This window comes from Streptomyces sp. Pv4-95 (assembly GCF_045782725.1).
Classification (GTDB): domain Bacteria; phylum Actinomycetota; class Actinomycetes; order Streptomycetales; family Streptomycetaceae; genus Streptomyces.
Genome location: NZ_CP127172.1, coordinates 5216028 through 5271603 on the forward strand (window position 1 = coordinate 5216028; position 55576 = coordinate 5271603).

Genomic DNA, 55576 nt, shown 5'->3' on the forward strand with positions numbered 1-55576 from the left:
GGACTGGCCGTACAGCCGGAAGTCCTCGACGCGCTCAACCGCATCGACGGAGCCGACGGCCGCGGCCTGCTCGCCCGGTTCCTGTACTCCCGGCCCGTGTCCCTGGTCGGCCGCCGCAACCTCACCCCAGACCTCCTGGACGAGCAGATGGCCGCCACGTACGCGAAGAACCTGGGCGGACTCACCCTCGCACTGGCCGACTGGACGGACCCCGCACTCCTGCAGCTCTCCCCAGAGGCCGATGCGGTGCTGCTGGCCTTCCAGAAGGTCACCGAATCGCGGCTGGGGCCGGACGGGTCCCTCGCGCCGGTCGTGAAGTGGGCGTCCAAGCGGGACGGGGCCGTAGCCCGGATCGCCGGGCTGCTGCACCTGGCCGCCCACCCCGAAGACGGCTGGCACAAGCCGATCGAGGCCGCCACCATGGCCGCCGCCACCGAACTGGGCAACTACTTCACCGCCCACGCCCTGGACGTGTTCAGCGTCATGAGCGCCGACCCCGCCCACGACGCGGCCCTGACCGTCCTGTCACAGCTCGTGTCCAACCACCCCCAGCAGTTCACCAAGCGCGAGCTGTTCCGGATGCTGCGCCGTGCCGACTTCCCCGCCATCAGCGACCTCGACCCCGCGCTGACCCTGCTGGAGGAACACGGCTGGATCAGGCAACTCCCCGCACCGCCGCGCACCGGGCGGGGCGGCCGGCCGCCATCCCCGCGCTACGAGACCCACCCCCGCATCACACGGGCAGCCTGACACAACACCCAACCCGCTGACAGAACTGACAGAACCCCCGCGCAAGCCGCTGACCAGCACATACGGCCGTGATCACCGTTTTGACAGAACTGAATTAAAACTCGACAGAACCCCTGAAGCTCTGCCGAGTCTCGCTGACAGAACCTCCGCCCCGGAGGTTCTGTCAGGTTTTAATTCAGTTCTGTCAAAGATCGCGGACACCTTAAAACCCCAGGTCAGCAGGCTGTTGGGGAGGTTCTGTCATTTCTGTCACGGCTTCCGGCATTAATCCATGCTCCGGATCGCCTGAAGGAGACGACGCAGTGCCCAACGCAGACGTCATCGACCAGACGCTGGTGCTCCTCACCGTCGAAGAGGCCGCACGGCGGCTCAGCATTGGCCGCACCACATGCTTCCGCCTGATCCGTATCGGACAGCTCGAATCCGTCCCCGTCGGCAGCTTGCGGAGAGTGCCGGCAGACGCCGTAGCGGACTACGTCGAGCGACTCCGCATGGCCAATCAGTCCATGACTACTGCTGCCTGAGAGGCCGACATATGGATGAGAACAAGAAGCGCACTCGCCAGCCCAACGGCCGGTCATCCATCTACGAGGGCAAGGACGGGAAGTGGCATGGCCGTGTCACCGTCGGTATTCGCCCTGATGGGAAGCCAGACCGTCGGCACGTCGAACGCAAGACGAAGGCCGAAGTGGCCAAAGCAGTACAGAAGCTGGAGCAACAGCGTGACGCCAAGACGCTGCGCAAGCCGGGTCGACCGTGGACCGTCGCAGCGTGGCTGACGCACTGGGTGGAGAACATCGCGCCCCTTGGCGTCAACCAGAACACCATGGTTGGCTACGGCGTCGCCGTCAGGAAGCACCTTGTTCCAGGGCTCGGCGCACACAAGCTCGACGACCTCAAGCCGGAGCACATCGAGCACTTCTACGGCCGCATGGTGGCGGCCGGCAGCAAGCCCGCCACAGCTCACCAGGTGCACCGCACCTTCCGCACCGCGCTGAACGAAGCCGTGCGGCGCGGCCACCTGGGGCAAAATCCGGTCTCGCTCGCCAAAGCTCCGCGTGTCCGGGAGACCGAGGTGGAGCCGTACACCGTGAACGAAGTGCAGCGGCTCTTGAAGGCTGCCGGCAAGCGCCGGAACTCGGCGCGGTGGGCGGTGGCTCTCGCCCTCGGCCTGCGCCAAGGGGAGGTGCTGGGGCTGAAGTGGGAGGACGTTGACCTCGACGGCGGATTCCTCATCGTTCGCCGGAGTCGGCACCGCCCGCAGTACGCGCATGGCTGCGGTGACCCTTGCGGCCGGAAGGCCGGGTACTGCCCGGAGCGGCGACGGACGAACCCGGAGACCGCAGACACAAAGTCGCGGGCGGGTCGACGCGCGGTCGGCCTTCCGCAGCAGCTTGTGGATCTGCTCCGGTCCCACCGAGCGCAGCAGGAGAAGGAGCGCGCGTCTGCGGGCAATAACTGGACCGAAGGGGGATGGGTCTTCCCCAATGAGGGCGGGGCCATCGCTTCCCACCGAAAGGACTGGCAGGAGTGGAAGGACTTGCTCAAGGAGGCGAAGGTGCGCGACGGCCGCCTTCATGACGCCCGCCATACCGCGGCGACGGTGCTGCTGATCCTCGGAGTGCCGGAGCGCGCGGTGATGGGGCTCATGGGATGGTCGACCACGGCCATGGCGGCGCGGTACCAGCACATGGTCGACGCGGTGCGGACCGATGTCGCGAAGCAGGTGGACGGGCTGATCTGGAAGCCCGAGAAGAGCCGGCCAGACGAAGACGATGGCGGTGCCGCTGGAGCGCTCGCGCCGGCCAATTGAGACGGGAACTGAGACGAACGTCGACGGGCCGGTCTCTCCGAGGAGAGACCGGCCCGTCTAAAGCTCCTGGTCGGAGCCTGTGGAGGCCGTGGCGGGATTCGAACCCACGTAACTCGCTTTGCAGGCGAGCCCCTGAACCACTCGGGCACACGGCCGGGATGAGGTGCTGTCCTGACTGTAGGCCGGGGTGTGGGGGTGGGGGCAAGCTTTCCGGCGGGCTGCCATGAGGCTGCAATACGGCGTTCACGCAAGGGCCGTCGTGTGGGGACGGCCCTTGCGTGGGAGGGGGCCGGTCAGGCCGGCGGGGCGGTGTCGTGGACGGCTACGAGGCCGTTGAAGACGCCGACGTACGCCGTGCCGTCCGGGCCGAGCGTGATGGGGGCCCAGTTGTTGTCGTAGGCCGGCCCGGTGCCGGTGAGGCGCTTGAAACGGGTGTGGCCGCTGCGGAAGTCGACGGCGGTGAGGTACCAGGCGTCGATGCCCAGGCGGTGGGGCTCCTTCGTGTAGAAGTACAGCAGGCCGTTGGCGGTGGAGAGCTTGGCGACGGTGGACGGTGAGCGCTCCGCGCTCTCCCAGACCGTGTCGCAGCCGCTGCCGTCGGGCCGGATGTCGATGCGGGCGAGGCCGCCGGGGACCGACTTCCCGCCGAGCAGCGAGGTGACGTTCTCGTAGCCGTAGTTGTTCTCGACGACGAGGCTGTTTCCGTAGCCGATGAGGGAGTTGTCGGTGGTCGAGGCGCCGGCGCCGAACACCGGGACCTTGCAGACCAGCCGGTCGGCGTCCGGCCCGCCGCGGCGGTAGACCAGGACGTTCATCCGGTCGTCGGCGTTGTCGGTGATGGCGACGTAATCCTGTCCGGCGCGGCCGAGCAGGGTGGGGGTGGTGCCGGATCCCTGGTTGACCGAGCCGGGCTTGGAGCCGGTGCCGCGGTCGTAGGTCTGCCGCCACCGCACGCGCGGGGTGCCGTCGGCGTCCGCGCGCAGCCGGTAGAGGGCGTGGTCGGAGACGATGTGGACGCCGTCCTCGGCCGCCGAGAAGCTGTTCTGGATCTCCTCGCCCGGCAGCCGCGCCGTGCGCACCGCGCCGGTGTCCGGCGTGACGGTGCCGAGCCTGCCGTGCCGGGTGACCCACCAGATGCGGCCCTGCCAGTCGGGCTGGACCGCGGTCACCGGGTCGCATTCGCCGCTGGGGAAGGGGTCGGGCCAGCTCACGCAGTCGTGGGGGACGTACGGGGTGAGGTCCCAGTCGTCGTCGAGGGTGAAGCGCCAGGTGCCGTCGGCCGTCCGGGAGTGGCCGAGGCGCAGCACGTGTCCGCGGGAGTCTGCGAGGACGACACGGTCCTTGTCGTCCAGGTAGAAGTACGCGCCTCCCGACGTGTCCTTGAAGATCTTGGAGAAGTCGAGCCGGGTGATCGCCTCGATCGTGGACGGGCGCTGCGGCAGCTTGTACTCGGCGAGGGTGGCCAGGCTGCCGGGGTCCAGCAGCTTGAGCCGGAAGCCCCGGAAGGTGCCGCAGACCGTCAGGATCCGGCCACCCGCGTCGAAGGTGACGGTCGCGCACTCGCCGCCGAGCGCGGCCATCTTCTCGCTGCGGACGGCCGGTTGTGCGCCGAGCGGTCCCGGGAAGGGGTGGGTGTCGCTGCTGGCGCCGTCCCCGTGCATGCCGGCCCGCCCGTTGGGCGCCAGGTGGGGATGGCGCGGTGGGGCCTGGTCGGCGGGGAGCGGGGCGGCGGTGGCCGGCGCGCCCTCGTACTGCGGGACTAGCCGGTGCCCGGGGGCAGGGGGTATCGGTGCCGCCTGGGCGGCCCCGGAGGGCAGGGCGAGGGCGGCGACGGCGGCGATCGCGAGGGTGGCGATCGCGCGGGCGGTGCGCGGGCGGGGCCGTCCGCGAGGGCGCTCGGCATCCTTGTCGCGGGGCCCGAATGACCTGTGGCGCATGGGAGTTCCTTCGTCCGTCGGCAAGAGCGGACGACGGTAAGGCGGCGCGGCCGAGGAGTCCATGGCTTCGCAAGCCTTGGCATGCGCTGTTCACAGAGCCCCCGGCCTGCCCCGGTCCGTGGGCCTCGCCGACGGCTCAGGACGCGTGCAGAAACTCCTCGACCGCCTGGCCGAAAAGCTCGGGCTCGTCCACCCAGGGGTAGTGGCCCACCGCGTGCAGCGGCCGTACCTGTGCGTGGGGGAAGGACTCGGCGACCAGCTCGCCCGCCCGCATCCCGGCCATGCCGTCCCGGTCCCCGGTCACCACCAGCACCGGGCACTCCACCCGGCGCAGCCCCTCCAGCACCGCGCCCATCGCCTGCTCGTCGACGCCCTGCCAGAAGCCGGCCCGCGGCACCGGCCCCAACTGCTCGCCCTGCGTGGCCGCGTGGGCCCGCTGCGGCTCCTCCCAGCGCCCGTAGCCGAGCGGCGCGGCGGCGAGCAGCAGCCGGCGCACCTCGTCCAGATCCGTGACCTCGGCCAGCTGCCGCACCGCGGCGGCGGCCTCCGGCCACCACTCCTCGTCCCGGCGTGCGGCGAAGATCTCCCGGGCGTCGTCGGGGAGTTCACCCTGCAGCCGGGAGCCGGGGCAGACCAGCACGAGCCGGTTCAGCCGCTGCGGATGCGCCGCCGCGTACGCCTGCGCGACGGCGGCGCCCGCGCTGTGCGCGAGCAGCGCGAACCGCTCCAGGCCCAGGTGTGCGCGGAGCGCCTCGATGTCCTCGGCGAGCCGGGGGAAGGCGTAGCGGGAGGGGTCGGCGGCGGTGGGGGAGTCGCCGGTACCGCGGCTGTCGGGAACGATCAGCGGGCGCCGGCCGGACAGCCCGCCGAGATCGCCGAGGTAGGCGGCGTCCCGGCCCGGGCCGCCGGCCAGGCACAGCAGCGGTGCCCGGGGCGAGTCGGCCGGTCCGAGTACCCGGTAGTGGAGCTCGGCGTCGTCGTAGGTACGAAAGGTCGGCATACGGACAGCCTGCCCGAAGCGGGCGGCGTAAGACCGGAGGCGGAGGACCGAAAGGCGGGGCGGATACCGGTCTCCCGACAGGGGTGCGGGCCGGGCACGACCCTTACGCTGGCCCGATGACCGCTGACCACCGGAGCGACACCGACACGACCGTCGACACCGATACCTCCGTCGACGCCGTCGCCGCTGCCGACACCGACGCCGCAGCCGCGCCGTCCCCGGCGGACGGCGGCGGGGGTGTACTGGGCCGGACCTACCGCGCGCTCACCCTCGGCATCATCTCCGTCGTCTCGCTGGTCGCCTTCGAGGCCAGCGCGGTGAACACCGCGATGCCGGTCGCGGCCCGCGCCCTGGACGGCATCGGGCTGTACGCCTTCGCGTTCTCCGCGTTCTTCACCGCGAGTCTGTTCGCGATGGCGCTCTGCGGGGAGTGGAGCGACCGGCGCGGCCCGCTCGCGCCGCTGTTCAGCGGGATAGCCGCCTTCGGAGCCGGGCTGGTGATCGCCGGCGGTGCCCAGAGCATGGGGGTCTTCGTCGCCGGCCGCGGGGTGCAGGGCCTCGGCGGCGGGCTGGTGATCGTCGCGCTGTACGTCGTCGTCGGTCACGCCTATCCCGAGCGGCTGCGGCCGGCGATCATGGCGTCCTTCTCGGCGGCCTGGGTGGTGCCGGTCATCGTCGGGCCGCTGGTCGCCGGGACCGTCGCCGAACAGCTCGGCTGGCGCTGGGTCTTCCTGTCCATCCCGGTGCTGATCCTGCTGCCCCTCGCGGTCATGCTGCCGGCGCTGCGCGCGCTGCCGCGTACGGAGCCGGGCCCCGACAGCGGTGCGCGGCAGGTCCTGGGCAGCCGCCGCTGCCGGCTCGCGCTGGCCGTCGCCGCCGGTGCAGGGCTGTTGCAGTACGCCGGCCGGCACCCGACCTGGGTCGCCCTGCTGCCGGCGGCCGTGGGCGCGGCGCTGCTGGTCCCGGCCATCGTGCGGCTGCTGCCACCGGGGACGTTCCGGGCGGCGCGCGGGCTGCCGTCGGTGGTGCTGATGCGCGGGCTGGCCGCCGGGGCGCTGGTCGCGGCGGAGAGCTTCATCCCGCTGATGCTGGTCACCCAGCGCGGTATGTCGCCGACGCTGGCCGGGCTCTCGCTCACCGGCGGCGGGCTGACCTGGGCGCTCGGCTCGTACGTGCAGAGCCTGCCGCGACTGGAACCGTACCGGGAGCGGCTGATGGGCCTGGGCATGGCGTTCTTGGCGGTGGCCGTCCTGATGGTGCCGCTGGCGCTGGCCGACGGGGTGCCGGTGGGGATCGTCGCGGCGGCCTGGACCCTCGGCGGCTTCGGGATGGGCCTGAACATCTCCAGTGGGGGCGTGCTGTTGCTGCAGCTGTCGCGACCGGGGGAGGCGGGCAGCAACTCCGCTTCCCTGCAGATGTCCGACGCGCTGGGCAATGTCACCTGCGTCGCGGTCAGCGGGGTGCTGTTCGTGGCCTTCGGCGGCGGTTCGATCGCCGTGAGCGGCCCCGCGGCCGCCGCCTCGGGGGCGCCGAGCCACCCCGCGGCCTTCGCCGCCGTCTTCACCGCGATGGCCGTCGTGGCGGTGCTGGGCGCGGTGGTGGCGACCCGGCTGCGGCCGGAACGTGCGTGACCGCAGCGGGGAGCAACAGGGCAAGAAGCGCAGGGCGCAGCCGTCCGCGGCGCCCTCCCATTTCACCCGAACCACCCGCCTCCCGTCGTTCCGGATGTGAGCTGGGTCCCACCCCGGGGCGAGCCGGTGACGCGGCCCGAAGCGGCGGCGCGGGCACGGGTAGGCTGACGCGGTTGCCGATCGCCGAGCCAGCCGACGGAGACCGTGACTACCACCACCAGCGCCACCACCAACCATCACCTGTCCCCGGCCTTCCCGGGCCGGGCCCCCTGGGGTACCGCCAACAAGCTGCGGGCCTGGCAGCAGGCGGCCATGGACCGGTACATCCAGACGCAGCCGAAGGACTTCCTGGCGGTCGCGACGCCGGGCGCCGGCAAGACGACGTTCGCTCTCACCCTCGCCTCGTGGCTGCTTCACCACCACGTCGTGCAGCAGGTGACGGTCGTCGCGCCCACCGAGCATCTGAAGAAACAGTGGGCGGAGGCCGCGGCCCGGATAGGCATCAAGCTCGATCCGGAGTACAGCGCGGGTCCGCTGGGCCGTGAGTACCACGGCGTCGCGATCACCTACGCGGGCGTCGGCGTACGGCCGATGCTGCACCGCAACCGGATCGAACAGCGCAAGACCCTGGTCATCCTCGACGAGATCCACCACGCCGGTGACTCCAAGTCCTGGGGCGAGGCGTGCCTGGAGGCGTTCGAGCCGGCCACCCGGCGTCTCGCGCTCACCGGCACCCCGTTCCGGTCGGACACCAACCCGATCCCGTTCGTGACGTACGAGGAGGGCAACGACGGGATCCGGCGCTCCTCCGCGGACTACACCTACGGCTACGGCAACGCCCTCGCCGACGGCGTCGTGCGGCCGGTCATCTTCCTCTCCTACAGCGGCAACATGCGCTGGCGGACGAAGGCGGGCGACGAGATCGCGGCCCGGCTCGGCGAGCCGATGACCAAGGACGCCGTCTCGCAGGCGTGGCGCACCGCGCTGGACCCGCGCGGCGACTGGATGCCCAACGTGCTGCGCGCCGCCGACCAGCGGCTGACCGAGGTCCGCAAGGGCATCCCGGACGCCGGCGCCCTGGTGATCGCCTCCGATCAGGAGCAGGCGCGCGCGTACGCCAAGCTGATCCGGGAGATCACCGGCAACAGCGCCACCCTGGTGCTCTCCGACGACTCGGGCGCCTCGCAGCGCATCGACGACTTCGCGGACTCCGGCGACCGCTGGATGGTCGCGGTCCGGATGGTGTCCGAAGGCGTCGACGTGCCGCGGCTGGCGGTCGGTGTGTACGCCACGACCATCTCCACTCCGCTGTTCTTCGCCCAGGCGGTGGGCCGCTTCGTGCGCTCCCGCAAGCGCGGTGAGACGGCCTCGGTCTTCGTGCCGACCGTGCCGATGCTCCTGGAGTTCGCGAACGAGATGGAGGTCGAGCGCGACCACGTCCTGGACAAGCCGAAGAAGGACGGCGAGGAGGACCCGTACGCCGAGTCCGAGGCCGAGATGGACGAGGCCAACAAGGAGCAGGACGAGGACACCGGCGAGCAGGAGCAGTTCTCCTTCGAGGCGCTGGAGTCCGAGGCAGTCTTCGACCGGGTCCTCTATGACGGCGCCGAGTTCGGCATGCAGGCGCACGCGGGCAGCGAGGAGGAGCAGGACTACCTCGGCATCCCCGGGCTGCTGGAGCCGGACCAGGTGCAGATGCTGCTCCAGAAGCGGCAGGCCCGGCAGATCGCGCACAGCAAGAAGCGGCCGGACGCCGAGGCCGACCTGCTGGAGCTGCCCGCGGAGCGCCGCCCGGTGGTCACGCACAAGGAGCTGCTGGAGCTGCGCAAGCAGCTGAACACCCTGGTGGGCGCCTATGTCCACCAGAGCGGCAAGCCGCACGGCGTGATCCACACCGAGCTGCGGCGGGTCTGCGGCGGCCCGCCGAGCGCGGAGGCCACCGCCGGGCAGCTGCGTGAGCGGATCAAGAAGGTGCAGGAGTGGGCCACCCGGATGCGGTGATCCCAGCGGGCCGCCACGGCCCCGGAAAACGGCTCTGGACGCCGAGGGCGGCACACCGGTGAACGGTGTGCCGCCCTCGGTGCGTCACGAGGCGCCGGCGCTGCCGCCGGCAGACCCGTTCCGGCATCCGCTCCGGAGTCCGTGGTGATAACGCCCGCGTAACGCTGTGACCGTCGCTGAAACCCGAGTGGGGCACTCCGTACGGACGAAACGGGATATAGCAGGCACAGGAGACCGGATTCTGGACGGACTCTTCCGCTGACCGGACCGGCTCGCTACTGTCCCGGTCACGCACACGCCCCGTGGCAGCGCCGCCGCGGAGCGCAGCCGGTGCCAAGCGGCCGGCGGCCTCTTGCGCGCGCTGCTCCGGGACTGGCAGCGCGTCGCGTCCGAGCGCCGCCACTCACATGAGGAGGGGGCGTCGTGACCGCGGAGACCTCCCAGACGCTCGACCGAGGACTGCGCGTCCTCAAGTTGCTCGCCGACACCGATCACGGCCTGACCGTCACCGAGTTGTCCAACAAGCTCGGGGTCAACCGCACCGTGGTCTACCGATTGCTCGCGACCCTGGAGCAGCACGCTCTGGTCCGCCGCGACATAGGTGGCCGCGCCCGAGTGGGCCTTGGCGTGCTGCGCCTCGGCCGCCAGGTGCACCCGCTCGTCCGGGAGGCCGCACTGCCCGCGCTGCGCTCGCTCGCCGAGGACGTCGGGGCCACGGCACATCTCACCCTCGTCGACGGCACCGAGGCACTGGCCGTCGCCGTCGTGGAGCCGACCTGGACCGACTACCACGTCGCCTACCGGGCCGGATTCCGCCACCCGCTGGACCGGGGGGCCGCCGGACGGGCGATCCTCAAGGCCCGGCAGGGCAGAACCCAGGACGCCGGACTCGCCCTCACCCACGGGGAGTTGGAGGCCGGCGCCAGCGGTGCGGCGGCCCCGCTGCTCGGGGTCAGCGGCATCGAGGGCAGCGTGGGCGTGGTGATGCTCACCGACACCGTCTCCGAGCGGATCGGACCGCGGGTGGTCGACGCGGCCCGGGAGGTGGCCGAGGCGCTGCGCTGACGCCGGGAAACGGCGCCGCGCGCCGCGCGTGGGGCCGAAGGGCCGGGACGGCTCCGGTGGGGCAAGGTTCAACTAGGGTGGCGGGGTGTCTGCACGCACCCGCGCCCTGGCGATCTGCACCGCGCTCGTCCTCGCCCTCGTCGTCACCGCGGCTCTCGCGCCGCTGCCCTTCTCCGTCGCCTACCCCGGCGTGACGGTCAACGTCCTCGGCGCGGACAAGGGCAAGCCGGTGATCACCATCACCGGCGCCGAGACCCGCCGGACCAGCGGCCAGCTGCGGATGACCACCATCGCCGCGACCGGGCCCGCGGCCTCCGTCCACCTGGCGGACATCGTCAAGGGCTGGTTCCGGACGAACGAGGCCGTGATGCCGCGTGGGGCGGTCTACCCGGTCGGTGACAGCACCGAGGAGATCGCCCGGCACAACGCGGAGACGATGGACCAGTCACAGAACTCCGCCACCAGCGCCGCACTGCGCCACCTGCACCGCAGCGCCGACGGCGTACGGGTGCGGCTGAGCCTCGCGGACGTCGGCGGGCCCAGCGCGGGGCTGATGTTCGCCCTCGGCATCGTCGACCGGCTGGACGGCGACGGGACAGGCCACGACCTGACCGGCGGCCGGAAGATCGCCGGCACCGGCACCATCACCACGGGCGGCAGGGTGGGCGCCGTCGGAGGCGTTCCGCTGAAGACCCAGGCCGCGCACCGCGACGGCGCCACCGTCTTCCTGGTGCCCCGGCAGGAGTGCTCGGACGCCCGCGCGGAGCTTCCCCCGGGCATGCGGCTGATCCCCGCCACCACCCTCGACGGCGCGGTCGACGCGCTCAAGGCCCTGCGGACCGGGGGCAAGGTCCCCAGCTGCTGAGCGCCGGACACGCGAGCGCGCCCTTTACGCGCACCGGGGCGCGCGCGGTCGGCGCCCTCAGCCCTCCTTGACGAACCCCTCCTGGACCAGCCAGTCCAGGGCGACCTGATGCGGGTCCTCGCCGTCCACGTCGACCTTGCGGTTGAGCTGCTGGGCGACGGTGTTGTCGAGCGCCTTGGTGATCGGCGCCAGCACTTCGGGGATGGCCGGGTACTTCTTCAGCGTCTTGGCGTTGACCGCCGGTGCCGCGTTGTAGTTGGGGAAGAAGTGCTTGTCGTCGGCCAGGACGTGCAGCCCCATGGCCTTGATCCGGCCGTCGGTGGTGAAGACCTCGCCGAGGGCGCAGGTGCCGCCCTTGGCGGTCTCGGTGTAGATCACGCCGCCGGTCATCTTGCGGACGTTGCCGGACGGCACGTTCATCCCGTACGCCCGCGCCATGCCCGGCAGGCCGTCGTTGCGCGCGGCGAACTCGTTCTCCACACAGAGCGTCACCGAGCCGGGGTCCTTCTTCGACAGCCGCGCGACGTCCGACAGGTCGCGCACCCCCAGCTTCTTCTGGTTGGCGGCGTTCAGCGCCAGCGCGTAGGTGTTGTTGAGCTTGGACTGCGGCAGCCAGACGATGCCGTTCTTGAGGTCCTCGTCCCGTACCGCCTTCCACTGCGCCTGCGGGTCGACGATCGGCTTCGCGTGGCCGAGGTAGGTGATCCAGCCGGTACCGGTGTACTCGTAGGTGGCGTCCGCGGTGCCGGACTTGACCGCTTCCCGGGCGCCGATCGACCCCTGGATGCTGGTCTTGTCGATGACCGAGGCGCCGGCCGCCTCGAAGACCAGGCCCATGATCTGGCCCAGCACGATCTGCTCGGTGAACTCCTTCGAGGTCACCGTCAGCTGCGCGCCCGACAGCGGCCGGCCCGGGTACCCCGCCGTGCTTCCGGGGCTCACGTCGTCGCTCATCGCGCTGCCGCTGACCAGGCCGCAGCCGCCGAGGGCGAGAGCGGTCAGCGTCGCGGCGGCCGAGCGGACGGCCCGGCGCGGTGCGCGCCGGTGGTGGTTGCTCACGTCGTCGCCTCCAGGCCGCGGGGCCGCAGCAGCAGTTCGGCGAGCGATGCCAGCCATTCGACCAGCAGGGCGAGCGCCACGGTCAGCACCGATCCGAGCACCAGTACGGGCATCCGCTGGGTGACGATGCCCGCCGAGATCAGGTCGCCGAGACCGCCGCCGCCACCGAAGGTGGCCAGCGTCGCGGTGCCGACGTTCAGCACCAGCGCGGTGCGCACACCGGCCAGGATCAGGGGTACGGCGAGCGGCAGTTCGACCTTGTTCAGCACGCCCATCGGGGACATGCCGATACCGCGGGCGGCCTCGGTCAGCGTGGGGTCGATGCCGCGCAGACCGGCGATGGTGTTGGCCAGCACCGGCAGCACGGCGTAGATGACCATGCCGACGATGGCGGACCGGGCGCCGATCCCGATCCAGATCACCAGCAGGATCAGCAGACCGAGCGCGGGCACGGCCTGGCCGAGGTTGGCGAAGGTCATCGCGATCGGGGTGGCCCGGCGCAGCTTGGCGCGGGTCAGGGCGATACCCAGCGGAATCGCGATGATCAGGACGAAGAAGGTGGAGATGGCGGTGAGCTGGACGTGCTGGCGCAGCGCGAGCCACACCTTGCCGTTGTCCACCGCCTGGTGGGCGATGGAGTCCAGCCGGGCGCCGCGGAACCACAGCCAGGTGGCGAGCAGCGCGGCCGCCAGGAAGACCGGCATGAACGTCCACTTCTGCCAGCTGATCCGGCGGCCGCCGGGCCTGCCGGACGGGGTGGGCGCCTCACCGGTCGCGATCTCCCGCTCGTCGCGCTCCTCGACCTGGTGTTCCTCGCGGTAGGTGAGTCCGGACGATCCGCCGCGGCCCGGGGGCCGTTCGTCGCGAGAAGTCATGCGTTGACTCCCTCGGAGCCCGCCGCACCGCCGTCGGCTTCCGTGCCCTCCTGTTCGTGGTGGGGGCGGCGGGAGCGCTGCTCCTGGAGTTCGTGCCGGTTTTCGAAGGCGTCGAGGCGGTCGGCCTCCAGCAGCTCCTGGACGTTGTTCATCAGCGTCTCCATGTCGACCACGCCGATGTACTCGCCGCGCCGGCCGGTGACCGCGACCCGGCCGGTGTTGTCGGTGAGCACCGCCTCCAGGGCGTCGCGCAGGGTCGCGTCCCGGGTGACGGTGTCGTTCACCGGCGTGCCGGCGCGGGCCAGGGAGTTCTTCGCGCGCGCGAGGTCGCCGCGGCGCAGCCACTTGTACGGGCGGCGGTTGCGGTCCAGCAGCAGCAGTTCGTTGCTGGAGCCCGAGCGCAGCAGGTCGAAGATGGACTGGAGGGGGTCGTCCATCTGGGCGGTGGGGAAGTCGACGATCCCCACGTCGCGGACGCGGGTGAGGTTGAGGCGCTTGAGGGCGGCGCCGGCGCCGACGAAGCCGGAGACGAAGTCGTCCGCGGGGTTGGTGAGGATGGCCTCGGGGGTGTCGAACTGGGCGATGTGCGAGCGCTCGCGGAGCACCGCGATCCGGTCGCCGAGCTTGATCGCCTCGTCGAAGTCGTGGGTGACGAAGCAGATGGTCTTGTGGAGTTCGTGCTGGAGCCGGATCAGCTCGTCCTGGAGGTGGTCGCGGGTGATCGGGTCGACGGCGCCGAACGGTTCGTCCATCAGCAGGACGGGCGGGTCGGCGGCGAGCGCGCGGGCGACGCCGACGCGCTGCTGCTGGCCGCCGGAGAGCTGGCGGGGGTAGCGGCCGTGGAACTCGCCCGGGTCCAGGCCGACCAGGTCCAGCATCTCGGCGACCCGGTCCTTCACCTTGGTGGCGGACCAGCCCGCCATCTTCGGTACCAGGGCGATGTTCTGGGCGACCGTCATGTGCGGGAAGAGGCCGGAGGACTGGATGGCGTAGCCGATCTTGCGGCGCAGCCTGACCGGGTCGATGTCGGTCACGTCCTCGTCGCCGATCCGGATGCGCCCGGAGGTCGGCTCGATCAGCCGGTTGATCATCTTCAGGGTGGTGGACTTGCCGCAGCCCGAGGGGCCCACGAAGACCACCAGCTCGCCGGCCTTGATCTCCATGCTCACGCTGTCCACCGCGGGCACCCGGTGGCCCGGGTAGATCTTCGTCAGGTTCTCCAGCTCGATCCTGGCGCCGGAGGTGGCGGGCGGCTCGGACGTCTCAGGCACGAATCCCCCTGGGGATGGTCAGGCGTCCGATCAGGACGTAGGCGGCGTCGAAGAGCAGGGCGAGGATGGCGATGCCGAGCGTGCCGGAGAGCACCTGGTTGAGGGAGTTGGCGCTGCCCAGCGAGGCGATGCCGCGGAAGATCTCGTTGCCGAGCCCGGGGCCGGAGGCGAACGCGGCGATCGCGGCGATGCCCATCAGCATCTGGGTGGCGACCCGGATGCCGGTGAGGATCGGCGGCCAGGCCAGCGGCAGTTCGATGCGCACGAGCCGGGCGGTGCGCGACATGCCGATGCCGGTGGCCGCGTCGACCAGCGAAGGGTCCACCCCGCGCAGCCCGACGATGGCGTTGCGCACGACCGGCAGCAGGCCGTAGAGGGTCAGCGCGATGACGGTGGGGGCCACCCCGAGTCCGACGATCGGGATCAGCAGACCGATCATGGCCAGCGAGGGGATGGTCAGGATCGTGGCGGTGGACGTGGTGGCGAGGGCCCCCGCCCATTCGCTGCGGTACGTCAGGACGCCGAGGGCGACACCCAGCACGGTGGCGAGCACCATGCACTGGAATACCGCGCTGGCGTGCTGATACGTGTCCGTCAGCAGCTGGGCGTGCCGGGTGCCGACGTACTCCCAGAAGCTCACTCGGCGCTCTCCTCGGTCAGTCTCCCGATGCCTGCTTCACCAGCGGGATGATCCGCAGCGGAACCGCGTTCTCCATGACGATTGCCGTGGAGGCCCGCACAATGCCATCAAAACCCACAACACGGTCGATCACCCGTTGCAGATCCGCGTTCGATCTGGCGACGAGCCTGCAGAGCATGTCCCCATGTCCGGTCGTTGTATGCAGCTCCAGCACCTCGGGAACGGTCGACAAGTGTGCGCGCACGTCCCGGCCCTGGCCCTGTTTGATCTCCAGCGTGGCGAAAGCGGTCACCGGATAGCCCAGTGCCGCCGGGTCCACATCCGGGCCGAATCCCCTGATCACGCCATTCGACTGAAGGCGGTCGAGCCGCGCCTGGACGGTCCCCCGGGCGACCCCGAGCCGCCTGGACGCCTCCAGGACGCCGATCCGCGGCTCCCGGGCGAGCAGTTCCAGCAGCGCGCCGTCCAAATGATCGATCGCCATCGCCCGTTCCTCCGCTTTCCCTGAGCATCCTGTACAGATAGCCCGGCCCTTCCCCCCATTCGCTATGCATAATGCCCAGCGATTACACAAACTATTGCGCACCTTGTGGATCGGAGGGAATCTGCGGCCATGGCAGACACCACGATGCACACCCAGCCCACCCCCGGCACGGCTCGGCAGGCGGACCCCTTCCCGGTCAAGGGGATGGACGCGGTCGTCTTCGCCGTCGGCAACGCCAAGCAGGCCGCGCACTACTACTCCACCGCCTTCGGCATGAAGCGCGTCGCCTACTCCGGACCGGAGAACGGCAGCCGCGAGACCGCCAGTTACGTGCTCGAATCCGGCGGCGCCCGGTTCGTGTTCACCTCCGTCATCAAGCCCACCACCGCCTGGGGGCGCTTCCTCGCCGAGCACGTAGCCGCCCACGGCGACGGCGTCATCGACCTCGCCATCGAGGTCCCCGACGCCCGCGCCGCCTACGCCTACGCCGTCGCCCACGGCGCCACCGGCATCGACGAGCCCTACGAGGTCAAGGACGAGCACGGCACCGTCGTACGGGCCGCCATCGCCACCTACGGCAAGACCCGGCACACGCTCGTCGAGCGCACCGGCTACGACGGCCCCTACCTGCCCGGCTTCGTCGCCGCCGCGCCGCTCGCCGACACCGGCCCGCGCCGCTTCCAGGCGATCGACCACTGCGTCGGCAACGTCGAGCTCGGCAAGATGAACGAGTGGGTGGCCTTCTACAACGACGTCATGGGCTTCACCAACATGAAGGAGTTCGTCGGCGACGACATCGCCACCGAGTACTCCGCCCTGATGTCGAAGGTCGTCGCGGACGGCACCCTGAAGGTGAAGTTCCCGATCAACGAGCCCGCGATCGCGAAGAAGAAGTCGCAGATCGACGAGTACCTGGAGTTCTACGGCGGCGCGGGCGTCCAGCACATCGCGCTGGCCACCAACGACATCGTCGGCACGGTCCGCGCGATGCGGGCGTCCGGCGTGGAGTTCCTGGACACCCCCGACTCCTACTACGACACCCTCGGCGAGTGGGCCGGCGAGACCCGGGTGCCCGTCGAGACCCTGCGAGAGCTGAAGATCCTCGTCGACCGCGACGAGGACGGCTACCTGCTGCAGATCTTCACCAAGCCCGTCCAGGACCGGCCGACGGTCTTCTTCGAGATGATCGAGCGGCACGGCTCGATGGGCTTCGGCAAGGGCAACTTCAAGGCCCTCTTCGAGGCGATCGAGCGGGAGCAGGAGCGCCGCGGCAACCTCTGACCCGTGCTCCCGGCCGGCGCGAACGTCCTTCCCCGGCCGGCCCGGAGCCACCCGCGGGCCGCGGGCCCGCCGGACCTGACCCGGCGGGCCCGCGGCCGGCCGCCCGGCCCGCGATCGACGGCTCCACGATCTTCCGTGTACGTCCCACGGATGCGACGCTTGGCGGTATGGACCTCATCGCACAGCTGCACGCGGGACTCCCCGGGGACGCGGTTCTCACCGACCCCGACATCACCGGCGCGTACGCCAACGACATGGCGAGCTTCTGCGAGGCCGGCACGCCCGCCGTCGTGGTGCTGCCGCGCACCGTCGAGCAGGTCCAGCACGTCATGCGCACCGCCACCGCGCTGCGCGTCCCCGTGGTGCCCCAGGGCGCGCGTACGGGACTGTCGGGGGCCGCCAACGCCTCGGACGGCTGCATCGTGCTGTCGCTGGTCAAGATGGACCGGATCATCGAGATCAACCCCGTCGACCGGATCGCGGTCGTCGAACCCGGGGTCGTCAACGCCGTCCTCTCGCGCGCGGTCAACGAGCACGGGCTGTACTACCCGCCGGACCCCTCCAGTTGGGAGCAGTGCTCGATCGGCGGCAACATCGGCACCGCCTCCGGCGGCCTGTGCTGCGTCAAGTACGGCGTCACCGCCGAATACGTCCTCGGCCTGGACGTCGTACTCGCCGACGGGCGGCTGCTGACGACGGGGCGGCGCACCGCCAAGGGCGTCGCGGGCTACGACCTCACCCGCCTGTTCGTCGGCTCCGAGGGCAGCCTCGGCATCGTCGTCGGCGCCGTCCTCGCCCTCAAGCCGGAGCCGCCCCAACAGCTCGCACTGGCCGCCGAGTTCCCCTCCACCACGGCCGCCTGCGAGGCGGTCTGCCAGATCATGGCCCGCGGCCACGCCCCCTCGCTGCTGGAGCTCATGGACCGTACGAGCGTCCGCGCCGTCAACGACATGGCGCAGATGGGGCTGCCCGACAGCACCGAGGCGCTGCTGCTCGCCGCCTTCGACACCCCCGACCCGGCCGCCGACCTGGCCGCCGTCGGTGAGCTGTGCACCGCGGCCGGCGCCACCGACGTCGTCCCCGCAGAGACCGCCGCCGAGTCCGACATGCTGCTGCAGGCCCGCCGGCTGACGCTGACGGCGCTGGAGCGGGTGAAGTCCGCGACGATGATCGACGATGTCTGCGTACCGCGCTCCCGGCTCGCCGAGATGCTGGACGGCACCGCCGCCATCGCCGAGAAGCACGACCTCACCATCGGCGTCGTCGCGCACGCCGGCGACGGCAACACCCACCCCACCGTCTGCTTCGACGCCGCCGACCCCGACGAGTCCCGCAGGGCCCGCGAGTCCTTTGACGACATCATGGCGCTGGGCCTGGAACTGGGCGGCACCATCACCGGTGAGCACGGCGTGGGCGTGCTGAAGAAGGAGTGGCTGGCGCGTGAACTGGGCCCGGTGGGCCTGGAGTTGCAACGCGGCATCAAGAACGTCTTCGACCCGCTCGGGCTGCTCAACCCCGGCAAACTGTTCTGAATCTCCCCGCCGGGAGGACCGGCCCCGGCCGGCCCGGCCGCCGAACGGCACCCCGGATGTGCGCCGCCGTCCGCGGGGCGATTGACTGAGCCCATGACGATGAATGATCCCCGCGGACTGGTGGAGGGCACGGTGACCTTCCGGGTGACCGGGCAGGGCGTCGACGACATCACCTACGCCGTGCAGGCTCCGGGCGCCGGGGAGGAGCAGCAGGTCACCCGACCGGAGCTGCCCTGGTTCGCGGTGGTGGACGCCCGCGGGGTGGGTGCCATGCCGATGCTCACCCTCACCCTCGAAGGGCCCGACGCGCACGCCGAGTGCGAGATCCTCACCGACGGCGCGCCGGCCGTCCGCGGCAGCGTGCGCGGCCCCGCCGCCACCGTCGTCTTCATGGCGCGGACCGCCGCCTCGTAAGCTCTCGCGCATGGAATCGATACTGCCCTGGGCCTGCTTCCTCGTGCTCGTCATCGCCCTCGTGGCCTCGGGCGGCGACCGCCGCACCAAGCTGCTCGACCGCCGGGTCCAGCGCCTGGAGCGCAAGGTCGACCTGCTGCTCGCGCACGTCGGCGCCGAGGAGCCGGAGGACCCCCGCATGGCCGAGATGGACGAGCTGCTCGTCCGGGGGAAGACCGTGCAGGCGATCAAACTGCACCGCGAACTGACCGGTTCCTCCCTCCTGGAGGCCAAGGAAGCCGTGGAACGCCGGATGCGCTGACGGCCCCCGGGGCGGAGGATGGCCCAAGGACCCGCGGAGGCCCTTCCGGGCCGCCCCATGGCCACTCAGGGAGCGATGAGCCGATGGCAGCGACCGCAGCGACCGAAGACCCCTACGACGTCATCGTGCTGGGGGCCGGGCCCACCGGGGAGAACGTCGCCGACCGCGCGCACGCCGCCGGACTGAGCGCGGTGCTCGTGGAGAGCGAACTGGTCGGCGGCGAGTGCTCCTACTGGGCCTGCATGCCCAGCAAGGCCCTGCTGCGCCCGGTCACCGCCCGCTCCGAGGCGAGCCGGATGCCCGGCCTCCCGGAGGCGGTGGCAGGCCCCCTGGACGCCGCCGCCGTCCTCGCCCGCCGGGACGCCTTCGCCTCCCACTGGAAGGACGACGGCCAGGTGCGGTGGGTGGACTCCGCCGGTATCGACCTGGTGCGGGGCAAGGGCAGGCTGGACGGGCCGCGCCGGGTGGTCGTCGATGGCGGCCCGGTGCTCACCGCACGGCACGCGGTCGCGGTCTGCACCGGCAGCCGCGCGGTCCTGCCGGGCATCCCGGGACTGGCCGCCGCCAAGCCCTGGACGAGCCGCGAGGCCACCAGCGCCAGGTCCGTACCGGGCCGCCTGGTGATCGTGGGCGGCGGCGTCGTCGGCGTGGAGATGGCCACCGCCTGGCGGGCCCTGGGCGCCTCCGTGACGCTGCTGGTCCGCGGCGACGGGCTGCTGCCCCGGATGGAGCCCTTCGCCGGACACCTGGTCGCCGAATGCCTCGCCGAGGCGGGCGTGTTCCTGCGCATCGGGGTCGAGGTCGGCGAAGTGCGCCGGGAGGCGCCCGGCGGGGTGGTGACCGTGGTGCTGGACTCCGGCGACGAGATCATCGCCGACGAACTGCTGATCGCCACCGGCCGGGCGCCGCGCACCGAGGATCTCGGCCTGGAGACGGTCGGTCTGGAGCCCGGCTCCTGGCTGGAGGTGGATGACAGCTGCCGGGTGACGGGGGTCCCGGGCGGCTGGCTCTACGGCGTCGGCGACGTCAACCACCGCGCCCTGCTGACACATCAGGGCAAGTACCAGGCCAGGATCGCCGGTGCCGCCATCTCCGCGCGCGCCCGCCGGGTGCCGATCCTGGAGACCGACCGCTGGGGCGCGCATGCCGCCACCGCGGACACCGACGCCGTACCGCAGGTCGTCTTCACCGACCCCGAAGTGGCGTCGGTGGGCCTGACCGCGGCCGAGGCGGAGCGCGCCGGGCACCGGATCCGTGTGGTCGACCAGGACCTGGCCGCCGTGGCCGGCGCGTCGCTGTACGCCGACGGATACCGCGGCCGGGCCCGGATGGTCGTCGACCTCGACCGCGAGGTGCTGCTGGGCGTCACCTTCGTGGGCCCCGGCGTCGGTGAACTGCTGCATTCCGCGACGATCGCGGTGGCCGGGGAGGTCCCCGTCGAGCGCCTTTGGCACGCGGTACCGGCCTACCCGACGATCAGCGAGGTGTGGCTGCGGCTGCTGGAGAGCTATCGCGAGTAGCGGCGATGCGTCCGCCGCGACCGGTCTGAGGTCCGAACGGCAGGCCCGAACGGCAGGTCCGCGTCGCCCCGGTGGCGCGCCGGTGCGCGCGGAGGTGTGTGTCCGTGCCGACGGCTGCCGGAGAGCTACCGCGCCGGAGGCGGGTCGGTGTCCACGCCGAGGGCCGCGGCGATCCGCAGCTGCGGGGCGGCCTCGGCGGCGCGCCCCTGGCGCTCCAGGGTGCGGCCCAGCATCAGATGGGCGTAGTCCTCGACCGGGTCGCGCTCCAGGACGGCCCGCAACTCGGTCTCGGCGTGCTGCAGTTGAGCCGAGTGGTAGTAGGCGCGGGCCAGCAGCAGCCGTGGCGCGACCGGCCCGGGTTCCTCGTCCACCAGGCCCCGCAGGATGCGCGCCGCGGCGGTGAAATCCTTGGCCTCGAAGAACAGCTGGGCGCGGGCCCACCGCTCGGCGGCGCCGCCCTGCCCGTAATAGCTCTCTTCATACGCCCGGTCCCGGGGCGCGGCGGCCGAGCCGTCGTGCCCCGTGTCGTGCCGCTGGGTCGGGCGCTCCTCGTGGCTTCTGGTCATACCGGGCACAACACCCCGGCAATTTCGAACATTCCCCTACGCTCCGGGCTCCGGCGACCCGTCGGACGGGTCGGTCGGCCGGAGTCCGTCGCGCGGTGTCATGGCCAGCAGTTCGCTCAGCCCTTGGTCGAGGCTCAGATGGTCCTGCTCCGATCCCGGCGGCACGGCCCGCAGGGTGCGCTCAAGCCAGGCGGAGACCGCCGCGGCCGGCGCCTCCAGCAGCGCGTCGCCGTCCGGGGAGGACAGCACCATGCAGACCAGGCTGCGGCCGTCCTGCTTCGTCGGCCAGATCCGCACGTCCCCGTGGCCGCACTGCCGGAACACGCCCTCGACGAGCAGTTCCCGGGCGAACGTCCAGTCGACGGGGGTGTCGGAGCCGATGTGGAAGGTGACGTGGACGGCGTAGGGGTCATCCGTCCGGTACGTCAGCCGGGCCGGCACCGGAATGCTGCGCTCCGGAGACAGGACCAGGCCCAGTTCCAGTTCTCGTTCCACGACGGTGTGCATGAAATCCACCTCTCTGCTCTCCCTGTGCGGGGTCCGTGGAACGGGCCCGCACAGACAGAGAGGAGGCGGGCCGCGGATCCTTACACGGCTTCGCACAACTTTTTTCGCGGCCCTCTTCCAGGTGGTCGTGGCCGGGGAGCGGCACGGATGCAACCGGGGGTCTGATAGATGTGGACGCCGCGTTGCGGCAGACTGCATCCCACACCCACCAGGCCGAGTACAGATACGGGACTTCGGACATGAGCGCCCCTACCTCAGGATCCGCCGGCGGCAGCCCCACGCCAGGCTTCTATCCGGACCCGTCCATCCCCGGCTACATCCGGTACTGGAACGGTGCCGCATGGGTGCCGGGCACCAGCAGGCCGGCACCGGCCGAGGGCGAGGCGATGCCCGCACCGCCCCCCGGCGCGGCCGCGGCCGCCCCGACGCCCGCCCAGGCCCCGCCCGCCGTGGAGGAGACCGGTCCGGTCTTCTTCGACGAGGAGCAGGCACAGGGCAGCGGCAGCACGGCGCCCGCCGTACGCCGGAGCGGCGAGGTCGACCTCCCCGCCGCGGCCACGAGCTGGGACGACCCGTCCCGGCTGCACGGCAGCAGCCCGGAACCCGCCTCCGCCTGGCAGGCCGACGCCTCCCGGCAGACCGGCTTCGGCGGTGAGGTGGACCGCCGCATCTCCTGGGGTTCACCCGAACAGGGCCAGTCCGCGGCGCCGTCCGGCGCCGCCTCGTGGGGCGCGGTGCCGCCCCAGCGCGAGCAGGGATCCGGCGCCGAACAGGCGTCCGTGGAGCCCGGTTCCGGCGACGTCTCCGCCCCGTCCTCGTCCGGCGCTCCCGCCCCGCGGGACCCGGAGGTCCCGGCTGACGGAACGGTCACCATCCGCGCCGTCAACCCGGCCGCGCGCCGCGACACCGGTCGGGGGAACGCCGCCGATCAGGGGACGACGGCGATCCGCGCGGTCCGCCCCGGCGGCGACCAGAACGCCAACCCCAAGGCCAACGAGACGATGGCGATCCGCATCGCGCCCGGCGGCGGGGACCGGCCCGCGCCCCTCGGTGGCGAGGCCCCGCAGTCGCTGCCCTCCGTCGGCACGCCGCAGCAGGGCCCCGTGCAACAGCCCGCCCCGCAGCGGCAGGTCCAGCAACCCCCTGCCCAGCAGGCACCCGCACAGCAGGCCCCCGTGCCGCAGCAGGCTCCCGCTCCGCAGGCGTCCGGTCCCGCGGCCGGCTTCCCGCCGCAGGACGGAGCGGCGGCCGGCCCCCAGGGCGCCGGTGCCGACGGCGTCATCCCGTGGAAGCCGCCGTCCGCCGACGTCTTCTTCGCCGCGGCGCAGGCCGCGCAGGGCCACCCGGCCGGTCTCGGCCGCCGGTTCGCGGCCCGGCTGATCGACACGCTGGTGCTGGGCGCGGTCACCGCCGCGGTCGCCGTCCCGATGTGGGGCACGGTCACCGACCACATCGACGCCAAGGTCGAGGCGGCCAGGCAGTCCGGCCGCGAGGTGACGGTCTATCTGATCGACGGCACCACCGCCCCGGTCTTCGCCGTGCTGCTGGCCGTCCTGCTGATCGGCGGCGGGCTCTACGAAGCGCTGCCGACCCTGAAGTGGGGCCGCACCCTCGGCAAGAAGCTGTGCGGGGTGCGGGTGCTGGACATCGAGAGCCACGACACCCCGATGCTCGCCGGGGCCGTCAAGCGCTGGTTGGTCTACAGCGTGCTCGGCCTCGCCGTCGTCGGCGTGGTCAACGCCGCCTGGTGCCTGTTCGACCGGCCGTGGCGGCAGTGCTGGCACGACAAGGTCGCGCGGACCTTCGTCGCCGCGGACCGAGCCGCGGACTGACGCCGCGGCCGGCGTCCGGGGCGGGCGGCTGAGGACCGCACCCGCCCCGGTGGCCCGGTTCCCCCGAACGGCCTTGGCCGGATGCGGCCGGGCCCCGCAAGGGTTCGACTCGGGCCATGAGTACCGATCAGCCCGGGCCCGGCTCCGGTGAACCGCCGGAGGACGATCCGTTCCTGAAGAAGCCGCAGGAGCCGCCGGCCGACGGCGCTCCCCGCAACGGCTCTCCCTACGGCGGCGGCACGGGCCAGGGCGAGGGCGGCACCCCGCCGCCCGGCGGTGCGCCGCCACCTCCGCCGCCCCCCGGGGACGTCCCACCGCCCTATGGGGAAGACCCGTACCGCGGCGGCCCCTACGCGGACAATCCCTACGGCGGGCAGTACGGCGCGGCCGATCCGCTCGCCGGTATGCCGCCGCTGGCCAACCGCGGCCGCCGGCTCGTCGCGCGGATCATCGACGCGCTCCTCATCGGCGTACCGGTCACCCTGATCATGAACGCCATCGTCGGATGGGTGGACTACACCAGCACCAGCAATACCGAAACCGGTAAGCAGGCGACGGTATCGGGCGTCACGATGCTGGCGTACCTCATCTACGAGGGACTGATGCTGAGCAGGAACGGCCAGACCGTCGGCAAGATGGCGATGAAGGTCCGGGTCGCGATGCTCTCCAACGGCGCGGTGCCGACCGGCCAGGCGTCCTGGGTACGGGCCGCGGTCTACACGCTGCCGGAGATCGTGCCGTGCTGCGGCTTCCTCTTCTGGCTGGTCAACGTCCTGTGGTGTACCTGGGACAAGCCGTATCAGCAGTGTCTGCACGACAAGGCGGCCAAGACCGTCGTGGTGTCCGCGGCATGACGGCGGCCCCGGCGCCGGAAGCGTCGCGCGGCGGGCCGGGCGCGCGGGAACGGCCGGGCGGCCGGTCACTCCTCGTACGCGTACGCGAAGTGACCGGCCGCCCGGCCGTGGTGCTAGCGCGAGTGCTGGCCGACCCGGGTGTCGGTGGTGTGCGAGACGCGGGGGCCCGGTATGCGGCCGGCCGGCGGGTGCACGGCCCGCAAAGGGGTGCGCGCGGGCGACTTGGCGCGGACGACATGGCGGCGGACCACCCGCGACATGCGGGGCATGGGCACCGTCATGGCGACGAGCAGCCCGAGCCCGAGCCCCGCGAGGGCGATGACCGCGACCCCGATCCCGGTCTGCGTCTGCGAGAGCAGCAGCATCGCGAGAGTGGAGAGGAAGACGGTGGCCGAACCGTAGACGAGCTGGGTGACAGTCGGACGAGGCATGGTGGGATCCGCCCTCGGGGGTCGGCAGGGGTGTCGGTCATGGGCGCGCCGTCAAGCGAGCCTACGGACCTTAATTCCCGAGCGGAACGCCAAGTAAGCGTGACCTTACCCACGGTCCCGATGCACAAGGGGCGCACAGAGTCACCGGATGGATGAACTGGACGCGGTCGTATGCCCGTTGGAAGCGCGGGCGGCATAGGCGTACGGCATGGTCAGGCGGCGCGGCGCAGGTCACCTTGCCCGTAATGGGCGATATGGCGGTGTCCGATACCCGTAACTCGCGGACCGAGTAACGTACTTCGGTGACGTGAGCAAGTCAAGATCTGTCTTTTCCCCCGCGCTTCCGGTCGAATGCCCTCGAACAGTGACCGTTCGAAGGGGAGGAAAGCGCCAAGTGAGAGCTAACAGAGGGGTATTCAGATCGGCCGCCCTGGCCACGGCGATAGCCGCGATCGGGGCGGCCGCTTTGTCTTCCGGGGCGGCCGCGGCCGACACGCCCCCGTCGCCCGTCGCCAAGCGCCACGACCCGGCCCCCGAGCGGACGGTGGACCACGACCTGAAGGGCCCGTTCAGCGACGAACAGGAGGCCCAGCGCAAGGAGGCGCTCCAGCAGGTCATCTCCGGTGACGCCACGGCCTCCGACCGCGGCGGGTCCCGCGTCGTCAAGCTGTCCAAGGGCAAGTACGTCGAACTCGCCCGGCAGAAGACCGACAAGATCTTCACGGTCCTGGTGGACTTCGGTGACAAGGTCGACGACGCCACGACGTTCGACCCGGACGGCGACGGCCCCAAGCCGCCGGTGAAGAAGTACGGCGGCGAGCCCGGCCCCGCGCACAACCGGATAGCCCAGCCGGACCGTGCCGAGGACAACAGCACGGCCTGGCAGAAGGACTACAACCGTCAGCACTTCCAGGACCTCTACTTCTCGCACGACAAGAAGAAGGAGTCGCTGGCCAAGTACTACGAGAAGCAGTCCTCCGGCCGCTACTCCGTCGAGGGTGAGGTCTCCGACTGGGTCAAGGTCGACTGGAACGAGGCCCGCTACGGCTCCAACTACTGCGGCGATACCAACTGCGCCAACGCCTGGGACCTGATCCGCGACGGCGTCAACCAGTGGGCGAAGGGCCAGAAGGCGGCCGGCCGCACCGACGCGCAGATCAAGACCGATCTCGCCAAGTACGACCAGTGGGACCGCTACGACCACGACGCCGACGGCAACTTCAACGAGCCCGACGGCTACATCGACCACTTCCAGATCGTGCACGCCGGCGAGGACGAGTCCGCGGGCGGTGGCGCGCAGGGGACCAACGCCATCTGGGCGCACCGCTGGTACGCCTACGGCACGGACGCCGGCAAGACCGGTCCCGCCGACAACAGGTCCGGCGGTACGCAGATCGGTGCCACCGGCCTCTGGGTCGGCGACTACACCATGCAGCCGGAGAACGGCGGCCTCGGCGTCTTCGCCCACGAGTACGGTCACGACCTGGGCCTGCCGGACGAGTACGACACCACCGGCACCGGCGAGTCCTCGGTGGACTTCTGGTCGTTGATGTCCTCCGGCTCCTGGCTGGGCCGCGGCAAGGACTCCATCGGCGACCTCCCCGGTGACATGAGCGCCTGGGACAAGCTGCAGCTGGGCTGGCTCAACTACGGCAAGGCCAAGGCGGCGAAGAAGTCCACCCACAAGCTGGGCGTGGCGGAGTACAACACCAAGAACAAGCAGGCCGTCGTCGTCGAACTGCCCGCCAAGGCGGTGAAGACGGACATCGTCCAGCCCGCCGAAGGCACCAAGCAGTGGTGGAGCGGCATGGGCGACGACCTGAAGAACACCCTCGCCCGCCCGGTGGACCTCACCGGCAAGTCCAAGGCGTCGCTGACGCTCAAGGGCTGGTGGGACATCGAGGAGAACTACGACTACCTCTACACCGAGGTCTCCACCGACGGCGGCAGCAACTGGACGCCGATCGACGGCACCGCGGGCGGCAAGGCCATCCCGCGCGACGGCGGCGACAAGCCCGCGCTGACCGGCACCGTGAGCGCCTACCAGGACCTCGTCTTCCCGCTGGACGCCTACGCGGGCAAGAAGATCGACGTCCGCTTCCGCTACCAGAGCGACGGCGGCGTGGCCCAGAAGGGCTTCGCGGCCGACACCCTGAGCGTGGTCGCCGACGGCAAGCCGCTGTTCAGCGACAACGCCGAGGGCGACGACAACGGCTGGACCAGCAAGGGCTTCTCGCGGATCGGCGCGTCCTTCACCAAGGACTACCCGCAGTACTACATCGCCGAGAACCGCCAGTACGTCTCCTACGACAAGACCCTCAAGTCCGGTCCGTACAACTTCGGCTGGACCACCGCCAAGCCCGGCTGGGTGGAGCACTTCCCGTACCAGAACGGTGTGCTGATCTGGCTGTGGGACACCTCGCAGGCGGACAACAACGTCGGCCAGCACCCGGGCCACGGGCAGATCCTCCCGGTCGACGCGCACCCGAAGGCCGAGAAGTGGGCCGACGGCAAGCTGATGCGCAACCGCTTCCAGTCCTACGACTCGACCTTCACGCGCTACCGCACGGACGCGCTGAAGCTCCACAAGGACGGCAAGCTCGTCAAGATCACGTCGAAGAAGGGCGTCACGCTCTTCGACGACCGGCACGGCGTCTACTACGACAAGGCGAACCCGACCGGGGGCGTCCTCGTTCCTGACACCAATACCCGGATCAAGATCACCAAGGAGTCCTCGAACGGCTCCACGGTGACCCTCCTGGTGGGGCCGGCCGGTAAGTAAAAGGTAAAACCGCAGGTCAGAAGCGAATCGGCCGTCGCCCCTAGCGGGCGGCGGCCGATTCGCGTTTAGATGCGTTCATCAGTTCCTTGTTGACGAAGAGTCTCACGGGGGAGATATGACGATGACCGGTGGCGGCTTCATCAGGCTTCCTGGCGGAAGCGTGGTGGTCGCCCTCTCACTGCCCAGACCGGGCCAGGGACCGCTCTCGGGGCCGTACGACGGCGGCTCCCGGGTCCGGGTCCTGGTCCATGCCGTGAACCGACCGCGCGCCCTGACCAGGCTGCGCAACCTCGGTCTGCGGGCGGTCTACCTGCGCGGCAACACCAAGCCGCCGACACCGGACGAGGTGACAGCCGTCCTGCACCACCCGGACGGCCTGGTCTGGCGCGCCACGCCGGACGACGACACCGAGTCCTGGCATCCCATACGGGCCCTGCTCAGGGCCCCGGCGCCGCCGGCATCCCCGGCGTGCCCGGTCTCGGGATCCGCGGCCTCCCCGCTCCCGGCGGCGGCCACGGCTGCCGCGCCACCGGCGAAGCCCGCGGCGTCGGCGGTTCCCACGGTGGTCGCGGTGCCCACGCTGCCCGGGATGGCCGTCGTACGGCCCGCCGGCGCCTGACGGGCGGCACGGCGGGCTCCCGGGCGGCTCCCGGGCTCCCGGGCTCCCGGGCCGCCCGGCGGGCCGCTGCCGGCGGCGTCAGCCGCCGGCGACCACCGGCTTGCCGGTCAGCTCGGCGCCCGCCGCGCGCATCTCCGCCAGCGCCCGCTCGGTGGTGTGCGCGGCCACGCCCGCCGTCAGCTCCAGCAGGACGTGCGTGCGCAGACCGGCACGCACCGCGTCCAGCGCCGAGGCGCGCACGCAGTGGTCGGTGGCTATACCCACCAGGTCCACCTCGGTGACCTGGCGCTCGCGCAGCCAGTCGGCGAGCAGCGTGCCGTTCTCGTCCGTGCCCTCGAAACCGCTGTACGCGGCGGTGTAGGCGCCCTTGTCGAAGACCGCCTCGATCGCCCCCGAGGCGACGGCGGGCGCGAAGTTCGGGTGGAAGCCGCTGCCCTCCGTGCCCGCCACGCAGTGGGCTGGCCAGGAGTGCTCGTAGTCCGGGTGGTCGGAGAAGTGATCGCCCGGGTCGATGTGGTGATCCCGGGTGGCCACGACATGGCGGTAGCAGCCGCCGGTCGCCTGGCCCACGAGATCGGTGATGGCCGCCGCGACATCCGCACCTCCCGCCACGGCGAGGCTGCCGCCCTCGCAGAAGTCGTTCTGCACATCAACGACGATCAATGCCCGGTGCATGGTGCGTGCCTTCCGGCTGGGAATCGGGGGAGGGGCGCGGCGTGTGTGACCGAGGGTAGCCACTCGGCGCCCTTTGCGGGAGTGGGCGCGGAGCCCCCGTCGGACACCGGGACGGGCGCCCGCCCGGCGGTCACGGACGCGGTCCGCCGGGGCCGGGCAACGGCCCTCAGGTCACACGTACTCGGTGGGCAGGACCGCCTCGCCCCGGGAGAGCTGGGTGGCCGACAGGGGCAGACCGGCACGCGCGGCGATATGCCGGTCACGGGCGGCGTCCAGCGGCTCGCGGGCCACCACCTCGCCCGCGCGGACCAGCGGCACCAGCAGCTGCCGGTCGGCCAGCTCGGGCGGCACCGGGCCGGTGCCGACGACCTCGGCCTCCGCGACGCCCTCCTCGTCCAGCCGCCGGGCGGCCCACTTGCGGCCGCCGACCGACGACTTCGCGCCCATCGACTTCTTGGCGACCGGGCGCAGCGGGGCGTCGGCGGCGTCGCTCTCGGCGCGGGCGACCAGCTTGTAGACCATCGAGCACGTCGGGTGGCCGCTGCCGGTCACCAGCTGGGTGCCGACGCCGTACGCGTCCACCGGAGCGGCGGCCAGCGAGGCGATGGCGTACTCGTCCAGATCGCTGGTGACCACGATCCTGGTCTTCGTCGCGCCCAGCTCGTCCAGCTGCTGGCGCACCCGGTGGGCGATCAGCAGCAGGTCGCCGGAGTCGATCCGCACCGCGCCGAGACCGGGGCCGGCCACTTCCACGGCGGTGCGCACCGCCTCGGTGACGTCGAAGGTGTCCACCAGCAGTGTGGTGCCGCTGCCGAGGGTCTCCACCTGGGCGGTGAAGGCGTCCCGCTCGCTGTCGTGGAGCAGGGTGAAGGCGTGCGCGCTGGTGCCGACGGTGGGGATGTTGTAGCGGAAGCCGGCCGCCAGGTCGGAGGTGGTGTGGAAGCCGCCGACGTAGGCCGAGCGGGCTGCGGCCACCGCGGCCAGCTCGTGGGTGCGGCGGGCGCCCATCTCCATCAGCGGGCGGCTGCCGGCCGCCACCGACATCCGGGACGCGGCCGCGGCCACCGCGGAGTCGTGGTTGAGGATCGACAGGATGACCGTCTCCAGCACCACCGCCTCGGCGAAGGTGCCCTCCACGCGCATGATCGGCGAGCCGGGGAAGTAGACCTCGCCCTCGGGGTAGCCCCAGATGTCGCCGCGGAAGCGGTAGTCGGCCAGCCAGCGCCGCGTCGGCTCGTCGAGGATGCCGCGCTCGGCGAGGAAGTCGAGGATCGTCGCGTCGAAGCGGAAGTTCTCCACCGCGTCCAGTACCCGCCCGGTGCCGGCGACGACCCCGTAGCGGCGCCCCTCGGGCAGCCGGCGGGTGAACACCTCGAAGACCGAGCGACGGTCCGCCGTCCCGGACCGCAACGCGGCCTGCAGCATGGTGAGTTCGTACTGGTCGGTGAAGAGCGCGGTCGACGGCACGGCCACCGGCAGTCCCAGGTCTGCAACGTTCACTTCGGCATACCTCGCAATTCGATCCCTGCGCGCCGCACCGGGGCAGTGGACGGTTTTCCGGGGGCACGCGGCGGCAGCCGCCGATGTCACCACCCCCGGGAGATGCGGCATGCAGGCGATGCTACCCCCAATACTCGTCACTCTGACGATTTCCACGGTCAGTTCCCGGGCGGGCTCGCGGAACCCGTGCCGCGCGGCCTCGCCGACGCGGCCGCGGGAGGGCCGTTTGTGCGCCACCCGCCCCCGGGTGGCAGCATGGGGCCTGTGAGCGCCCACCCGTCACCCACGATCACTCTCCGGCCGCACCGCTGCACCCTCAGTGTTCCGGTCGAGATCGAGCGTCCCGAGTCGAGCGAGGCACCCGCCGAGGTGCCCGAGCCCGACGTCCCGTGGGTCACGATCGTCCACAACGACCCTGTCAACCTCATGAGCTATGTGTCGTACGTCTTCCAGTCGTACTTCGGCTACTCCAAGGACAAGGCGCACCAGCTGATGCTCGACGTCCATCACAAGGGCCGCGCGATCGTCTCCAGCGGCAGCCGCGAGGAAATGGAGCGCGACGTGCAGGCCATGCACGGCTACGGCCTGTGGGCGACCCTCCAGCAGGACCGCTGATGAGCGGCCAGTTCGAGCCCCTGCCCGGCGGCGGCGCCGTCGTCCCCCTCGACGAGGTCGAGATCTCCATCCTGCGCAGCCTCGCGGTGCAGCTGCTGGAGCTGATCGGCCCCGGCGAGGAGCCCGCGGACAGTGAGAGCGACGATCTGCTCGCCTCGGTCTTCAACGACGGGCCGAGCGAGCCGCCCGCCGACCCGGTCCTGGCCCGGCTCTTCCCCGACGCCTACGGCGGCCCCGACCTCGTCCCCGACGAGGACGTGCGCGCCGCGTCGGCCGAATTCCGCCGCTACACCGAGAACGACCTGCGCTCCCGCAAGCGGGACGACGCCCTCGCGCTGGTCCGCTCCCTCGACGCGCTGGCGCCGGGCGAGGAGGGCGGCGCACAGCTGCGCCTGAAGCCCGACGAGTGCCGGCAGTGGCTCGGCGCGCTCAACGACCTGCGGCTGGCCATCGGGACCCGCCTGGAGGTCACCGACGAGGAGGACGGCGGCGAGCTGCTGCGGCTGCCCGACACCGACCCGCGCAAGCCGATGGTGATGGCCTACCTCTGGCTCGGCGGCCTGCAGGAAACCCTCGTCGAAGCACTGATGGGCTGAATTTCGGGCGTACCACCCGGAACGTTCGCTCAGAGGACGCTCAAATCCGGATAACGATCGCATCAACGCGCCCGTGTGTTGTGGGATGCCTTCCATTTTTTTGTCCTAATTTCGCTGTGACCCGGCTCACTTCTCCAGAAGTTGATCTCGTAACGACCGTGATAAATGTTCACGACCTGCCGTGCGCGACGCCACCCCTGTCGCCGCGGGAGCGCTGAGCCGGCCGACCGTCGGCGTGCAGGAACTCCATCCGGGGGGTCGGGACCCGACCCGGACAGACCGGGTCGGAATGGAGAAAGGCGCACCACTCATGACCTCTGTGCAGGTCGACAAGCAGCACGACGGCAGTGAGGCTGCTGGGAAAGCCTCGGAAGAGGGCTACCAGCGGGGTCTGGGAAGCCGCCAGATCCAGATGATCGCCATCGGTGGCGCCATCGGGACGGGGCTGTTCCTCGGCGCGGGCAAGGCCATCTCCAAGGCCGGACCGAGCATCATCCTGGCCTACGCCATCGTGGGTCTGGTCATCTTTTTCATCATGCGGGCCCTGGGCGAACTGCTCATGTACCGGCCCGTCTCCGGCTCCTTCTCCGAGTACGGCCGTGAGTTCCTCGGCCCGTTCATCGGCTTCGTGACCGGCTGGACGTACTGGCTGTTCTGGGTCGTCACCGGCATCACGGAAGTGACCGCCGCGGCCACCTATGTGCATTACTGGAACGAGGGCATACCGCAATGGCTCTCGGCGCTGGTCTTCACCGTCGCGCTCTTCGGTATCAACCTGATCTCCGTCAAGATCTTCGGTGAGCTGGAATTCTGGTTCTCGATGGTCAAGGTCACCGCGATCATCGGCATGATCCTGATCGGCCTCGGCGTGATCCTGCTCGGCTTCTCCGACGCCGGTGACACCGCCTCCTTCACCAACCTGTGGTCCCACGGCGGCTTCTTCCCCAAGGGCATCGGCGGCACGCTGATGACGCTGCAGATCGTGATGTTCGCCTTCCTCGCCGTCGAACTCGTCGGCGTCACCGCGGGCGAGGCGACCAACCCCAAGAAGGTCCTGCCCAAGGCCATCAACACCGTGCCGTGGCGTATCGGCCTGTTCTACATCGGCGCGCTCATCATCATCCTGTCCGTGGTCAGCTGGACGGTCTTCGAGCCGGGCGTCAGCCCCTTCGTCGCCGCCTTCCAGCAGATCGGTCTGCCCGCCGGCGCCGGCATCGTCAACTTCGTCGTGCTGACCGCCGCGCTCTCCTCGGCCAACTCCGGCATGTACTCCACCGGCCGGATGCTGCGTGACCTCGCGCTGAACCGCCAGGGCCCGAAGTTCTTCACCCGGCTCAGCAAGAACGGCCTGCCCGTCTGGGGCACCGGCGTCTCCGTCGCGATGATGCTGGTCGGCGTCTGGATCAACTACCAGTGGCCGGGCGAGGCGTTCAACTACGTCGTCTCCTTCGCCACCATCTCCGGTATGTGGGCCTGGATCGTGATCCTGCTCTCGCAGCTGCGCTACCGCGCCAAGGCCGACCGCGGTGAGCTGCCCCGGTCCGAGTTCCGCGCCCCCGGCAGCCCGTACACCTCGGTGTTCGCGCTGGCCTTCATCGGCATGGTCATCGTGATGATGGGCATCGACCCGGACGCCCGGATCTCGCTCTACGCGGCCCCCGTCTGGGCGCTCATCCTGACCGTCGGCTACCTCTGCATCAAGCGGCGGGACGCCGCGGAGGCGGCGGCCGGCACCCCGCAGGCGGCCTCCGTGGAGGGCAAGAAGGACTGACGGCCGCACCGCGGCCGACCGGGCCCTCCGCCCGCTGTCCAGCATTCGGGCCCGTACGTACCACTCCTCGGTACGTACGGGCCCGTTGCCGTCGGCCCGCATGCCCCCTTCGACGGAGCGCCGCACCCACTCCTCTTATCCTTTCCGCATGCTGACCCTCACCAAGGCCCTCTACGACCGGATCGTCGAGCACTCCCGCCAGGACCACCCCGACGAGGCCTGCGGCGTGGTCGCGGGCCCCGCGGGCAGCGGCCGCCCCGAGCGGTTCATCCCCATGCTGAACGCCGCCCGCTCGCCCACGTTCTACGAGTTCGACTCCTCCGACCTGCTCAAGCTCTACCGGGAGATGGACGACCTGGACGAGGAGCCGGTGATCATCTACCACTCGCACACCGCCACGGAGGCATACCCCTCCCGCACGGACATCTCGTACGCGAACGAGCCCGGCGCGCACTACGTCCTGGTCTCCACCGCCGACACCGATGACGCCGGGCCCTTCCAGTTCCGCTCGTTCCGCATCGTGGACGGCGTGGTCACGGAGGAAGAGGTCGAGGTCGTGGCGGAGTACGCCTGACGGGTCCTGCGGGCCTGATGGGTCCTACGGGGCTGATGGGTGCCGCGAGCCGTGGGGCGTGGCGCGGGCCCGGTGCGGCGCGCGGCCCCAGCGCTGACTGTGGCGTCGGGAGTGACACATGCCCCAGGCAGACCGGTTTCCGGCCCGCCCGAGGCCCCGGCATCCGGCGCTGACCTGCGGGTATCCGGTCGGCCGTGACGTCCGCCGGTCACCCGCCCGCCACCGCGTCCCATCTGGCGTACACCAATCGTCCGCATCTTGGGACGAGGTTCCAATACCCGGACCGGGAATCGATACGATGACCGCATGGTTGACCACGACGTGAGCGAGAAGAGGACGGGCATGCTGCTGCGCGCTCCCCTCGCCACGCGTCGTTCCGCATCCGCCCTGCTGGGAGCCTTCGGCTGCGGAACCGCACGGCTGCACATCGACCTGTGCCGCCTCTCCAGCGCCATCTGTCCGCGCTGCGCCGCAGCCTGAGCTGCCCCACACCGGCCGCGGCGCCCGCCGGTCCGCACCCCGCACTTGAGCGTCACCCGAGGCACCCATCGCCGTGCACACGGGACGCACAGCACCCGCCACCTCACTCCGACAGGAGCACTCCCATGGCCATCGAGGTCCGAATCCCGACCATCCTGCGCACCTACACCGACGGTCAGAAGGCCGTCGAGGGCAACGGAGAGACCCTCGCCGACCTCTTCGCCGACCTGGAGAGCCGCCACAGCGGCATCCGTGAGCGCCTCGTCGACGGCGAGCAGCTGCGCCGCTTCGTGAACGTCTACCTCAACGACGAGGACGTGCGCTTCCTGGAGGGCATCTCCACCAAGCTCGCCGACGGCGACAACATCACGATCCTCCCGGCTGTCGCCGGCGGCATGGTCTGAGATGCGGTACGATTCCCCGCTCGCGGCGGTCGGCAACACGCCACTTGTCCGGCTGCCGCGCCTGTCGCCCTCCGACGACGTCCGCATCTGGGCCAAGCTGGAGGACCGCAACCCCACGGGCTCGGTCAAGGACCGGCCCGCGCTGCACATGATCGAACAGGCCGAGAAGGACGGCCGGCTCACCCCCGGCTGCACCATCCTCGAACCGACCAGCGGCAACACCGGCATCTCCCTCGCCATGGCGGCCAAGCTCAAGGGCTACCGCATCGTGTGCGTGATGCCGGAGAACACCTCGTCCGAGCGGCGTGAACTCCTCGCCATGTGGGGCGCGGAGATCATCTCCTCGCCGGCGGCCGGCGGCTCCAACACCGCCGTCCGGGTCGCCAAGGAGCTGTCCGCCGAACACCCGGACTGGGTGATGCTCTACCAGTACGGCAACCCGGACAACGCCGGTGCGCACTACGCCACCACCGGCCCCGAGATCCTCGCCGACCTCCCCTCCGTCACCCACTTCGTGGCCGGCCTCGGCACGACGGGCACCCTCATGGGCGTCGGTCGCTACCTGCGCGAACAGCGGCCCGACGTGCAGATCGTCGCCGCGGAACCGCGCTACGACGACGTGGTCTACGGGCTGCGCAACCTCGATGAGGGCTTCATCCCCGAGCTCTACGACGAATCGGTGCTCACCACCCGCTTCTCGGTCGGCTCCGAGGACGCGGTCCGCCGCACCCGTGAACTCCTCGCCGAGGAAGGCATCTTCGCCGGCATCTCCACCGGCGCGGCGCTGCACGCCGCGATCGGCGTCGGCAGGAAGGCGGTACGCGCGGAGCAGAGCGCGGACATCGTCTTCGTCGTCGCCGACGGCGGCTGGAAGTACCTCTCCACGGGCGTCTACACCGCCGAGTCCACCGAAGCGGCGATCGCCACCCTGCACGGCCAGCTCTGGGCCTAGGCCACCAGCGGGCCGCCCCGGCCCACCCCGCCGCTCCGCCGGCCGGACCGCACCATCGGACCGGCCGGCGTCCTGCGTATGGGGGCGGGGCGAGCGCCCGCCCAGCGCGGGGCGATACGGCGGCGGGCCTGCTCAGCGTCGTCCCCCGTTCCGGTGGACGCGGTGGGGGAGTGAGCGCCACGCCGGAGATCGGCAGATGGGCCGCTCCCCGCGAGACGGCCCGGCGCGCCGCGCGCACGTCACGCCCGGCACCGGCGCGGTCCGACAGGACCCCGGTGGCGGCAGTCCGCGAGGCGGCCGACGCGCCGCGCCAACCGCTGCGCCCCGCGCCCGGACCAGCGGCGATGCCACCACTGCCGCCACGCCCGGCCACCACCGTCACGCCACGCCCGGTGAGCCCCCTCGGCGGCCCCCGCCCCCGTACCGGCCGACCGCGCGTACGGCACGGGGGAACAGCGCCCGATACGGCCCACCCGGACTGGTGATTCCGCCCACAGCTCGGCCCGCTGGAGGAGCCACACAACCTTTTGCGCCTTACGCTCGTGGGCACCGTAAAGACCAGCAGGACCCGGCAAGAAACCGGCAAGGACCGCCGAGTAACCCGCATGGACCCTTCCCCGAGCTCTCACGGCGTTCGAGCAGGGGAGGCCCCTATTCCGCCGCCCCCGCCCACGGAGGTTCACGCCCGCATGAAGCTCACCGTCGTCGGATGCTCGGGGTCGTTCCCCTCCACGGAATCGGCCTGTTCGAGCTACCTCCTGGAGGCCGACGGCTTCAGGCTGCTCCTCGACATGGGCAACGGCGCCCTCGGCGAGCTGCAGCGCCACACCGGTCTCTACGACCTGGACGCCGTACTCCTGTCGCATCTGCACGCCGATCACTGCATCGACCTGTGCGGCTACTTCGTCGTGCGCTACTACCGCCCGGACGGCGGCCGTTGCGAGCCGATGCCGGTCTACGGGCCGGCCGGCACCGAGCGCAGGCTGACCGCCGCGCACGCCGATGTGCCGCACGAGTCGGCGATGAGCGAGGTCTTCGACTTCCGCACCCTGACCCCCGGCACCTTCACCATCGGGCCGTTCACGATCCGTACGGAACTGGTCAGCCACCCGGTGGAGGCGTACGGCTTCCGCATCGAGCACGGCGGCAGGTCCCTGACGTACTCGGGCGACACCGGCACCTGCGAGGCGCTGGACAGGCTCGCCGCAGGCACCGACTTCTTCCTGTGCGAGGCGTCCTTCACGCACGGCAAGGAAGACATCCCGGATCTGCACCTCAACGGCCGGGAGGCCGGCGAACACGCCCGCCGGGCCGGCGCGGGCCGCCTGGTGCTGACCCACATTCCCCCGTGGACCGACCCGGAGATCAGCCTCCGCGACGCCCAGAAGGTCTACGACGGCCCGGTCGAGGTCGCCAAGGCGGGGGCGTCGTACGAGATCTGAGGGCGCGCCGCGCGTCGCGGTGCATGCGGAAGGGCCCCGGAACCAGCTGGTTCCGGGGCCCTTCCGCACAGGTGACGAAGCGTGAGCCGAGCGGCTGCCGTCTATGCCTTGGTGAGGTCCTCGATCTCCTCCTCGGGCTCGCGGCCCGGGGTGGTGAGGTTGAACTTGGTGATCGCGAACCGGAAGAGCACGTAGTAGATGACCGCGAAGACCAGGCCGATCGGGATGATCATCCAGGGCTTGGTGGCCAGGTTCCAGTTCAGCGCGTAGTCGATGAAGCCCGCCGAGAAGGTGAAGCCGTCGTGCACGCCCAGGGCCCAGGTGAGGCCCATCGAGATGGCGGTCAGCACGGCGTGGATCGCGTACAGGACCGGGGCGATGAACATGAAGGAGAACTCGATCGGCTCGGTGATACCGCAGACGAAGGAGGTCAGCGCGAGCGAGATCATCATGCCCATCACGGCCTTGCGGCGCTCGGGGCGGGCGCAGTGCGCGATGGCGAGGGCGGCGGCCGGCAGGCCGAACATCATGATCGGGAAGAAGCCCGACATGAACTGGCCCGCGGACGGGTCGCCCGCGAAGAAGCGGCCGATGTCGCCGTGCGCGACCTTGCCGGCGGCGTCGGTGAAGTCACCGAGCTGGAACCAGGAGACGGTGTTGACGAACTGGTGCATGCCGATGGGCAGCAGAGCGCGGTTGATCAGACCGAACAGGCCCGCACCGCCGGCGCCGAGGCCCGTCATCCACTCGCCGAAGCTGGTGATGCCGTTGCCGATCGGCTCCCAGATCAGCACGAAGAGCACGCCGACGGCGGTGCCGACGAAGGCCATGATGATCGGGACGAGCCGGCGGCCGTTGAAGAAGCCCAGCCAGTCCACCAGCTTCTTGCGGTGGAAGCGCTGCCACAGGACCGCGGCGAGCAGCCCCATGATGATGCCGCCGAGAACACCGGGGTTGTTGACGACGGGCTCGACCCACTTGCCGTCCTTGATGTGGCCTTCCTCGACGGGGAATGCCTTGAGCACGTTGCTGTAGACCAGGAATCCGACCAGGGCGGCGAGCGCCGTGGAGCCATCGGACTTCTTCGCGAAGCCGATGGCGACGCCTATGCAGAACAGCAGCGGCAGATTGTCGAAGACCGCGCCGCCGGCGGCGACGAAGACCTTGCTGACGTCGATCCAGCCCAGGCCCTTCTCGCCGAAGACATCGTCCTGGCCGAGCCGGTTGAGGATGCCCGCGGCGGGCAGGACGGCGATCGGCAGCTGGAGGCTGCGGCCGATCTTCTGCAGGCCCTGGTACAGGCCGGAGCCCCGCTTCTTCGCGGGGGCCGCCTTGGCGGCAGTGGCCGAACTCATCGGATTCCTCCTGGTGAGGCGGGCACTCGAAGGGGGGACGGCCCGCTTGTTGGTCTACACCACTCAGTGGTTTAGACCATTCTTAGCATGTCGCCCCGACATAAAGGAATCCATTCTTCCAAGTGGTTTGGACCACACGACGGCCGACCCCCCGGTCCGTGGACCGGGGGGTCGGCAAAACCAGGCGGTCGGGCCTGGTGAGGGCGGTGCCGCGGGGCCTTGCGGGCCCGGCGCCTGCGCCTACTTGACGTTCTCCTCCTCCATCGCGTCCCCCACCTCGTCCGGCTCGCGCCCCGGAGTCTGCAGATCGAATTTCGTGATCGCGAACCGGAAGAGCGCGTAATAGACCGCCGCGAAACACAGCCCGATCGGAATGATCAGCCAGGGCTTGGTCGCCAGCCCCCAGTTGATGACGTAGTCGATCAGCCCCGCCGAGAAACTGAAGCTGTCGTGCACCCCCAGCGCCCAGGTCACCGCCATCGACACACCCGTCAGCAGCGCGTGGAGCACGTACAGCATCGGCGCGACGAAGAGGAACGAGTACTCCAACGGTTCGGTCACCCCGGTCACGAAGGACGTCAGGCCGACCGACAGCATCATGCCCGCGATCTCCTTGCGGCGATGCCGCTTGGCGCAGTGCGCGATCGCCAGCGCCGCGGCCGGCAGCGCGAACATCATGATCGGGAAGAATCCGGAGGTGAACTGCCCCGCCGTCGGGTCGCCCGCCAGGAACCGGTTGACGTCACCGTGCACGACCGTGCCGTCCGGTTCGGTGAAGGAGCCGAACTGGAACCAGACAAAGGTGTTCAGGAACTGGTGCAGGCCGATCACCAGCAGCGCGCGGTTGGCGACACCGAAGAGGCCCGAGCCGACCCAGTCCAGATCCGTCAGCCACTCGCTGAAGCTCGTCAGCGCGTCGCCGACCGGCTGCCACACCCACAGGCACAGCACGGCGAACACCAGGCCGACGAAGGACATGAGGATCGGTACGAGGCGGCGGCCGTTGAAGAAGCCCAGCCAGTCCACCAGCTTCACGCGGTGGAAACGCTGCCAGAACCAGGCGGAGAGGAAGCCCATCACGATGCCGCCGAACACCCCGGGATTCTGGAACTCGGCCGCGGCCGCCGTCCCCTCGGGATCCACGCACACCCCGCCCCACGGACCGGCCTGGACGTACTTCTGAACCGCGTCGCACTCCTCCGGGAACTGGTGCAGCACCGAGAAATACACCAGGAACCCGGCCACCGCCGCCAGTGCCGTCGAACCGTCCGACTTCTTCGCCATACCGATCGCGACACCGATGCAGAACAACAGCGGCAACCCCAGCCCCGAGTCCAGCAGCGCCCCGCCGGCGCCCGCGAAGACCTTGGCGACGTCGTCCCAGCCCAGCCCCTCGGCGCCGAACACATCGGGCTGGCCGAGACGGTTGAGGATGCCGGCCGCGGGCAGAACGGCGATGGGCAGCTGGAGGCTGCGGCCCATCTTCTGCATGCCCTGGAAGAGCGTGGACGCCCACTTCTTCCGCGGCGCCTCCGATGCTGCCTGGGAACTCATCTCGGCCCTCCCGCGTGTCGGCCCGTCGACAGCCGACCTGGCACGTGCCGCATACTGGTGGTGTAGACCACTTGTGGGTGCGATTCCGGTTCCCCGGCGCGCACTCCGGGTGATCGCCATCCTTCGTCACGTAGCGGACAAACGCTCAGATAGTTGAGCTAAACGTGCGTTACGGTGTGAAAACCGCTCGACGGAACCGTCGGCGGCCGAGACAAGCAGGAGTGGACATGGCCAGCAAGGCTGAGAAGATCGTCGCCGGGCTCGGCGGCCTCGACAACATCGAAGAGGTCGAGGGCTGCATCACCCGTCTCCGCACCGAGGTCGTCGACGCCTCCCTCGTCGACGAGGCCGCGCTCAAGGCCGCCGGCGCCCACGGCGTCGTCAAGATGGGCACCGCGATCCAGGTCGTCATCGGCACCGACGCCGACCCCATCGCCGCCGACATCGAAGACATGATGTGAGCTGACACCCCCGCTCCACGAGGGCCCCGCACCGGCCGCCGACACGGCCCCGGACGGGGCCCTCGCCATTGCCGATAGGGTCTACGCCATGTCTCGCATCGACGGCCGCACCCCCGAACAGCTCCGCCCCGTCACCCTCGAACGGGCCTGGAGCAAGCACGCGGAAGGCTCCGTACTCGTCTCCTTCGGCGACACCAAGGTCTTCTGCACCGCCTCCGTCACCGAAGGCGTACCGCGCTGGCGCAAGGGCAGCGGCGAAGGCTGGGTCACCGCCGAATACTCGATGCTCCCCCGCTCCACCAACACCCGCGGCGACCGCGAATCCGTCCGCGGCAAGATCGGCGGCCGCACCCACGAGATCAGCCGCCTCATCGGCCGCTCGCTGCGCGCCGTCATCGACTTCAAGGCACTCGGCGAGAACACCATCGTCCTGGACTGCGACGTCCTCCAGGCCGACGGCGGCACCCGCACCGCCGCCATCACCGGCGCCTACGTCGCCCTCGCCGACGCCATCACCTGGGCCCAGGGCAAGAAGCTCATCAAGCACGGCCGACAGCCCCTCACCGGCACCGTCTCCGCCGTCAGCGTCGGCATCGTCGGCGGCGCGCCCCTCCTCGACCTCTGCTACGAAGAGGACGTCCGCGCCGACACCGACATGAACGTCGTCTGCACCGGCGACGGCCGCTTCGTCGAGGTCCAGGGCACCGCCGAAGCCGAACCCTTCGCCCGCGACGAACTCAACGCCCTCCTCGACCTCGCCGTCGCCGGATGCGCGGAACTCGACACCGCCCAGCGCGAGGCCCTCGCCCGCACCCTCTGACGCGCCCGCGCGCACCGGCCGGAGCGCGCGACACGACAGACACGCGAAGCGGGGCAGCGCACGGAGGGCCGCCGATACCCATCGGCAGCCCTCCGCCGGCGCCCGGGGCCCGTGACCCTTTTCGCAGCAGACGCACACCTCTGGCACGGTTTCGCGGGCCGGATCACGCCCTGGACCGGGCGCCCCGGCAACCGCGGCGGGCCGTACGGCGTTTCTTCCTTTGTCCGAGCACGCCCTCAAGGGGAGGAACCCCATGGTCCCGCGCAACGCCCGCCCGCACCGACGTACCGCCGCCGCCTTCGCCGGCCTCGCCGCCGTCACGGTCGCGATACCGCTCCTCACCGGCTGCGGAGCCGTCCAGAAGGCCATGGACTGCGCGAACACCGCCACCGCCGTCGTCGACAGCGTCGACAAACTCCAGCGGGCCACCCGCAACGTCGACAACCCCCAGGAAGCCCAACAGGCCCTCGACGACATCGACCGCAACCTCGACAAGGTCAAGGCGACGGCCGACGACCCCGACCTCACCCGCGCCATCGGCAACATGAACGACGGGGTCAAGAACGCCCGCACCGCCCTCGACAACAACAAGGCCCCGGACGTCACCCCCATCGTCGACGCGGCCGGTGACCTGACCTCGATCTGCACACCGGGATAATCACTGCCCATGCAGCCTCAAACTGGCGGGCGACCCGCATCCCCCCGTCGCCTGATCCTCGCCACCCGTAACGCAGGCAAGGTCACCGAACTCCGGGCCATCCTGAACGCCGCCGCACTCGACGTCGAACTCGTCGGCGCGGACGCCTACCCCGACGTCCCGGACGTCAAGGAAACCGGCGTCACCTTCGCCGAGAACGCCCTCCTCAAGGCCCACGCCCTCGCCCGGGCCACCGGCCACCCCGCCGTCGCCGACGACTCCGGCCTCTGCGTCGACGTCCTCGGCGGCGCCCCCGGGATCTTCTCCGCCCGCTGGGCGGGCAAGCACGGCGACGACCGCGCCAACCTCGACCTGCTCCTCGCCCAGCTCGGCGACATCGCCGAGGAGCACCGCGCCGCCCACTTCGCGTGCGCCGCGGCCCTGGCCCTCCCGGACGGCACCGAACGCGTCGTCGAGGGCCGCCTCGAAGGCACCCTCCGCCACACCCCCACCGGGGACGGCGGCTTCGGCTACGACCCGATCCTCCAGCCGCTGGGCGAGACCCGCACCTGCGCGGAACTCACCGCGGACGAGAAGAACGCCATCAGCCACCGCGGCCAGGCCTTCCGGGCACTGGCGCCGGTGGTGCGGGAGTTGTTGGGCTGAGCGGCCCGTGGGCACGAAAACGGCCTGCGAATCGATCCTTCGATTCGCAGGCCGTTACTGTGCGGCGGAAGGGATTCGAACCCTCAAGCCCTATACGGGCCACAGATCCTAAGTCTGCTGCGTCGCCTACTGCGCCACCGCCGCTAGCCGCCAGCCATGATATCGGTCCGGTCGTCGCCTCGGGGCTCGGGTGCGGCCGGCTCACCTACAGGGGGTGGCGTCCACCGCGGCCCCAGGTATCGGTGAGCGAGTGGCAATTGGGGCACAGGTAGCGGAGGTTGGCGCGACGGTTGTCGAGCCGGTCGCCGTTGATGTGGTCGATTTCCAGAACGAGGCGCCTGCCCTGCCAGGTCTCTCCGGTCCCGCATGCGGCGCACCGGCGCGGTACCCCGCTCTCGTCGAGCGCGCGACGCAGCAGCGCGGTCGACGTCCGTGCGGAGCCCGGGGCGAGGCGCCGCAGGATCTCCTGGGCTGTTCTGCGGTGCGGCGACGGCTTGCCACGGCCATGCGCCTGACCGGTGAAATGCGCGGTCGGCAGGCCGTATGCCGCGATGCTGCGCTTCAGGATTCTGCGGCTACTGGTGTCGGCCGGCAGATGAAGCGCCCGGAGAACGCCCGCCAGGCTCCGCGAAGCGGCCACGGCCGCGGTGAGTTCGTCCCGGGGCAGCAGAGCCCCATTCCCGGTGACGGTGAAGTGCGACGTATCGATGCCGCAGCGGCTGAGGCGGTTTCTGATGTGGCTGTACGCGCTGTCGTAGGGCGGACAGCCGAGGTGCGTCATCACCTCACGAACACTGCGGGAGCGCGCGGCGGCCTCAGCGAGGCGCTCCGTGGAGTACGCCTGACGCGGCCGGCGCGGCAGCGGCTCGTCGACGAAGTGCGAGGTGTCGACGCCGTGGTGCTCCAGGCGCGTGCGCAGGTATCTGTGGGTGGCGCTGCACAGGGGCGCGTCGAGGCGACGGAGCAGATCGACCACGCTCGTGGAGACTGCGGCCGTACGGGCGAGCAGGTCAGGCGGGTAACGTCGGCGTCCGGCCATCCGCGGTGCCTACTTCCGGCGCCGCGTGCGGCCGCGGTAGGTGTCGGTGACGGCGTGGCAGTTGGGGCACAACAGGCGTAGGTTCTCCGGGCGGTTGTCCCACCGGTCACCGTTGCGGTGATCGACCTCCAGCCGCAAGGGCCGACCGTTCCCTTCCGCGGGCGTCCGGCACATCGCGCATTGCTCCGGGACGCCCCGCCGCAGCAGTTCGCGCCGCAGCCGGCTGCCGCTGATCCGGCCGTCGGCCGGAGTTCCGCGCACCAGCCGCTCACTGATCGCCACCTGTGGCCCCCGTGGGGGAGCGGCAGTGAAGTGCGAGGTGGGGATGCGGAGTTCGGCAATGCGTCGGCCGATGTGGGCGTGGTTGCCGCCGACCGGGCTGATGCCGAGGCGGCGCACCACCTCGGCGATGCTGTGCGAGCCGGAGACGACGTCGCGGAGCGTGGCCTCGGTGTGGCGCACACCCGCGGTGGTGAAATGCGTGGTGTCGATGCCCGCTTCGCGCATCCTGGTGCGGATATGGCGTCTGCTGCCCGGGGTCGATCGTCCGCCGCACCACCGGACCGCTTCGTCGTACGACGTCGATACGCGAGCCGCCTCCGCCAGCAGCTCGCGGGTGTATTTGCGTGGCATCGATTCCCCCTGTCCCGCGCACCGGGCTCCTCCCCCGTGCGCTCCTGACCTTCTCGAACTGGAGAACGATCGAACGTCGAGTCGGTTACGCCGGGTGACGAGGAAAGGGATGGGGATGGGGATGGAAACGGAAGGGCCCCGGGAGTCCCCGGGGCCCTTCCGTGAGGTGTCCGTCGCGCGTCAGAACTTGGGGTCGGGTGTCTGGGCGGTGACCATCTCGACGGCTTCCTCCTTGGTGGCCACCGAGGGCGGGGAGCCCTCCAGGGGCTGCTGGGCGGTCTCCTTCATGCAGGCCACCGCGATGACGCCGACGAGGGCGGCGCCCATCGTGTAGTAGGCGGGGACCATGACGTTCTGGTCGAAGACGTCCATGAGGGCGGTGATCACCAGCGGGGTGGTGCCGCCGAACAGGGAGACGGCGAGGTTGTAGCCGATGGAGAGCGAGCCGTAGCGGACGTTGGTGGGGAAGAGGGCGGGGAGGGCGGCCGACATGGTGCCCAGGAGGCAGACCAGGGAGAGGCCGAGGAGGGCCATGCCGCTGATGACCGCCGGTACGCTGCCCTGCTTGACCAGGAGGAAGGCGGGGATGGCGATGACGAAGAAGCCGAGCATGCCCGTCATCAGCAGCGGCTTCCGGCCGTAGCGGTCACTGAGCCTGCCGACGCTGCTGATGATGCACATCAGGACGATCATGGTGCCCAGCAGGATCAGCAGGCCGTGCGACTCCTCGTACTTGAGGGTGTCGGTCAGGTACGTCGGCATGTAGGACAGCAGCATGTAGTCGGTGATGTTGTACGCGCCGACCAGGGCGATGCACAGGATGAGCGTCGGCCACTGCTGGACGAAGATCTCGCTGATCTTCTTCTTCGGGGCGTTCTCCGAGAGGTGTGAGAACTCGGCCTCGGCCTCGGTGGCGGATCCGGTGGTGACGTGGGTCTGGGACGCCTCCAGCTTCTGGAAGGCCGGGGTCTCGTCCAGCTTGATCCGGAGGTAGAGGCCGACCAGGCCGAGCGGGCCCGCGATCAGGAACGGGATGCGCCAGCCCCACTGGAGCATGGCGTCGTCGCCGAGGGTGGTGTTGAGGAGCAGCACGATGCCGGCGGCGCCGGTGTAGCCGATCAGGGTGCCCATTTCCAGGAAGCTGCCGAAGTAGCCGCGCTTCTTGTCGGGGGCGTACTCGGCGATGAAGGTGGAGGCGCCGCCGTACTCCCCACCGGTGGAGAAGCCCTGGATGAGGCGGAAGAGGATCAGCAGGACGGGGGACCAGAAGCCGATGGCGGCGTAGGAGGGGATCAGGCCGATACAGAGAGTGCCGAGCGCCATCATGATCATGGTGAGCGCGAGGACCTTCTTGCGGCCGATCCGGTCGCCGAGCGGGCCGAAGTAGACGCCGCCGAGCGGTCGCACGAGGAACGCCACGGCGAAGGTGGCGAAGGAGGACAGCAGGCTGGTGGTGTCACTGCCGCCGGGGAAGAAAACCTTGCCGATGGTGACGGCGAGATAGCTGTAGATCCCGAAGTCGAACCACTCCATGGCGTTACCGAGCGCGGCGGCCTTGACGGCACGCTTGACCACCTTTTCGTCGGTGATCGTGATGTCGGTGCGCCGCAGTTTGGGGTTCCGGCGCCGTGCGACGGCCCGGAAGAGCGCCCGATGACGCTTGCGCGCTGCCGGATCGTTGTCGGAAGCCTGGTCTGCTTCGGTGCTGCCGGTCGGCACGAGGCGGTCCTCTCGGTCTGTCAGCGCGCGATGCGCGGGGGTACGACAGGTGCGCCTGCGCAGTGGAGCGCGGATCAAACCACTCTGGCCGGATAACGCGATGTACGTCACGCGACGCTGAGCCGTACGGAGGAGGTATTCCGGCGCGCCAGAGGCGCGACGTGGGCTGTTACAGGACTGGTACACAGCCGCGCGGTCATCGCAGTGTTCGGGCAATCAGGCCGTGGGGCGGGGGCGGGAGAGTGGCGTGTCGAAACCCGCTCGTTTCCGTCGGGGCGCCGCCGTGCGCCGGGCCCCTCGGGTGGAGGTGTCGGCGTTCGTGTGAGCTGGGTGGGGGTACGGGGCGCGGGCCCCGGGAGGAGAACGTGATGACCGAGCGTGAACGGTTCCGCTGGGCGCGTGGGCGTACCGCTCTGGCGGCGTTCGCCCTGGTGACGGCGGTTGCCGCGGGCGGGGTGTGGTGGAGTCAGGGGTCGGATCGCGCGTCGGCGGTGGATGCGGCGCCCAAGACGTCCGCCGTGCAGGACGTGAAGTCGCCCGGTAAGCACTCGGGGGGTCTGCCGGGGGTGCGGGACTGCGGGATCGGGGAGCCGCAGATCAAGCCTCAGGTGATCACGTTGACGTGTGCGGACGCGGGGATGGTGGCGACGGCGATCACCTGGGAGCGGTACGGCTCGCGGGAGGCGGAGGGTACGGGCGTGGTGCAGGTGGAGCGGACCGCGGGTGCGGGTGCGGACGCGGGTTTCCCGGCGACGTTCCGGCTCTACGGACCGGAGCAGGTGGCCGGCGGGCGGGCCTTCACGGGGCTCGAGGTGACGTACGAGGGCTCCACGCCGCTCGGTGACACGACGGAGATGTACAACCTCGCGTGATGGGGATACGGGGCCGGATCGCACTGGCCATTTCGTGTATGACGGCGCTGGCGGTGGTGGTGCTCGGGTTCGCGGTGCATCACATCGCGGATGCCGAGCGGGAGCGGTCGGCGAGGTCGTATCAGGACGACCGGCTGAGTTCCGCGCTGCAGATCTATGAGCGGGACGGGACGCTGGCGCTGGGGGCGCAGCTCGATGATGCGACGCTGCCGGTTCCGCTGCGGGACGCGGTGCTGCGGGGCAGGTCGGGGACGTATCTGAGCGGGGGCGAGGATCCGCGGGTGTGGGCTGCGACGGGGGTCGGCGGTGGGGGCGGGCAGGATCCGGCGCGTTCGCTGTCGGTGTCGGCGGCGTTCCCGGACGACGATCCGGCGCGGGTGGCGCTGGATCGTGCGTTGCTGATCGCGGGGTGCGGCACGGTCGTGCTGATGGCGGTGGTGTCGTGGTTCGTGGCGCAGCGGCTGTCGCGGCGGTTGCGGCTGAGTGCGGCGGCGGCCCGGCGGATCGCGGCGGGGGCGGCGCCGGACGCGGACGCGCTGGCCAGTCATGGCCGGGACGAGGTGGCCGAGTTGGGGCGCAGCGTGCATCACATGGCGACGTCGCTGGCGGCGCAGGCGCAGGCGGAGCGGGAGTTCACCGCGGATGTCGCGCATGAGCTGCGGACGCCGGTGGCCGGTCTGGTGGCCGCGGCGGAGTTGTTGCCGCAGCCGCGTGCGGTGGAGATGGTGCAGGACCGGGCGCAGGCGATGCGGCGGCTGGTGGAGGACCTGCTGGAGGTGTCGCGGTTGGACGCGGGGGTGGAGCGGGCCGATCTGGATGCCTGTGAGCTGCCGTCGTTGGTGCGGGGGATCGTGCGGCGGGCGGCCCGTCAGCGGGGGGTCGCCGAGGTGTCGGTGGCGGTCGAGGGGGAGCCGCGGATCGTGGAGACCGACCGGCGCCGGGTGGAGCGGGTCCTGGTGAATCTGCTGGCGAACGCGGCGAAGCACGGCAGGCCGCCGATCGAGGTGGTGGTGCGGGGTGCGCGGATCGTGGTGCGCGATCACGGGCCGGGCTATCCGGCGGAGTTGTGTGCGGAGGGGCCGCGGCGGTTTCGTACGGCGGCTCCGGAGCGGGGCACCGGGCACGGTCTGGGGCTGACGATCGCGGCGGGGCAGGCGGAGGTGCTGGGGGCCAGGCTGGACTTCGGCGCCGCCGCGGAGGGCGGCGCCGAGGCCGTGCTGGAGCTGCCGGACCGGGCGGCGGTGGCGCCCGGTCCGCCGGGGGGCCAGGGCACGTCCCGGGGGTGAGGTCCCGAGAGGACGTCGGCCGGGAGCCCTTGGCAAGGGGGCGCGTCACCCCGGGCCCGGGGCGGTTACAGCCCCAGGTCCTTGATGATCTTGGCGACGTGGCCGGTGGCCTTGACGTTGTAGAGGGCGCGCTCGACCTTGCCCTCCTCGTCGAGGATGACGGTGGAGCGGATGACGCCGGTGACCGTCTTGCCGTAGAGCTTCTTCTCGCCGAAGGCGCCGTAGGCATCCAGGACCTCCTTGTCGGGGTCGCCGAGCAGGGTGACCTTGAGCTCTTCCTTCTCGCGGAACTTGGCGAGCTTCTCCGGCTTGTCGGGGGAGATGCCGATGACGTCGTAGCCGTGGCCGGCGAGGAATTCGAGGTTGTCGGTGAAGTCGCAGGCCTGCTTGGTGCAGCCGGGGGTGAGGGCGGCCGGGTAGAAGTACACGATGACCTTGCGGCCCTTGTGGTCGGCGAGCGAGACCTGCTTGCCGTCCGCGTCGGGGAGGGTGAAGGCGGGTGCGGTGTCGCCGGTCTGCAGTCGCTCGCTCATGGCTCTCCTTCTGGGTGGATCCGTCTGCCCCGAGATTACGCAGCCGGGCCGCGGGGCGGGCCCGGGGGCGCCGCGGCTGGGCGAAACGGGGGTGCTGCGGGGCGCGGGCGGGGTGGAGCTGACAGACTGTCCATCACGAATCGGTACGGATATGTGGCCGGTTCCGTACGGGGCCTCGTGCCCGGTCTCGTACGCATCGGCCCGAGACGACGGAGGCAGCGCGGTGTCGGAAGCCAGGACCCCTGCGCAGATCGAGGCGGACATCGTCCGCCGGCGGCAGGATCTCGCGGTGACGCTCGACGAGATCGGTGTGCGGCTGCACCCCAGGACGATGATCGGCGAGGCGAAGGCGAAGACCGCGGCGGCGGTGGACCGTACGGCGGGGCGGGCGTATGTGACCGTGCAGCGCGTGATCTCGGATACCCGCGGCCAGTTGGTGGCGGAGGACGGGGCGCCGCGCCTGGAGCGCATCGTCCCGGTGGCCGTGGTCGGTGTGGCCGTGGTGGGCCTGCTGGCGCTGCGTCTGCAGCGGCGCCGCTAGGGGTGTCCGCGAAGGCCCGCCCGGCCCGGTGCCGCCCGGGTGGCGCCACCCGGCGGCGGTGGCTTCGGGCGGCGGTGCGTGGCGTGCGGTGCGGGGCAGGTACGGTCTTGCCGTGAGCCCGAAAAACACCCACGACACCCACGACAAACTGCCGATCCGGATGCTGCACGACCGTGTGCTGGTCCGGACGGACATCCCCGAGGGCGAGCGCCGCTCTTCCGGGGGCATCGTCATTCCGGCGACCGCTGCCGTCGGCCGCCGCCTGGCCTGGGCCGAGGTGGTCGCGGTAGGGCAGAACGTGCGGACCGTCGAGGTGGGGGACCGGGTGCTGTACGACCCCGAGGACCGCGCCGAGGTCGAGGTGCGCGGCGTGGCGTATGTGCTGATGCGGGAGCGCGATCTGCACGCGGTGGCCGCGGAGCGGCTGGAGGGCGCGGAGGACGCGACGGGGCTGTATCTCTAGCCCGCATCCCTGGTCCGGCTCCCCGGGCCGGATCTCCATCCCGGGTCTGCGGCCCGGTGTCTTCGGTCCGGATCCCCGGGCCCTTCGCGGGTGGTGACCGGGGTCACCACCCGCTTTCCTGTCCTTTGCTAGCCTCGGATGTACCCGACGAGACGCGCCGTACCGGGCCACGACAAGACGACGCACCCCTGTTGAAGCTCTTTCACGGAGGTGCCGTCATGGCATGGATCCTGCTTCTCGTCGCCGGTCTCCTGGAGGTCGGCTGGTCGATCGGTATGAAGTTCACCGACGGCTTCACCCGGCTGTGGCCCAGCGTGTTCACCGGCGCGGGCATCGTCGTCAGCATGATGCTGCTGTCCTACGCGGCCCGGACCCTGCCGATCGGTACGGCCTACGGCGTGTGGGTCGGCATCGGCGCGGCCGGTGCGGCGGTGGTCGGGATGATGGTGCTCGGCGAGCCGGCCACCGCGGCCCGGATCTTCTTCATCTGTCTGCTGCTGGTGGCGGTCGTCGGCCTCAAGGCGACGTCCGGCCACTGACCCGCACACGCACGCCCCCGGGCGGACCGGCATGTCCCCGCCGCCCGCTGCGGACTCAGCCGCCCCACCTCGGCTGACGCGCGAGCGCCCCGTCCTCCGGCCCCACCGTGGGGAAGTCCTCGGTGGGCTCGGGGGGCTGCGGCTCGGTCGGGAAGGTCGGGGTGGGCGGCTCGATGGTCGGCGGGGTCGGGAAGTCCGTCGGCGGAGTGATGGTGGGGTCCCCGGTCGGTTCCGTGGTCGGGGACGCGGTGTCGGTGGGCGGTACCGGCGCGGTGGTCGTCGGCTGCGGCACCGGCGACTCGGCGCCCTCCTCCAGCTCCAGGTCGAAGTCGCGGACCGGCTCGTCCTCCAGGGCGGCGGCGGTGTAGTCGGCCCAGATCTCTGCGGGGAAGCCGCCGCCGTTGATCCGGGGCAGGCCCGCCGCGCCGTACAGCGGCTCCTGTGCGGCGCTCACCGGGTTTTGCCCCAGTACGGCGACCACGGTGGCGAGTTCGGGCGTGTAGCCCGCGAACCAGGCGGCCTTGTCCTCCTCCGCGGTACCGGTCTTGCCGGCCGCGGGCCGACCCGCGGCCTGCGCCGCGGTGCCGGTGCCGCCGTCGACGACGCTGCGCAGGATCGACGTGGTGGTGTCGGCGGCCTCCCGCCCGAGGACGGTCGCCTCGGCGCGCTCGGGCAGCTGGAGGTCCTCGCCGCTCTTGGAGACCTTGTCGACCAGGGTGTACGGCCGCTGCTTGCCGTGCTGCGCGAAGGAGGCGTAGACCTGCGTCATCTCCAGGACGCTGGGGGTGGCGGTGCCGAGCGAGACCGCGCCCTGGGATGAGGCGAGGCTGGGGGTGTCCGCCGGGATGCCCAGGTCGACGGCGGTGTTCTTGACCTTGGTGGGGCCGACGTCGATGCCCATCTGGGCGTAGACGGCGTTGACGGACTTGTCGGTCGCCTCGGTGACGGTGATCGGGCCGTAGGAGCGGTCGTCCTCGTTGGCCGGGGCGAAGCCGGTGGGGGAGCCGTTGTTCACCGTCATGCGCTTGTTGGTGCCGTCGTAGACGGTGTTCGGGGTGATCCGCGCGCCGTCCTGGGTGGTCGCGTTGTTCTGGACGGCGGAGGCGAAGACGATCGGCTTGAAGGTGGAGCCGACCTGGTAGTCGTGCCGGGTGGCGCTGTTGACGTACTGCTTGGCGAAGTCGATGCCGCCGTACAGCGCGACGACCCGGCCGGTCTCGGGGTCGATGGAGGCGCCGCCGGCGCGGACGTAGGAGTCGACCTTCCGCGAGTCGCCGAGCTCGTCCATCATCCGGCTGTCGACCGCGTCGACGAAGGCGTCCTCGCGGTCCTTGTCGATGGTGGTGGTGATGCGGTAGCCGCCGGTCCGCAGGGTGTCCTCGTCGACGATGTCGTTGCCGGTGAGGTAGTCACGGACCGCCTCGACGAGATAGCCGCGCTGGCCGGAGAGCCCGGCGGACGCCTTGGCGGGCCCCGGGGCGGGGAACTTCATCGACGACCGCTGCGCCTGGCTCAGCCACTTCTTCGTCACCATGCCGTCCAGCACGTACTCCCAACGTGCCACCGCCCGCGGCTTGTTCTCCGGGTGGGCGGTGATGTCGTAGGCGCTGGGGGCGTTGAGGAGGGTGGCGAGGTAGGCCCCTTGGGCGGTGGTGAGTTCCTCGGAGTTCTTGCCGTAGTACGCCTGCGCGGCGGCCTGGATGCCGTAGGCGTTGCGTCCGTAGTAGCTGGAGTTGAGGTAGCCCTCCAGGATGTCGGCCTTGCTCACCTCGCGGTCCAGCTTGATCGCGATGAAGAACTCCTTGGCCTTGCGGGTGACCGTCTGCTCCTGGCCCAGGTAGTAGTTCTTGACGTACTGCTGGGTGATCGTCGAACCGGACTGCTTGCCCTTGCCGGTGAGGGTGTTCCAGCCGGCCCGCACCATCGCGGCGGGGTCGACCGCCGACTCGGAGTAGAAGTCGCGGTCCTCGGCGGCGAGTACGGCCTCCTGAACGGATTTGGGGATCTGGCTGAGCGAGACGTTCTCGCGGTTGACCTCGCCGTCGCGCGCCAGCTCCGAGCCGTCGGCGTAGAGGTAGACGTTGCTCTGCGCCTTGGCCGCGCTGTTGGCGGGCGGGATGTCGACGATGAGGTACCCGGCGACCATGCCGCCCGCGAGCAGCAGCAGGAGCAGCAGCACGGTGCCCAGCACCGTGCGCCAGGTGGGGATGACACGGCGCCAGCCGGTGCGCCGGGGACGGGGCTTCTTCCCTTCGGCGCCCTTACCGCTCGTCGTCGGCGCCTCGGGACGCGGGCCCCACTCCGGGGGGCCGGTGTTCTCCGGGCCGTCGTGCTGCGGATCGTCGCTCATGTCTGTATGGACTCCTCGGCCACCGCCGATGGTTGTGCGGCGGAGCGGTGTCGGGTCTGGGGTGCATCCCCCGGGCCTGGAGGGGAACTGTCGCCCGATAAGAAACTGTCGCATCATGCGTCGTCGTCAAGGGGGGTGGCGCGCTCCTGTGACCGCGACGTGACCGGCTGAATGGCGCCCGGGGCTCACCCGAACCGGTGACAAACCGATGGTGCGGTCCCCGGGGGCGGGGCTAAGCTCCGGTGTTTTGCCAGGTGACGACGACGGGGCCGGGGGGACGCGGGCATGTGGTGTGTGGCCGTGGCGGCCGGCAGCTTCCGGCGGTACGCCACCTACCGGATGGCCACCGCGGCGGGCGTCTTCACCAACACCGTCTTCGGTTTCATCGTCGCCTACGCCTACCTCGCCCTGTGGGCCGAGCGGCCGCACCTGGGCGGCTACGACCAGGCGCAGGCGCTGACCTTCGTGTGGGTGGGGCAGGCGCTGCTCGCGGCGGTCGCGCTGCTCTCCGGCGGGGGACTGGACGAGCTCCAGGAGCGGATCCGCAGCGGCGACATCGCGGTGGACCTCTACCGGCCGGCCGATCTGCAGCTGTGGTGGCTGGCCGGGGATCTCGGCCGGGCCGCGCTGCAGCTGATCGGGCGCGGGGCGGTGCCGCTGGCGGTGGGCGCGCTGTGCTTCGAACTGGCGCTGCCGGGCGAGGTGTTGACCTGGTGCTGCTTCCTGTTCTCGGTGGCGCTCGCGGTGGTGGTCAGCTTCGCGTTGCGCTATCTCGTCGCGCTGGCGTCCTTCTGGCTGCTCGACGGCGCGGGCCTGGCCATGATCAGCGGCCTGGCCTGCATGTTCTTCTCGGGCCTTGTGCTGCCGCTGCGGGTGTTCCCCGGTGGCTTCGGCGAGGTCGCCCAGCTGCTGCCGTGGGCCGCGGTGCTCCAGGTGCCGGCGGATGTGCTGCTCGGCGCGCGCACCGGTGGGGCGCTGGCCGAGGGCCTGGCCTTCCAGACGGCCTGGGGCGTGGCGCTGCTGGCGCTGGGCCGGCTGGTGCAACGTGCCGCCACCCGCAAGGTGGTGGTGCACGGTGGCTGACGCCTCGAAGGCGGAAGGGCCGGTGACCGCCGACAGGGCGGCGGCGGTGCCATGGGCGGCGGGGGTGCGCGCGTACGGGCTGCTGGTGCGGATGTGGGTGCGCTCCACTCTCGCCTACCGGGCGTCGTTCGTGATGATGGCGGTCGGCAACTTCGCTGCCAGCGGCCTGGATTTCGTCGCGATCATGCTCATGTTCTCGCAGATCGACGCGCTCGGTGGCTTCGGCCTCCCCGAAGTGGCCTTCCTCTACGGCACGTCCAGTGCGTCCCTGGGCCTGGCCGATCTGCTGCTGGGCAGCATGGACCGGATCGGCGGCCGCATCCGGGACGGCACGCTCGACGTCATGCTGCTGCGCCCCGTACCGGTCTTCGCGCAGGTCGCCGCGGACCGCTTCGCGCTGCGCAGGCTGGGCCGGATCACCCAGGCGCTGCTGGTCCTCGGCTGGTCGCTGGCGGCGCTCGACGTGTCGTGGACGGCGGGCCGGGTGCTGATGGTGCCGCTGATGGTGGTGTGCGGCGCGGCCATCTTCGCGGCGGTGTTCACCGCCGGGGCGTCCTTCCAGTTCTGGGCGCAGGACGCCGCCGAGGTGCAGAACTCCTTCACCTACGGCGGCAACGCCATGCTGCAGTACCCGCCGACGGTCTTCGCCAAGGACCTGGTGCGCGGGGTCACCTTCGTCATTCCGCTGGCCTTCGTGAACTGGCTGCCCGCGCTGCGCCTGCTGGGGCATCCGGATCCGCTGGGGCTGCCGGGCTGGGTGGACTTCCTGGGGCCGGTGGTGGCCATGGTGATGTGGGCGGGCGTCGGGGTGGCGTGGCGGTACGGGCTGCGGGCGTACCGCAGTACGGGGAGCTGACGGCCGGGCCGGCAGAGCCCGTGCCCGGCCCGGCGCGGCAGCGGGACGGAGCGGGCCCGGGAACGGCACGGCACAGCGAGGGCGGACAGCGGGAGGCATGTGGTGAGCGGTACGGCGGCGGAGCGGCTGATCGAGGTGGAGGGCATCGAGAAGGTGTTCTCGGTGCGGCGCAAGGCGGGCCGGCTGCGGCGCGTCAAGCACGAGGTGCGGGCCGTGGACGGCATCACCTTCCAGGTGCCGCGCGGGGAGATGGTGGGCTACATCGGGCCGAACGGCGCCGGGAAGTCCACCACCATCAAGATGCTGACGGGCATTCTGGTGCCCAGCGGCGGCCGGCTGCGGGTGGCCGGCATCGACCCCGCGCGCGAGCGGACCCGCCTCGCCCGGCGGATCGGGGTGGTCTTCGGGCAGCGCACCACCCTGTGGTGGGACCTGCCGCTGAAGGACTCCTACGAACTGGTGCGGCGGATGTACCGCATCCCGCCCGCCGCCTACCGCAGCCAGCTGGCGCGGTGTGTGGAACTGCTCGACCTGGGACCGCTGCTGGAGGTGCCGGTGCGTCAGCTGTCGCTGGGGCAGCGGATGCGCGGCGACATCGCGGCGGCGCTGCTGCACGAGCCCGAGGTGCTCTACCTCGACGAGCCGACGATCGGCCTCGATGTGATCAGCAAGGCGAAGGTGCGCTCCTTCCTGCGGGAGGTCAATGCCGAGCGCGGCACCACGGTCCTGCTGACCACGCACGACCTGACCGACATCGAGCAGCTGTGCCGTCGGGTGATGGTCATCGACCACGGCCGGCTGGTCTACGACGGCGGGCTCGCCGGCCTGCGGGCGGCCGGGGAGGGGGAGCGCACGCTGGTGGTGGACCTGGAGCGGGAGCTGCCGCCGATCCAGGGCGTACCGGGGGCCCGTACGGTCAAGGTGGACGGGCCGCGGCAGTGGCTGGCGTTTCCCGCGGCGCAGAGCGCGGCGCCGCTGGTGGCGGCCGTCGCCGAGCGCTATCCGCTGGTGGACCTCTCGGTGCGGGAGCCGGACATCGAGGACGTCATCGCGCGGCTGTACGCGAAGGGCGGGCCGGCCGGGGCGCCTGCCGTGCCCGGCGCGCGACCCGGTGTGCGATGAGCTGTCAT

55 protein-coding genes, 2 tRNA genes and 1 riboswitch (1 of these 58 running past the window's edge) are annotated in these 55576 nt (G+C 71.0%); of the genes, 36 read left to right on the forward strand and 21 right to left on the reverse strand.

Going from position 1 to position 55576, the window contains the following annotated elements:
* From QOM21_RS22805 to QOM21_RS22815, 3 genes are all read left to right on the forward strand, one after another.
* A protein-coding gene (locus QOM21_RS22805) for a YfjI family protein (RefSeq protein WP_407552748.1) crosses the window boundary here: on the forward strand, positions 1-750 show its final stretch. 792 nt of this gene lie to the left of the window's left edge; 750 of the gene's 1542 nt are visible here — the last part of the coding sequence; its start codon lies off the left edge, out of view; it ends in the stop codon at positions 748-750.
* A 302-nt stretch (positions 751-1052) separates the two neighbouring features.
* On the forward strand, positions 1053-1274 hold the full coding sequence (locus tag QOM21_RS22810; protein ID WP_407552750.1) for an excisionase family DNA-binding protein: 222 nt from the start codon (positions 1053-1055) through the stop codon (positions 1272-1274).
* A gap of 11 nt (positions 1275-1285) precedes the next feature.
* Complete coding sequence (locus tag QOM21_RS22815; RefSeq protein WP_407552751.1) at positions 1286-2563, forward strand: tyrosine-type recombinase/integrase; 1278 nt, start codon at positions 1286-1288, stop codon at positions 2561-2563.
* A gap of 80 nt (positions 2564-2643) precedes the next feature.
* On the opposite strand, the gene QOM21_RS22820 is transcribed toward QOM21_RS22815, so the two are convergent.
* The 3 genes from QOM21_RS22820 to QOM21_RS22830 all read right to left on the reverse strand — a co-directional run bounded on the left by QOM21_RS22820 (position 2644) and on the right by QOM21_RS22830 (position 5500).
* Positions 2644-2718: transfer RNA gene (locus QOM21_RS22820), tRNA-Cys, on the reverse strand.
* 138 nt (positions 2719-2856) lie between these two features.
* Complete coding sequence (locus tag QOM21_RS22825) at positions 2857-4500, reverse strand: hypothetical protein (protein WP_407552752.1); 1644 nt, start codon at positions 4498-4500, stop codon at positions 2857-2859.
* A gap of 136 nt (positions 4501-4636) precedes the next feature.
* A complete protein-coding gene (locus QOM21_RS22830; protein WP_407552754.1) occupies positions 4637-5500 on the reverse strand; it encodes an alpha/beta fold hydrolase in 864 nt (287 codons plus the stop codon).
* Between the two features lie 116 nt (positions 5501-5616).
* On the opposite strand from QOM21_RS22830, the gene QOM21_RS22835 reads away from it, so the two are divergent.
* The 4 genes from QOM21_RS22835 (at position 5617) to QOM21_RS22850 (ending at position 11062) form a co-directional block, all read left to right on the forward strand.
* Positions 5617-7131 (forward strand): MFS transporter, encoded by a 1515-nt coding sequence (locus QOM21_RS22835; RefSeq protein ID WP_407552756.1) that lies wholly within the window; start codon positions 5617-5619, stop codon positions 7129-7131.
* A gap of 204 nt (positions 7132-7335) precedes the next feature.
* Entirely contained in the window at positions 7336-9132 is a 1797-nt protein-coding gene (locus QOM21_RS22840; protein WP_407552757.1) for a DEAD/DEAH box helicase, read from the forward strand.
* A gap of 423 nt (positions 9133-9555) precedes the next feature.
* Positions 9556-10197, forward strand: a complete 642-nt coding sequence (locus QOM21_RS22845; RefSeq protein ID WP_393895314.1) for an IclR family transcriptional regulator — start codon at positions 9556-9558, stop codon at positions 10195-10197.
* 85 nt (positions 10198-10282) lie between these two features.
* Positions 10283-11062 (forward strand): S16 family serine protease, encoded by a 780-nt coding sequence (locus tag QOM21_RS22850; protein WP_407552759.1) that lies wholly within the window; start codon positions 10283-10285, stop codon positions 11060-11062.
* Between the two features lie 57 nt (positions 11063-11119).
* Here the strand turns inward: QOM21_RS22850 and QOM21_RS22855 are convergent, their stop codons facing one another.
* The 5 genes from QOM21_RS22855 to QOM21_RS22875 are packed head-to-tail and all read right to left on the reverse strand — an operon-like array spanning position 11120 to position 15391.
* Positions 11120-12121 carry a glycine betaine ABC transporter substrate-binding protein gene (locus tag QOM21_RS22855; RefSeq protein ID WP_407552761.1) on the reverse strand — a complete coding sequence of 334 codons (1002 nt, stop codon included), beginning with the start codon at positions 12119-12121 and terminating at the stop codon, positions 11120-11122.
* A complete protein-coding gene (locus QOM21_RS22860) occupies positions 12118-12996 on the reverse strand; it encodes an ABC transporter permease (RefSeq protein ID WP_407552762.1) in 879 nt (292 codons plus the stop codon). The genes QOM21_RS22855 and QOM21_RS22860 overlap by 4 nt, the downstream gene beginning before the upstream one ends.
* Positions 12993-14267: an ABC transporter ATP-binding protein gene (locus QOM21_RS22865; protein ID WP_407552764.1), complete on the reverse strand. Its 1275-nt coding sequence runs from the start codon at positions 14265-14267 to the stop codon at positions 12993-12995. The genes QOM21_RS22860 and QOM21_RS22865 overlap by 4 nt, the downstream gene beginning before the upstream one ends.
* The gene (locus QOM21_RS22870) at positions 14260-14907 is read right to left on the reverse strand and encodes an ABC transporter permease (protein ID WP_407552766.1); all 648 of its coding nucleotides are present in this window, start codon (positions 14905-14907) and stop codon (positions 14260-14262) included. The genes QOM21_RS22865 and QOM21_RS22870 overlap by 8 nt, the downstream gene beginning before the upstream one ends.
* A 16-nt stretch (positions 14908-14923) precedes the next feature.
* Complete coding sequence (locus tag QOM21_RS22875; protein WP_393895320.1) at positions 14924-15391, reverse strand: Lrp/AsnC family transcriptional regulator; 468 nt, start codon at positions 15389-15391, stop codon at positions 14924-14926.
* Between the two features lie 129 nt (positions 15392-15520).
* Between QOM21_RS22875 and hppD the strand changes: the two genes are divergently transcribed.
* The 5 genes from hppD to QOM21_RS22900 all read left to right on the forward strand — a co-directional run bounded on the left by hppD (position 15521) and on the right by QOM21_RS22900 (position 20439).
* Positions 15521-16672 (forward strand): 4-hydroxyphenylpyruvate dioxygenase, encoded by a 1152-nt coding sequence (gene hppD, locus QOM21_RS22880; RefSeq protein WP_407552767.1) that lies wholly within the window; start codon positions 15521-15523, stop codon positions 16670-16672.
* Positions 16673-16839: 167 nt separating this feature from the next.
* Complete coding sequence (locus QOM21_RS22885) at positions 16840-18204, forward strand: FAD-binding oxidoreductase (RefSeq protein ID WP_407552769.1); 1365 nt, start codon at positions 16840-16842, stop codon at positions 18202-18204.
* A 93-nt stretch (positions 18205-18297) separates the two neighbouring features.
* Complete coding sequence (locus QOM21_RS22890) at positions 18298-18618, forward strand: hypothetical protein (RefSeq protein WP_407552771.1); 321 nt, start codon at positions 18298-18300, stop codon at positions 18616-18618.
* 10 nt (positions 18619-18628) lie between these two features.
* Complete coding sequence (locus QOM21_RS22895; RefSeq protein WP_407552772.1) at positions 18629-18919, forward strand: hypothetical protein; 291 nt, start codon at positions 18629-18631, stop codon at positions 18917-18919.
* Positions 18920-19002: 83 nt separating this feature from the next.
* Positions 19003-20439, forward strand: a complete 1437-nt coding sequence (locus QOM21_RS22900; protein ID WP_407552774.1) for a dihydrolipoyl dehydrogenase family protein — start codon at positions 19003-19005, stop codon at positions 20437-20439.
* Positions 20440-20564: 125 nt separating this feature from the next.
* Here QOM21_RS22900 and QOM21_RS22905 read toward each other — a convergent pair whose 3' ends face one another.
* Entirely contained in the window at positions 20565-20864 is a 300-nt protein-coding gene (locus QOM21_RS22905) for a tetratricopeptide repeat protein (RefSeq protein ID WP_407555766.1), read from the reverse strand.
* A gap of 177 nt (positions 20865-21041) precedes the next feature.
* Positions 21042-21512, reverse strand: a complete 471-nt coding sequence (locus tag QOM21_RS22910) for an SsgA family sporulation/cell division regulator (protein ID WP_407552776.1) — start codon at positions 21510-21512, stop codon at positions 21042-21044.
* A 239-nt stretch (positions 21513-21751) separates the two neighbouring features.
* Between QOM21_RS22910 and QOM21_RS22915 the strand changes: the two genes are divergently transcribed.
* Both QOM21_RS22915 and QOM21_RS22920 read left to right on the forward strand, forming a co-directional pair.
* Complete coding sequence (locus QOM21_RS22915; protein ID WP_407552778.1) at positions 21752-23344, forward strand: RDD family protein; 1593 nt, start codon at positions 21752-21754, stop codon at positions 23342-23344.
* Positions 23345-23460: 116 nt separating this feature from the next.
* Positions 23461-24198 (forward strand): RDD family protein, encoded by a 738-nt coding sequence (locus tag QOM21_RS22920; protein WP_407552780.1) that lies wholly within the window; start codon positions 23461-23463, stop codon positions 24196-24198.
* Positions 24199-24311: 113 nt separating this feature from the next.
* On the opposite strand, the gene QOM21_RS22925 is transcribed toward QOM21_RS22920, so the two are convergent.
* Positions 24312-24629 (reverse strand): hypothetical protein, encoded by a 318-nt coding sequence (locus QOM21_RS22925; RefSeq protein ID WP_407552782.1) that lies wholly within the window; start codon positions 24627-24629, stop codon positions 24312-24314.
* A gap of 394 nt (positions 24630-25023) precedes the next feature.
* Between QOM21_RS22925 and QOM21_RS22930 the strand changes: the two genes are divergently transcribed.
* The gene (locus QOM21_RS22930; protein WP_407552784.1) at positions 25024-27411 is read left to right on the forward strand and encodes an immune inhibitor A domain-containing protein; all 2388 of its coding nucleotides are present in this window, start codon (positions 25024-25026) and stop codon (positions 27409-27411) included.
* A 115-nt stretch (positions 27412-27526) separates the two neighbouring features.
* A complete protein-coding gene (locus QOM21_RS22935) occupies positions 27527-28030 on the forward strand; it encodes a hypothetical protein (RefSeq protein ID WP_407552786.1) in 504 nt (167 codons plus the stop codon).
* 78 nt (positions 28031-28108) lie between these two features.
* Here the strand turns inward: QOM21_RS22935 and QOM21_RS22940 are convergent, their stop codons facing one another.
* Together QOM21_RS22940 and QOM21_RS22945 are read right to left on the reverse strand one after the other, a co-directional pair.
* Positions 28109-28705 (reverse strand): isochorismatase family protein, encoded by a 597-nt coding sequence (locus QOM21_RS22940; protein ID WP_407552787.1) that lies wholly within the window; start codon positions 28703-28705, stop codon positions 28109-28111.
* Between the two features lie 171 nt (positions 28706-28876).
* Positions 28877-30205, reverse strand: a complete 1329-nt coding sequence (locus QOM21_RS22945; protein ID WP_407552788.1) for a nicotinate phosphoribosyltransferase — start codon at positions 30203-30205, stop codon at positions 28877-28879.
* Between the two features lie 264 nt (positions 30206-30469).
* Here QOM21_RS22945 and clpS point away from each other — a divergent pair, with 264 nt between their 5' ends.
* The 8 genes from clpS (at position 30470) to QOM21_RS22985 (ending at position 37039) form a co-directional block, all read left to right on the forward strand.
* On the forward strand, positions 30470-30820 hold the full coding sequence (gene clpS, locus QOM21_RS22950; protein WP_393895334.1) for an ATP-dependent Clp protease adapter ClpS: 351 nt from the start codon (positions 30470-30472) through the stop codon (positions 30818-30820).
* On the forward strand, positions 30820-31416 hold the full coding sequence (locus QOM21_RS22955; RefSeq protein ID WP_407552789.1) for a DUF2017 domain-containing protein: 597 nt from the start codon (positions 30820-30822) through the stop codon (positions 31414-31416). The genes clpS and QOM21_RS22955 overlap by 1 nt, the downstream gene beginning before the upstream one ends.
* A gap of 310 nt (positions 31417-31726) precedes the next feature.
* The gene (locus tag QOM21_RS22960) at positions 31727-33187 is read left to right on the forward strand and encodes an amino acid permease (protein WP_407552791.1); all 1461 of its coding nucleotides are present in this window, start codon (positions 31727-31729) and stop codon (positions 33185-33187) included.
* 148 nt (positions 33188-33335) lie between these two features.
* Positions 33336-33761: a Mov34/MPN/PAD-1 family protein gene (locus tag QOM21_RS22965; RefSeq protein WP_393895337.1), complete on the forward strand. Its 426-nt coding sequence runs from the start codon at positions 33336-33338 to the stop codon at positions 33759-33761.
* Positions 33762-34067: 306 nt separating this feature from the next.
* Positions 34068-34241, forward strand: a complete 174-nt coding sequence (locus tag QOM21_RS22970; RefSeq protein ID WP_393895338.1) for a putative leader peptide — start codon at positions 34068-34070, stop codon at positions 34239-34241.
* 125 nt (positions 34242-34366) lie between these two features.
* Positions 34367-34645 carry a MoaD/ThiS family protein gene (locus tag QOM21_RS22975; RefSeq protein ID WP_407552793.1) on the forward strand — a complete coding sequence of 93 codons (279 nt, stop codon included), beginning with the start codon at positions 34367-34369 and terminating at the stop codon, positions 34643-34645.
* A 1-nt stretch (position 34646) separates the two neighbouring features.
* Positions 34647-35597 carry a PLP-dependent cysteine synthase family protein gene (locus QOM21_RS22980; protein WP_393895340.1) on the forward strand — a complete coding sequence of 317 codons (951 nt, stop codon included), beginning with the start codon at positions 34647-34649 and terminating at the stop codon, positions 35595-35597.
* Between the two features lie 689 nt (positions 35598-36286).
* Positions 36287-37039 (forward strand): MBL fold metallo-hydrolase, encoded by a 753-nt coding sequence (locus QOM21_RS22985; protein WP_393895341.1) that lies wholly within the window; start codon positions 36287-36289, stop codon positions 37037-37039.
* Between the two features lie 101 nt (positions 37040-37140).
* Here the strand turns inward: QOM21_RS22985 and QOM21_RS22990 are convergent, their stop codons facing one another.
* Together QOM21_RS22990 and QOM21_RS22995 are read right to left on the reverse strand one after the other, a co-directional pair.
* On the reverse strand, positions 37141-38394 hold the full coding sequence (locus tag QOM21_RS22990; protein WP_407552796.1) for a PTS transporter subunit EIIC: 1254 nt from the start codon (positions 38392-38394) through the stop codon (positions 37141-37143).
* A gap of 240 nt (positions 38395-38634) precedes the next feature.
* On the reverse strand, positions 38635-39948 hold the full coding sequence (locus QOM21_RS22995) for a PTS transporter subunit EIIC (RefSeq protein ID WP_407552797.1): 1314 nt from the start codon (positions 39946-39948) through the stop codon (positions 38635-38637).
* Between the two features lie 221 nt (positions 39949-40169).
* On the opposite strand from QOM21_RS22995, the gene QOM21_RS23000 reads away from it, so the two are divergent.
* The 4 genes from QOM21_RS23000 to rdgB all read left to right on the forward strand — a co-directional run bounded on the left by QOM21_RS23000 (position 40170) and on the right by rdgB (position 42532).
* Positions 40170-40409 (forward strand): PTS glucose/sucrose transporter subunit IIB, encoded by a 240-nt coding sequence (locus QOM21_RS23000; RefSeq protein ID WP_308409440.1) that lies wholly within the window; start codon positions 40170-40172, stop codon positions 40407-40409.
* 88 nt (positions 40410-40497) lie between these two features.
* Complete coding sequence (gene rph / locus QOM21_RS23005; protein ID WP_407552799.1) at positions 40498-41229, forward strand: ribonuclease PH; 732 nt, start codon at positions 40498-40500, stop codon at positions 41227-41229.
* A 253-nt stretch (positions 41230-41482) separates the two neighbouring features.
* Positions 41483-41887: a hypothetical protein gene (locus QOM21_RS23010; protein ID WP_407552801.1), complete on the forward strand. Its 405-nt coding sequence runs from the start codon at positions 41483-41485 to the stop codon at positions 41885-41887.
* A gap of 9 nt (positions 41888-41896) precedes the next feature.
* Entirely contained in the window at positions 41897-42532 is a 636-nt protein-coding gene (gene rdgB, locus QOM21_RS23015) for an RdgB/HAM1 family non-canonical purine NTP pyrophosphatase (protein WP_407552803.1), read from the forward strand.
* A 60-nt stretch (positions 42533-42592) separates the two neighbouring features.
* Here the strand turns inward: rdgB and QOM21_RS23020 are convergent.
* The 4 genes from QOM21_RS23020 to QOM21_RS23035 form a co-directional block, all read right to left on the reverse strand.
* Positions 42593-42676 (reverse strand) — tRNA-Leu (locus QOM21_RS23020).
* A gap of 61 nt (positions 42677-42737) precedes the next feature.
* A complete protein-coding gene (locus tag QOM21_RS23025) occupies positions 42738-43571 on the reverse strand; it encodes an HNH endonuclease signature motif containing protein (RefSeq protein ID WP_407552805.1) in 834 nt (277 codons plus the stop codon).
* A 9-nt stretch (positions 43572-43580) separates the two neighbouring features.
* Positions 43581-44204 (reverse strand): HNH endonuclease, encoded by a 624-nt coding sequence (locus tag QOM21_RS23030; protein WP_407552807.1) that lies wholly within the window; start codon positions 44202-44204, stop codon positions 43581-43583.
* A gap of 180 nt (positions 44205-44384) precedes the next feature.
* On the reverse strand, positions 44385-45923 hold the full coding sequence (locus QOM21_RS23035) for an MFS transporter (protein WP_407552809.1): 1539 nt from the start codon (positions 45921-45923) through the stop codon (positions 44385-44387).
* Positions 45924-46291: 368 nt separating this feature from the next.
* On the opposite strand from QOM21_RS23035, the gene QOM21_RS23040 reads away from it, so the two are divergent.
* The gene (locus QOM21_RS23040; protein ID WP_407552810.1) at positions 46292-46795 is read left to right on the forward strand and encodes a hypothetical protein; all 504 of its coding nucleotides are present in this window, start codon (positions 46292-46294) and stop codon (positions 46793-46795) included.
* The gene (locus QOM21_RS23045; protein WP_407552812.1) at positions 46795-48081 is read left to right on the forward strand and encodes a sensor histidine kinase; all 1287 of its coding nucleotides are present in this window, start codon (positions 46795-46797) and stop codon (positions 48079-48081) included. The genes QOM21_RS23040 and QOM21_RS23045 overlap by 1 nt, the downstream gene beginning before the upstream one ends.
* A 65-nt stretch (positions 48082-48146) precedes the next feature.
* Here the strand turns inward: QOM21_RS23045 and bcp are convergent, their stop codons facing one another.
* On the reverse strand, positions 48147-48614 hold the full coding sequence (bcp, locus tag QOM21_RS23050) for a thioredoxin-dependent thiol peroxidase (protein WP_407552813.1): 468 nt from the start codon (positions 48612-48614) through the stop codon (positions 48147-48149).
* Between the two features lie 223 nt (positions 48615-48837).
* On the opposite strand from bcp, the gene QOM21_RS23055 reads away from it, so the two are divergent.
* From QOM21_RS23055 to QOM21_RS23065, 3 genes are all read left to right on the forward strand, one after another.
* Entirely contained in the window at positions 48838-49155 is a 318-nt protein-coding gene (locus tag QOM21_RS23055) for a DUF3618 domain-containing protein (RefSeq protein ID WP_407552815.1), read from the forward strand.
* Between the two features lie 160 nt (positions 49156-49315).
* Positions 49316-49618: a co-chaperone GroES gene (locus QOM21_RS23060; RefSeq protein WP_048828920.1), complete on the forward strand. Its 303-nt coding sequence runs from the start codon at positions 49316-49318 to the stop codon at positions 49616-49618.
* A 115-nt stretch (positions 49619-49733) separates the two neighbouring features.
* Positions 49734-49805: riboswitch (guanidine-III (ykkC-III) riboswitch) on the forward strand.
* A gap of 31 nt (positions 49806-49836) precedes the next feature.
* Complete coding sequence (locus tag QOM21_RS23065) at positions 49837-50157, forward strand: DMT family transporter (protein WP_398559805.1); 321 nt, start codon at positions 49837-49839, stop codon at positions 50155-50157.
* Positions 50158-50212: 55 nt separating this feature from the next.
* Here QOM21_RS23065 and QOM21_RS23070 read toward each other — a convergent pair whose 3' ends face one another.
* Entirely contained in the window at positions 50213-52507 is a 2295-nt protein-coding gene (locus QOM21_RS23070) for a transglycosylase domain-containing protein (protein WP_407552817.1), read from the reverse strand.
* Between the two features lie 285 nt (positions 52508-52792).
* On the opposite strand from QOM21_RS23070, the gene QOM21_RS23075 reads away from it, so the two are divergent.
* The 3 genes from QOM21_RS23075 to QOM21_RS23085 all read left to right on the forward strand — a co-directional run bounded on the left by QOM21_RS23075 (position 52793) and on the right by QOM21_RS23085 (position 55568).
* Positions 52793-53590 (forward strand): ABC transporter permease, encoded by a 798-nt coding sequence (locus QOM21_RS23075; protein ID WP_407552819.1) that lies wholly within the window; start codon positions 52793-52795, stop codon positions 53588-53590.
* Between the two features lie 91 nt (positions 53591-53681).
* Positions 53682-54446: an ABC transporter permease gene (locus tag QOM21_RS23080; RefSeq protein WP_407555767.1), complete on the forward strand. Its 765-nt coding sequence runs from the start codon at positions 53682-53684 to the stop codon at positions 54444-54446.
* A 126-nt stretch (positions 54447-54572) separates the two neighbouring features.
* Positions 54573-55568, forward strand: a complete 996-nt coding sequence (locus QOM21_RS23085) for an ATP-binding cassette domain-containing protein (RefSeq protein WP_407555768.1) — start codon at positions 54573-54575, stop codon at positions 55566-55568.
* Positions 55569-55576: the final 8 nt, after the last annotated feature.

Coding starts and splice junctions, on each gene's coding strand:
- QOM21_RS22815 (WP_407552751.1), top strand. CDS start 1,286: ATGGATGAGAACAAGAAGCGCACTCGCCAGCCCAACGGCCGGTCATCC.
- QOM21_RS22825 (WP_407552752.1), bottom strand. CDS start 4,500: ATGCGCCACAGGTCATTCGGGCCCCGCGACAAGGATGCCGAGCGCCCT.
- QOM21_RS22830 (WP_407552754.1), bottom strand. CDS start 5,500: ATGCCGACCTTTCGTACCTACGACGACGCCGAGCTCCACTACCGGGTA.
- QOM21_RS22835 (WP_407552756.1), top strand. CDS start 5,617: ATGACCGCTGACCACCGGAGCGACACCGACACGACCGTCGACACCGAT.
- QOM21_RS22860 (WP_407552762.1), bottom strand. CDS start 12,996: ATGACTTCTCGCGACGAACGGCCCCCGGGCCGCGGCGGATCGTCCGGA.
- QOM21_RS22875 (WP_393895320.1), bottom strand. CDS start 15,391: ATGGCGATCGATCATTTGGACGGCGCGCTGCTGGAACTGCTCGCCCGG.
- hppD (WP_407552767.1), top strand. CDS start 15,521: ATGGCAGACACCACGATGCACACCCAGCCCACCCCCGGCACGGCTCGG.
- QOM21_RS22885 (WP_407552769.1), top strand. CDS start 16,840: ATGGACCTCATCGCACAGCTGCACGCGGGACTCCCCGGGGACGCGGTT.
- QOM21_RS22890 (WP_407552771.1), top strand. CDS start 18,298: ATGACGATGAATGATCCCCGCGGACTGGTGGAGGGCACGGTGACCTTC.
- QOM21_RS22895 (WP_407552772.1), top strand. CDS start 18,629: ATGGAATCGATACTGCCCTGGGCCTGCTTCCTCGTGCTCGTCATCGCC.
- QOM21_RS22900 (WP_407552774.1), top strand. CDS start 19,003: ATGGCAGCGACCGCAGCGACCGAAGACCCCTACGACGTCATCGTGCTG.
- QOM21_RS22910 (WP_407552776.1), bottom strand. CDS start 21,512: ATGCACACCGTCGTGGAACGAGAACTGGAACTGGGCCTGGTCCTGTCT.
- QOM21_RS22915 (WP_407552778.1), top strand. CDS start 21,752: ATGAGCGCCCCTACCTCAGGATCCGCCGGCGGCAGCCCCACGCCAGGC.
- QOM21_RS22920 (WP_407552780.1), top strand. CDS start 23,461: ATGAGTACCGATCAGCCCGGGCCCGGCTCCGGTGAACCGCCGGAGGAC.
- QOM21_RS22925 (WP_407552782.1), bottom strand. CDS start 24,629: ATGCCTCGTCCGACTGTCACCCAGCTCGTCTACGGTTCGGCCACCGTC.
- QOM21_RS22935 (WP_407552786.1), top strand. CDS start 27,527: ATGACGATGACCGGTGGCGGCTTCATCAGGCTTCCTGGCGGAAGCGTG.
- QOM21_RS22940 (WP_407552787.1), bottom strand. CDS start 28,705: ATGCACCGGGCATTGATCGTCGTTGATGTGCAGAACGACTTCTGCGAG.
- QOM21_RS22955 (WP_407552789.1), top strand. CDS start 30,820: ATGAGCGGCCAGTTCGAGCCCCTGCCCGGCGGCGGCGCCGTCGTCCCC.
- QOM21_RS22960 (WP_407552791.1), top strand. CDS start 31,727: ATGACCTCTGTGCAGGTCGACAAGCAGCACGACGGCAGTGAGGCTGCT.
- QOM21_RS22965 (WP_393895337.1), top strand. CDS start 33,336: ATGCTGACCCTCACCAAGGCCCTCTACGACCGGATCGTCGAGCACTCC.
- QOM21_RS22970 (WP_393895338.1), top strand. CDS start 34,068: ATGGTTGACCACGACGTGAGCGAGAAGAGGACGGGCATGCTGCTGCGC.
- QOM21_RS22975 (WP_407552793.1), top strand. CDS start 34,367: ATGGCCATCGAGGTCCGAATCCCGACCATCCTGCGCACCTACACCGAC.
- QOM21_RS22980 (WP_393895340.1), top strand. CDS start 34,647: ATGCGGTACGATTCCCCGCTCGCGGCGGTCGGCAACACGCCACTTGTC.
- QOM21_RS22985 (WP_393895341.1), top strand. CDS start 36,287: ATGAAGCTCACCGTCGTCGGATGCTCGGGGTCGTTCCCCTCCACGGAA.
- QOM21_RS22990 (WP_407552796.1), bottom strand. CDS start 38,394: ATGAGTTCGGCCACTGCCGCCAAGGCGGCCCCCGCGAAGAAGCGGGGC.
- QOM21_RS22995 (WP_407552797.1), bottom strand. CDS start 39,948: ATGAGTTCCCAGGCAGCATCGGAGGCGCCGCGGAAGAAGTGGGCGTCC.
- rph (WP_407552799.1), top strand. CDS start 40,498: ATGTCTCGCATCGACGGCCGCACCCCCGAACAGCTCCGCCCCGTCACC.
- QOM21_RS23010 (WP_407552801.1), top strand. CDS start 41,483: ATGGTCCCGCGCAACGCCCGCCCGCACCGACGTACCGCCGCCGCCTTC.
- rdgB (WP_407552803.1), top strand. CDS start 41,897: ATGCAGCCTCAAACTGGCGGGCGACCCGCATCCCCCCGTCGCCTGATC.
- QOM21_RS23025 (WP_407552805.1), bottom strand. CDS start 43,571: ATGGCCGGACGCCGACGTTACCCGCCTGACCTGCTCGCCCGTACGGCC.
- QOM21_RS23030 (WP_407552807.1), bottom strand. CDS start 44,204: ATGCCACGCAAATACACCCGCGAGCTGCTGGCGGAGGCGGCTCGCGTA.
- QOM21_RS23040 (WP_407552810.1), top strand. CDS start 46,292: ATGACCGAGCGTGAACGGTTCCGCTGGGCGCGTGGGCGTACCGCTCTG.
- QOM21_RS23045 (WP_407552812.1), top strand. CDS start 46,795: ATGGGGATACGGGGCCGGATCGCACTGGCCATTTCGTGTATGACGGCG.
- bcp (WP_407552813.1), bottom strand. CDS start 48,614: ATGAGCGAGCGACTGCAGACCGGCGACACCGCACCCGCCTTCACCCTC.
- QOM21_RS23060 (WP_048828920.1), top strand. CDS start 49,316: ATGCTGCACGACCGTGTGCTGGTCCGGACGGACATCCCCGAGGGCGAG.
- QOM21_RS23065 (WP_398559805.1), top strand. CDS start 49,837: ATGGCATGGATCCTGCTTCTCGTCGCCGGTCTCCTGGAGGTCGGCTGG.
- QOM21_RS23070 (WP_407552817.1), bottom strand. CDS start 52,507: ATGAGCGACGATCCGCAGCACGACGGCCCGGAGAACACCGGCCCCCCG.
- QOM21_RS23075 (WP_407552819.1), top strand. CDS start 52,793: ATGTGGTGTGTGGCCGTGGCGGCCGGCAGCTTCCGGCGGTACGCCACC.
- QOM21_RS23080 (WP_407555767.1), top strand. CDS start 53,682: ATGTGGGTGCGCTCCACTCTCGCCTACCGGGCGTCGTTCGTGATGATG.